The 57,671-nt window shown below is 34.1% G+C and carries 57 protein-coding genes and 1 tRNA gene (1 of these 58 only partly in view); 32 read left to right on the top strand and 26 right to left on the bottom strand.

Translation table 11 applies throughout. From position 1 onward, the window contains the following. Positions 1–20: 20 nt before the first annotated feature. From AC1RRQ_RS22795 to meaB, 3 genes are all read left to right on the top strand, one after another. Positions 21–428: an Rrf2 family transcriptional regulator gene (locus tag AC1RRQ_RS22795; RefSeq protein WP_493025314.1), complete on the top strand. Its 408-nt coding sequence runs from the start codon at positions 21–23 to the stop codon at positions 426–428. Positions 429–485: 57 nt separating this feature from the next. Next, entirely contained in the window at positions 486–1,127 is a 642-nt protein-coding gene (locus tag AC1RRQ_RS22800; RefSeq protein ID WP_493025316.1) for an NAD(P)-dependent oxidoreductase, read from the top strand. Between the two features lie 278 nt (positions 1,128–1,405). After that, entirely contained in the window at positions 1,406–2,500 is a 1,095-nt protein-coding gene (gene meaB / locus AC1RRQ_RS22805) for a methylmalonyl Co-A mutase-associated GTPase MeaB (RefSeq protein WP_493025317.1), read from the top strand. A 143-nt stretch (positions 2,501–2,643) separates the two neighbouring features. On the opposite strand, the gene AC1RRQ_RS22810 is transcribed toward meaB, so the two are convergent. The 3 genes from AC1RRQ_RS22810 to AC1RRQ_RS22820 all read right to left on the bottom strand — a co-directional run bounded on the left by AC1RRQ_RS22810 (position 2,644) and on the right by AC1RRQ_RS22820 (position 6,410). Then, complete coding sequence (locus AC1RRQ_RS22810) at positions 2,644–4,587, bottom strand: LTA synthase family protein (RefSeq protein WP_493025318.1); 1,944 nt, start codon at positions 4,585–4,587, stop codon at positions 2,644–2,646. A gap of 48 nt (positions 4,588–4,635) precedes the next feature. Continuing rightward, a complete protein-coding gene (locus AC1RRQ_RS22815) occupies positions 4,636–4,863 on the bottom strand; it encodes a DUF8828 family protein (RefSeq protein ID WP_053474023.1) in 228 nt (75 codons plus the stop codon). A gap of 161 nt (positions 4,864–5,024) precedes the next feature. Next, the gene (locus tag AC1RRQ_RS22820; protein WP_493025319.1) at positions 5,025–6,410 is read right to left on the bottom strand and encodes an MATE family efflux transporter; all 1,386 of its coding nucleotides are present in this window, start codon (positions 6,408–6,410) and stop codon (positions 5,025–5,027) included. 188 nt (positions 6,411–6,598) lie between these two features. Here AC1RRQ_RS22820 and AC1RRQ_RS22825 point away from each other — a divergent pair, with 188 nt between their 5' ends. After that, entirely contained in the window at positions 6,599–7,114 is a 516-nt protein-coding gene (locus tag AC1RRQ_RS22825; RefSeq protein WP_493025320.1) for a hypothetical protein, read from the top strand. A 168-nt stretch (positions 7,115–7,282) separates the two neighbouring features. Continuing rightward, positions 7,283–8,218: a DUF6268 family outer membrane beta-barrel protein gene (locus AC1RRQ_RS22830; protein WP_493025322.1), complete on the top strand. Its 936-nt coding sequence runs from the start codon at positions 7,283–7,285 to the stop codon at positions 8,216–8,218. Positions 8,219–8,220: 2 nt separating this feature from the next. Here the strand turns inward: AC1RRQ_RS22830 and AC1RRQ_RS22835 are convergent, their stop codons facing one another. The 4 genes from AC1RRQ_RS22835 to AC1RRQ_RS22850 all read right to left on the bottom strand — a co-directional run bounded on the left by AC1RRQ_RS22835 (position 8,221) and on the right by AC1RRQ_RS22850 (position 12,136). Beyond that, positions 8,221–8,934: a LytR/AlgR family response regulator transcription factor gene (locus AC1RRQ_RS22835; protein ID WP_493025324.1), complete on the bottom strand. Its 714-nt coding sequence runs from the start codon at positions 8,932–8,934 to the stop codon at positions 8,221–8,223. 241 nt (positions 8,935–9,175) lie between these two features. Beyond that, positions 9,176–10,162 carry a sensor histidine kinase gene (locus AC1RRQ_RS22840; RefSeq protein ID WP_493025326.1) on the bottom strand — a complete coding sequence of 329 codons (987 nt, stop codon included), beginning with the start codon at positions 10,160–10,162 and terminating at the stop codon, positions 9,176–9,178. 178 nt (positions 10,163–10,340) lie between these two features. After that, the gene (locus tag AC1RRQ_RS22845; protein WP_493025328.1) at positions 10,341–10,940 is read right to left on the bottom strand and encodes a porin family protein; all 600 of its coding nucleotides are present in this window, start codon (positions 10,938–10,940) and stop codon (positions 10,341–10,343) included. Between the two features lie 314 nt (positions 10,941–11,254). Then, positions 11,255–12,136, bottom strand: a complete 882-nt coding sequence (locus tag AC1RRQ_RS22850) for a PPK2 family polyphosphate kinase (protein WP_493025329.1) — start codon at positions 12,134–12,136, stop codon at positions 11,255–11,257. A gap of 217 nt (positions 12,137–12,353) precedes the next feature. Between AC1RRQ_RS22850 and AC1RRQ_RS22855 the strand changes: the two genes are divergently transcribed. The 8 genes from AC1RRQ_RS22855 to AC1RRQ_RS22890 all read left to right on the top strand — a co-directional run bounded on the left by AC1RRQ_RS22855 (position 12,354) and on the right by AC1RRQ_RS22890 (position 21,494). Then, entirely contained in the window at positions 12,354–13,190 is an 837-nt protein-coding gene (locus tag AC1RRQ_RS22855; RefSeq protein ID WP_493025330.1) for a DUF6929 family protein, read from the top strand. Between the two features lie 73 nt (positions 13,191–13,263). Further along, positions 13,264–15,420 (top strand): prolyl oligopeptidase family serine peptidase, encoded by a 2,157-nt coding sequence (locus tag AC1RRQ_RS22860; protein WP_493025331.1) that lies wholly within the window; start codon positions 13,264–13,266, stop codon positions 15,418–15,420. Between the two features lie 284 nt (positions 15,421–15,704). Further along, positions 15,705–16,205, top strand: a complete 501-nt coding sequence (locus AC1RRQ_RS22865) for an RNA polymerase sigma factor (protein WP_493025400.1) — start codon at positions 15,705–15,707, stop codon at positions 16,203–16,205. Positions 16,206–16,207: 2 nt separating this feature from the next. Next, a complete protein-coding gene (locus AC1RRQ_RS22870) occupies positions 16,208–17,185 on the top strand; it encodes a hypothetical protein (protein ID WP_493025333.1) in 978 nt (325 codons plus the stop codon). A 79-nt stretch (positions 17,186–17,264) separates the two neighbouring features. Further along, complete coding sequence (locus AC1RRQ_RS22875) at positions 17,265–19,394, top strand: vWA domain-containing protein (RefSeq protein WP_493025334.1); 2,130 nt, start codon at positions 17,265–17,267, stop codon at positions 19,392–19,394. A 55-nt stretch (positions 19,395–19,449) separates the two neighbouring features. Next, positions 19,450–20,037 carry an LURP-one-related family protein gene (locus AC1RRQ_RS22880; protein WP_493025336.1) on the top strand — a complete coding sequence of 196 codons (588 nt, stop codon included), beginning with the start codon at positions 19,450–19,452 and terminating at the stop codon, positions 20,035–20,037. 113 nt (positions 20,038–20,150) lie between these two features. Beyond that, positions 20,151–20,867, top strand: a complete 717-nt coding sequence (locus tag AC1RRQ_RS22885) for a 3-ketoacyl-ACP reductase (RefSeq protein WP_493025337.1) — start codon at positions 20,151–20,153, stop codon at positions 20,865–20,867. Positions 20,868–20,984: 117 nt separating this feature from the next. Beyond that, a complete protein-coding gene (locus AC1RRQ_RS22890; protein ID WP_493025338.1) occupies positions 20,985–21,494 on the top strand; it encodes a hypothetical protein in 510 nt (169 codons plus the stop codon). A 155-nt stretch (positions 21,495–21,649) separates the two neighbouring features. On the opposite strand, the gene mtaB is transcribed toward AC1RRQ_RS22890, so the two are convergent. Next, positions 21,650–22,984, bottom strand: coding sequence for a tRNA (N(6)-L-threonylcarbamoyladenosine(37)-C(2))-methylthiotransferase MtaB (gene mtaB, locus AC1RRQ_RS22895; protein WP_493025340.1), 1,335 nt, complete (start codon positions 22,982–22,984; stop codon positions 21,650–21,652). Between the two features lie 503 nt (positions 22,985–23,487). Between mtaB and AC1RRQ_RS22900 the strand changes: the two genes are divergently transcribed. Next, positions 23,488–24,012, top strand: coding sequence for a hypothetical protein (locus tag AC1RRQ_RS22900; protein WP_493025342.1), 525 nt, complete (start codon positions 23,488–23,490; stop codon positions 24,010–24,012). A 79-nt stretch (positions 24,013–24,091) separates the two neighbouring features. Here the strand turns inward: AC1RRQ_RS22900 and AC1RRQ_RS22905 are convergent, their stop codons facing one another. The 11 genes from AC1RRQ_RS22905 to hisS form a co-directional block, all read right to left on the bottom strand. Further along, on the bottom strand, positions 24,092–24,619 hold the full coding sequence (locus AC1RRQ_RS22905) for a GNAT family N-acetyltransferase (RefSeq protein ID WP_493025343.1): 528 nt from the start codon (positions 24,617–24,619) through the stop codon (positions 24,092–24,094). A gap of 6 nt (positions 24,620–24,625) precedes the next feature. Continuing rightward, positions 24,626–25,429: a Cof-type HAD-IIB family hydrolase gene (locus tag AC1RRQ_RS22910; RefSeq protein WP_493025344.1), complete on the bottom strand. Its 804-nt coding sequence runs from the start codon at positions 25,427–25,429 to the stop codon at positions 24,626–24,628. Positions 25,430–25,527: 98 nt separating this feature from the next. Next, the gene (locus tag AC1RRQ_RS22915; protein ID WP_343695229.1) at positions 25,528–25,746 is read right to left on the bottom strand and encodes a putative signal transducing protein; all 219 of its coding nucleotides are present in this window, start codon (positions 25,744–25,746) and stop codon (positions 25,528–25,530) included. A gap of 93 nt (positions 25,747–25,839) precedes the next feature. Then, the gene (locus AC1RRQ_RS22920; protein ID WP_493025345.1) at positions 25,840–26,502 is read right to left on the bottom strand and encodes a DEAD/DEAH box helicase; all 663 of its coding nucleotides are present in this window, start codon (positions 26,500–26,502) and stop codon (positions 25,840–25,842) included. A 149-nt stretch (positions 26,503–26,651) separates the two neighbouring features. Beyond that, the gene (locus AC1RRQ_RS22925; RefSeq protein ID WP_493025347.1) at positions 26,652–27,815 is read right to left on the bottom strand and encodes a sigma-54-dependent transcriptional regulator; all 1,164 of its coding nucleotides are present in this window, start codon (positions 27,813–27,815) and stop codon (positions 26,652–26,654) included. 204 nt (positions 27,816–28,019) lie between these two features. Further along, positions 28,020–29,336, bottom strand: coding sequence for an ABC transporter permease (locus AC1RRQ_RS22930; RefSeq protein ID WP_493025348.1), 1,317 nt, complete (start codon positions 29,334–29,336; stop codon positions 28,020–28,022). Between the two features lie 78 nt (positions 29,337–29,414). Continuing rightward, on the bottom strand, positions 29,415–30,344 hold the full coding sequence (locus tag AC1RRQ_RS22935; RefSeq protein WP_493025349.1) for an ABC transporter ATP-binding protein: 930 nt from the start codon (positions 30,342–30,344) through the stop codon (positions 29,415–29,417). Between the two features lie 162 nt (positions 30,345–30,506). After that, a complete protein-coding gene (dnaJ, locus tag AC1RRQ_RS22940; protein WP_493025350.1) occupies positions 30,507–31,616 on the bottom strand; it encodes a molecular chaperone DnaJ in 1,110 nt (369 codons plus the stop codon). 79 nt (positions 31,617–31,695) lie between these two features. After that, positions 31,696–32,274, bottom strand: coding sequence for a nucleotide exchange factor GrpE (locus AC1RRQ_RS22945; protein WP_071634880.1), 579 nt, complete (start codon positions 32,272–32,274; stop codon positions 31,696–31,698). A 310-nt stretch (positions 32,275–32,584) separates the two neighbouring features. Beyond that, a tRNA-Trp gene (locus AC1RRQ_RS22950) sits at positions 32,585–32,655 on the bottom strand. A gap of 323 nt (positions 32,656–32,978) precedes the next feature. Beyond that, positions 32,979–34,406 (bottom strand): histidine--tRNA ligase, encoded by a 1,428-nt coding sequence (hisS, locus tag AC1RRQ_RS22955; RefSeq protein WP_493025352.1) that lies wholly within the window; start codon positions 34,404–34,406, stop codon positions 32,979–32,981. Between the two features lie 205 nt (positions 34,407–34,611). Here hisS and AC1RRQ_RS22960 point away from each other — a divergent pair, with 205 nt between their 5' ends. Next, complete coding sequence (locus tag AC1RRQ_RS22960; protein WP_493025353.1) at positions 34,612–35,856, top strand: ABC transporter permease; 1,245 nt, start codon at positions 34,612–34,614, stop codon at positions 35,854–35,856. Between the two features lie 81 nt (positions 35,857–35,937). On the opposite strand, the gene prmC is transcribed toward AC1RRQ_RS22960, so the two are convergent. Both prmC and AC1RRQ_RS22970 read right to left on the bottom strand, forming a co-directional pair. Further along, entirely contained in the window at positions 35,938–36,801 is an 864-nt protein-coding gene (gene prmC, locus AC1RRQ_RS22965; RefSeq protein ID WP_493025354.1) for a peptide chain release factor N(5)-glutamine methyltransferase, read from the bottom strand. A 164-nt stretch (positions 36,802–36,965) separates the two neighbouring features. Continuing rightward, on the bottom strand, positions 36,966–37,451 hold the full coding sequence (locus AC1RRQ_RS22970; protein ID WP_493025356.1) for a GNAT family N-acetyltransferase: 486 nt from the start codon (positions 37,449–37,451) through the stop codon (positions 36,966–36,968). A gap of 126 nt (positions 37,452–37,577) precedes the next feature. Between AC1RRQ_RS22970 and ribD the strand changes: the two genes are divergently transcribed. From ribD to AC1RRQ_RS22985, 3 genes are all read left to right on the top strand, one after another. Beyond that, positions 37,578–38,627: a bifunctional diaminohydroxyphosphoribosylaminopyrimidine deaminase/5-amino-6-(5-phosphoribosylamino)uracil reductase RibD gene (gene ribD, locus AC1RRQ_RS22975; RefSeq protein ID WP_493025357.1), complete on the top strand. Its 1,050-nt coding sequence runs from the start codon at positions 37,578–37,580 to the stop codon at positions 38,625–38,627. After that, positions 38,620–39,222: an HAD-IA family hydrolase gene (locus AC1RRQ_RS22980; RefSeq protein ID WP_493025359.1), complete on the top strand. Its 603-nt coding sequence runs from the start codon at positions 38,620–38,622 to the stop codon at positions 39,220–39,222. The genes ribD and AC1RRQ_RS22980 overlap by 8 nt, the downstream gene beginning before the upstream one ends. A 164-nt stretch (positions 39,223–39,386) precedes the next feature. After that, positions 39,387–40,019: an IMPACT family protein gene (locus tag AC1RRQ_RS22985; RefSeq protein ID WP_493025360.1), complete on the top strand. Its 633-nt coding sequence runs from the start codon at positions 39,387–39,389 to the stop codon at positions 40,017–40,019. Positions 40,020–40,050: 31 nt separating this feature from the next. Here AC1RRQ_RS22985 and AC1RRQ_RS22990 read toward each other — a convergent pair whose 3' ends face one another. Continuing rightward, entirely contained in the window at positions 40,051–40,455 is a 405-nt protein-coding gene (locus AC1RRQ_RS22990) for an acyl-CoA thioesterase (protein WP_073417011.1), read from the bottom strand. Between the two features lie 187 nt (positions 40,456–40,642). Between AC1RRQ_RS22990 and dnaA the strand changes: the two genes are divergently transcribed. The 12 genes from dnaA (at position 40,643) to scpA (ending at position 51,914) form a co-directional block, all read left to right on the top strand. Beyond that, the gene (gene dnaA, locus AC1RRQ_RS22995) at positions 40,643–42,070 is read left to right on the top strand and encodes a chromosomal replication initiator protein DnaA (RefSeq protein WP_091492283.1); all 1,428 of its coding nucleotides are present in this window, start codon (positions 40,643–40,645) and stop codon (positions 42,068–42,070) included. Positions 42,071–42,078: 8 nt separating this feature from the next. After that, on the top strand, positions 42,079–42,546 hold the full coding sequence (locus tag AC1RRQ_RS23000; RefSeq protein WP_493025362.1) for a low molecular weight protein-tyrosine-phosphatase: 468 nt from the start codon (positions 42,079–42,081) through the stop codon (positions 42,544–42,546). 70 nt (positions 42,547–42,616) lie between these two features. Further along, on the top strand, positions 42,617–43,330 hold the full coding sequence (locus AC1RRQ_RS23005; RefSeq protein ID WP_493025364.1) for an SAM-dependent methyltransferase: 714 nt from the start codon (positions 42,617–42,619) through the stop codon (positions 43,328–43,330). 21 nt (positions 43,331–43,351) lie between these two features. Beyond that, the gene (locus tag AC1RRQ_RS23010; protein ID WP_493025366.1) at positions 43,352–43,756 is read left to right on the top strand and encodes an energy transducer TonB; all 405 of its coding nucleotides are present in this window, start codon (positions 43,352–43,354) and stop codon (positions 43,754–43,756) included. 45 nt (positions 43,757–43,801) lie between these two features. Continuing rightward, entirely contained in the window at positions 43,802–44,929 is a 1,128-nt protein-coding gene (locus tag AC1RRQ_RS23015) for a methionine aminotransferase (RefSeq protein ID WP_493025368.1), read from the top strand. A gap of 74 nt (positions 44,930–45,003) precedes the next feature. Beyond that, complete coding sequence (locus AC1RRQ_RS23020) at positions 45,004–45,885, top strand: SDR family oxidoreductase (RefSeq protein WP_493025370.1); 882 nt, start codon at positions 45,004–45,006, stop codon at positions 45,883–45,885. A 252-nt stretch (positions 45,886–46,137) separates the two neighbouring features. Further along, the gene (gene udk, locus AC1RRQ_RS23025) at positions 46,138–46,746 is read left to right on the top strand and encodes a uridine kinase (RefSeq protein ID WP_089478562.1); all 609 of its coding nucleotides are present in this window, start codon (positions 46,138–46,140) and stop codon (positions 46,744–46,746) included. Positions 46,747–46,906: 160 nt separating this feature from the next. Further along, positions 46,907–47,233 carry an FtsB family cell division protein gene (locus tag AC1RRQ_RS23030; protein ID WP_493025373.1) on the top strand — a complete coding sequence of 109 codons (327 nt, stop codon included), beginning with the start codon at positions 46,907–46,909 and terminating at the stop codon, positions 47,231–47,233. A 15-nt stretch (positions 47,234–47,248) separates the two neighbouring features. Beyond that, the gene (locus tag AC1RRQ_RS23035; RefSeq protein WP_493025375.1) at positions 47,249–48,616 is read left to right on the top strand and encodes a methylmalonyl-CoA mutase subunit beta; all 1,368 of its coding nucleotides are present in this window, start codon (positions 47,249–47,251) and stop codon (positions 48,614–48,616) included. Between the two features lies 1 nt (position 48,617). Next, positions 48,618–49,400, top strand: coding sequence for an energy transducer TonB (locus AC1RRQ_RS23040; RefSeq protein ID WP_493025377.1), 783 nt, complete (start codon positions 48,618–48,620; stop codon positions 49,398–49,400). A 147-nt stretch (positions 49,401–49,547) separates the two neighbouring features. Then, on the top strand, positions 49,548–49,751 hold the full coding sequence (locus AC1RRQ_RS23045) for a hypothetical protein (RefSeq protein ID WP_493025379.1): 204 nt from the start codon (positions 49,548–49,550) through the stop codon (positions 49,749–49,751). A 12-nt stretch (positions 49,752–49,763) separates the two neighbouring features. Further along, a complete protein-coding gene (scpA, locus tag AC1RRQ_RS23050; RefSeq protein WP_493025381.1) occupies positions 49,764–51,914 on the top strand; it encodes a methylmalonyl-CoA mutase in 2,151 nt (716 codons plus the stop codon). Between the two features lie 58 nt (positions 51,915–51,972). Here the strand turns inward: scpA and AC1RRQ_RS23055 are convergent, their stop codons facing one another. The 4 genes from AC1RRQ_RS23055 to dapF all read right to left on the bottom strand — a co-directional run bounded on the left by AC1RRQ_RS23055 (position 51,973) and on the right by dapF (position 55,658). Further along, positions 51,973–52,626: a peptidoglycan-binding protein LysM gene (locus AC1RRQ_RS23055; protein WP_493025383.1), complete on the bottom strand. Its 654-nt coding sequence runs from the start codon at positions 52,624–52,626 to the stop codon at positions 51,973–51,975. Positions 52,627–53,211: 585 nt separating this feature from the next. Then, positions 53,212–54,252: an endolytic transglycosylase MltG gene (gene mltG / locus AC1RRQ_RS23060; protein ID WP_493025385.1), complete on the bottom strand. Its 1,041-nt coding sequence runs from the start codon at positions 54,250–54,252 to the stop codon at positions 53,212–53,214. An 11-nt stretch (positions 54,253–54,263) separates the two neighbouring features. Then, positions 54,264–54,797 (bottom strand): GNAT family N-acetyltransferase, encoded by a 534-nt coding sequence (locus AC1RRQ_RS23065; protein WP_493025387.1) that lies wholly within the window; start codon positions 54,795–54,797, stop codon positions 54,264–54,266. A gap of 78 nt (positions 54,798–54,875) precedes the next feature. Beyond that, positions 54,876–55,658 carry a diaminopimelate epimerase gene (gene dapF / locus AC1RRQ_RS23070; RefSeq protein ID WP_493025389.1) on the bottom strand — a complete coding sequence of 261 codons (783 nt, stop codon included), beginning with the start codon at positions 55,656–55,658 and terminating at the stop codon, positions 54,876–54,878. A gap of 173 nt (positions 55,659–55,831) precedes the next feature. Here dapF and AC1RRQ_RS23075 point away from each other — a divergent pair, with 173 nt between their 5' ends. Further along, a complete protein-coding gene (locus AC1RRQ_RS23075; RefSeq protein WP_493025391.1) occupies positions 55,832–57,232 on the top strand; it encodes a Do family serine endopeptidase in 1,401 nt (466 codons plus the stop codon). Positions 57,233–57,402: 170 nt separating this feature from the next. Beyond that, positions 57,403–57,671 carry the start of a glyceraldehyde-3-phosphate dehydrogenase gene (locus AC1RRQ_RS23080; RefSeq protein ID WP_493025393.1) on the top strand. 1,180 nt of this gene lie beyond the right edge of the window, so only the first 269 of its 1,449 coding nucleotides appear in the window; it begins with the start codon at positions 57,403–57,405; its stop codon lies off the right edge, out of view.

Genomic DNA, 57,671 nt, shown 5'->3' on the forward strand with positions numbered 1-57,671 from the left:
GTAACATATTTTATTACAGTATGATTTCAGGTAAGTTTGCCATAACGATTCACATTCTCACTTTGCTGACAAAGTACCCAAATGATTATTTATCATCTGAGTATATTGCCGGGAGTATTAATTTGAATCCGGTTTTAGTGCGAAAAGAAATCGCAAACCTAAAAGCACATCATATTGTAGAGAGTAAAGAAGGAAAAAATGGCGGTACAAAACTGGCCATAGATGCATCAAAATTGAGTCTGAAAGAAATTTTTGAAATGACATTTGAAAGTATTAACTTAGGGTATGCTAAAAATACGCCTAATCCAGATTGTCCGGTTGGGAAAAAAATCAACCAAAATCTGGCCAATTTATATGCTGACATGAATCAAAAAGTAAGCGCTCAATTGCAAGAAATTTCTCTTGAAGATTTTTCGAACCAATTTTAAAACTATTTTTTTATCCAAAACTGTAACATTTTTTATTACTAAATAAATTTATATATTATGAAAATCGCAATCATTGGAGCTACCGGATTTGTTGGCTCAGCAATCTTAAACGAATTAGCAGACAGAAAACATGATATTACTGCCATTGCCAGAAACCCAAAAAACACAACGAATGTTACTTGGAAAAGTGCTGACATTTTTAATGTAGACGAATTGGCAGAAATCTTAAAAGGAAACGATGCTGTTATCAATGCGTATAATTCAGGATGGACCAATCCTAACATTTATGATGATTTTATTGCGGGATCAAAAGCAATTCAGGAAGCTGTAAAAAAATCTGGCGTAAAACGTTTTATCACAATTGGCGGCGCAGGAAGTTTATTTGTTGCTCCGGGTTTACAAGCAGTTGATACGCCTGATTTCCCAAAAGAATTTTATGCCGGAGCAACTGCAGCGAGAGATTATTTAAATATCTTAAAAGAAGAAAAAGATCTTGACTGGGCGTTTTTTAGTCCTGCTTTCGAAATGCACCACGGCATTACAACAGGAAGAACAGGAAAATACCGCTTAGGCTTAGATAACCCGGTTTTTAATGACGATCAAAGAAGCATCTTATCTGTAGAAGATTTAGCTGTTGCAATTGCAGATGAAACTGAAACCCCTAAGCATCACCAGGTTCGTTTTACAGCAGCTTATTAATTTTTTTTAAGGCTCTGAGATACTAAGGTTCTAAGTTGCTAAGGTTTTTTGCCACGAATTCACGAATTTTTCACCGCATTTTTGTCATCCAGACGAAGGAAGGATCTTCGCAAGCAGTTTGACAAAGCTTGTCTATTTTGATTGCGGAGTCTCTAGTGAAGATCCTTCGACTTCGCTCAGGATGACAAAAAGAGAAAAGCAAAATCGTGTAATTAGTGGCAAACTAACTTTTTGAAACTGTTTTTGTTTTCAGTACTTTTACATATTAAAAAAATACTTTGTCAAGTTTCAAAAAACAGTCGGGCAGTTTAACTGAAAAAGCTGGAATTTCATCTCCTGAAATCACCAATGTCTCGGCTATCAATCAAATTAAAAATAAACGCAGACAGCAGCCTAGCTCCAGCGAATTAATCTCTGGAATCCTTTCCGGAAACAGAACTGCTTTAAGCCGCGCTATAACATTAATTGAAAGTACCAATCCTGAACATGCAGCAAAAGCTAACGAAATTATAAACGGCTGTCTGCCACACGCAAACAAGTCGGTTCGAATAGGAATTACAGGAGTTCCCGGAGTTGGAAAAAGTACTTTTATTGAAGCTTTTGGAACTTATCTTACCCAAACAGGAAAAAAAGCGGCTATTTTGGCCGTTGATCCCAGCAGTTCCATTTCTCACGGAAGTATTTTAGGCGATAAAACCCGAATGGAAGAACTGGTAAAAGACGAAAATGCTTTTATTCGTCCGAGTGCATCTGGCGAGAATTTAGGCGGTGTTGCACGTAAAACCCGCGAATCGATTATTTTATGCGAAGCGGCAGGTTTTGATACCATCATAATTGAAACTGTTGGTGTGGGACAAAGCGAAACCGCTGTTCACAGCATGGTTGACTTTTTTCTTTTACTGAAAATTTCCGGTGCAGGAGATGAACTTCAAGGCATTAAACGCGGCATTATGGAAATGGCGGATGCTATTGTCATCAATAAAGCTGATGGCGACAATATAAAAAAAGCGAATCAGGCGAAACTTGAATTTAACCGTGCTTTGCATTTATTTCCTCCAAAAAGATCCAACTGGCAGCCAAAAGTAACCACTTGTAGTGCGATTACCAAAGATGGAATTTCGGATATCTGGAATACGATTTCTGATTATTTTGAAATGACTAAAGAGTCTGGCTTTTTTGAAGAAAAAAGAAACGAACAAAACCTGTCTTGGATGATGGAAACCATCAACGAACAGCTGAAACAAAATTTCTATAGTCAACCTGAAATCATTTCATTATTGGAACAAAACAAAAAAGCGGTGCAAAATAATGAAATATCACCTTTTACAGCCGCTTCTGATTTATTAAAAATATATTTTTCTAAAAGTCGCTAAGATTCTAAGGTTCTTAGTTGTTAAGCTTTTTATCCCTTTTTGTCTTTTCGAGCAAAATCAAGAACTCAAAAGCATTTCGACTTCGCTCAATGTGACAAAGTTAACAAGCATCTAAATAAAAGCTCAGAACCTTAGCCACTTAGTTACTTAGAAGCTTTTCCTCTAAGCTTATACTTATTCTCTTTATATAAATTTCCAGCCGTAATTACATGCGCCAAAGCATCTTTTGCTAATTCTTCATTTAACTTAACCGGGATTAAAGTGGTATCGTTTTTAATTTCGAATTGAAGCGGTTTTAGATTTGGCTGCATGATAACAACTTGATTCTCTACTCTAAAAGCGTTGATATCGTTAAACTGCATAATCGATCTTCCTTGTACTTTTGGATCTAATTTATTAAGGTTTCGGCCTACCATTGGCGTTTCAAAAGGAATTCCTAAATAACTCAATAATGTAGGCGGAATATCGATTTGGCTAGCTAGTCTATTATAAACTGCACCCTTTGGAACTCCTGGTCCCATGATAAATGCCGGAATGTGGAATTTGTTAATTGGCACTAAATTTTTACCGTATGTTCTTGTATTATGATCTGCAATTACAATGAAAATTGTATTCTTGAAATAGTCCTCTTTTTTAGCCATTTCGAAGAATTTCCCAATCGCGAAATCGGCATATTTCATAGCATTATTAACTGTTGCCGGTTTTGCATCATAAGGTTTAATTCTTCCTGCAGGATATTCAAATGGTTCGTGATTTGAAGTCGAGAACATCAAAGAGAAGAATGGTTTATCCCCTTTTGATTTGAAATAACTATTGGCTTTTGTAACCAAATCTTCATCAGAATACCCCCAAGTTCCCTTGAAAGCATATTTATTTCCGTCTGATTCAAAATCGGTTTGGTCTACGATATCTGTAAAACCATTTCCGTTGAAAAACGAAGCCATATTATCAAAATTAGCCATTCCGCCGTAAATGAAACTGGTATCGTAACCTTTATGTTTTAAAGCATCGGCAAGTGTAAAAAATCCTTGCTGCGAGTTTCCAAGTTTTACCACACTTTCAGACGGTGATGGTAAAAATCCGGTTACAACAGCTTCAATACCGCGTACACTTCTGGTTCCTGTACAATACAAATTGGTAAACAACAATCCTTCTTTTGAAAATTTATCAAATTCAGGTGTAAGAGGTTTTCCACCCAAGATACCAACATATTCTGCGCCTAAACTTTCCTGAAGGAAAATCACCAGATTGTAAGGTTTCTTTAAAACAGAATCTGGCTGCTGTACATGAAGAAACGGAATTTCCTTATCAGTAAAATCATTTGGACCCGCGATCATGTATTTTTTTACACGTGCAATCGCTTCGGCTTCATCCATTTTACCATACATTTTGGTGTTGCCTTCATTCTTAATAGAATAAGCGGCAAAAGCAACCGTGTAAAATGAGTTCAGTCCTAAAGTATTCGTTAATTGATCTGTTGAGAAAACAGCATTACTGGCATTGATAGGACGTTTTGAAGTAAGACTAGAGCGTGCTCCAAAAAACAATAAAAAAGCCACTAACGGAAACAGCATCAACCTTAATTTATACTCAATACTTGTGGTATGAAAGTATTTTTTCCCTTTTTTGAAAGCAAAATAAATCACAACTCCCAGAATTAAGAAAGTCACAATAATCGAAGTCAGGTAACTTTTTAAAAGCATTCCAACGACTTCTTTTGGGTAAATTAGATAATCTAAGAAAATCTTATTTGGTCGTGTATCGTATTGTTTTACAAAATCCGGCGAAGCCAATTCTACAAAAAGAATCAGAAACAGAAATAAGAAACTGTAAATTACCAAAAATGAATTGGTAAACTTAATCCATTTATTTGGCAGAAAAGTGATTAAAACAGCCGGCAGAAATGACAAGTAACAAAGTAAAATTAAATCCATTCGTAAACCGATTGGAAAAATATACCAGAAATCCGGTGTCTGCTCTACTCTTTCTTTAAAAAGAAAAAACAGAAATATTCTACTTAAAGTTGTAATCAATAATCCGATTAAGATAAAATTGAAAATAGGTTTTAAATAACTTAATTTTTTCATTAGATGATTTTATATTTAGACAGATAGTGAGACGAACAGCTGTGCGTTTTATTCTTCGTAACGATTTATTTCTCTGTCGTAAAACTCATTTGCCTTAACGATCAAACCTTCCATTTCTGCATTTAATTCTGCTTCATCAAGATCTTCGGCTTCTTCCATAAATTCAACCTCATCGTCTTTTAAATTGATTATAAATCTTGGATAATCAAGGTGAATGATGAAAATATCATCTGGAAAATCAGTATTATCTCCGAGTAAAAATTTAGGTAATTCCATTTTTATTTATTTTATGTTTTAGTTTTTATAATTTGTCTGCTTTGCAGACTAGTTTTCTTTTGCCGCAGATTACACAGATTAAAAGGATTTTTATTTAAAACCGTTTAACATTAAAACTGCTAAACTGTAAAATCTTTGGCTAATATAATTAAGCTTCAAATTTAATTATTTGAAGATGAATTTGTGATTAATTTCCTGGTTAGGAAATGAAAGCGAATATACAGAAAAATTGCTGCTGCTGTTAATCCTGCCAAAAGTCCTATCCAAACTCCTTGTGCTTTCAATTCTGTATGTTCTCCTAAGTAATACGAAATAGGAAAACCAATGATCCAATACGCAACAAATGTTATATACATAGGCACTTTTACATCTTGTAAGCCGCGTAAAGCACCTAAAACGACCACCTGAATTCCGTCAGAAATTTGAAAAACAGCTGCAATTAAAAGCAGTTTAGATGCAATTTCTATTACTTCCTGATTGTCCAGAATCTGTCCTGTATTTTCCATATTTAAAAAGATATGAGGCAGATAATTATGAAGAACGATAAACAGAATGGCAAAAAGCGTTTCGAGTATAATGGCTAATAAAAAAATAGAACGCGCCACGACAATTAATTTTTTCATGTCATTTAATCCGCGTTGATTACTCACTCTAATCATCGACGTTACGCTTAATCCCATGGCAAACATAAAAGTCATCGAGGCCAGACTCAAAGCAATCTGATTCGCCGCCTGACTGGTTTTACCTATATTACCGCAAAGCCAGATCGAAGCTGTAAATAATACCACTTCAAAAAGCATTTGCATGGCCGATGGAAAACCTATGCTTATTATTTTTTTTATCGTTGCTTTTTTAATTTCATCAAAACTAAAACCTTTAAAAAAGCGCTTTAAATCTTCTCTACGAGAAAGCATTATATGCATGAACATAACCAAAAATATTCTCGAAATTACGGTACCAAGTGCTGCACCGATAATTCCCATTTTTGGAAAAATCCAAATTCCGTAAATTAAAACATAGTTAATTCCAACGTGAAGTACATTGGCCATAACCATGGCATACATAGAATACTTTGTTAACGACATTCCGTCAGCAAATTGTTTGTATCCCTGATACATAATTAAAGGAATCAAAGAAAAGGCAACCCAATCCAGATACGGTTTTGCAAGTGCAATAACATCTGCCGGCTGGTCTAACATTTCCATTATTGGCTTTGCCAAAACAATTACACCAAAAAGCATTAAACCTAAAATGGTGCATAAAAACAATCCATGATGAAATGCCGAACGAATTTTGTTATCGTTTTTCTCAGCATCACCTTCGGCTACAATAGGCGTTATTGCCGTCGAGAAACCAATTCCCAGCGACATGGCAATAAAAATCATACTGTTTCCTAGTGAAACTGCAGCTAGTTCTGTACTTCCTAATTTACCTACCATTATATTATCGACTATACCAATTAAAGTATGGCCGACCATTCCTAAAATTACGGGATATGCCAGTTTTAAATTATATGAAAATTCTTTGGTGTACTGCTTTAAATTCACTTTTATTCTTATTTAGTCGGCAAAGATAATCAGAAGCTGGGAATTCTATCCTATTAATAAAAAGATAAGCCAATTTTAAGAGTAAAATCAGCTAATCGTAATATTATATAACGATTTCTAAAAATTATATAACAACCTCAAAAGGCCTGTATTTTACTTTTACATTATTAATAATTCAAATATTTGCCATGAGAAAATTACAGTTTATATGCCTAGCTGCTTTCGCTTTTTTATACTCCAACACAACTTTTGCTCAAGAGAGTGAAGCAACAAATTACGATCAGGGCTTTAGATTAGGCTTTGGTGTGAATGGTGGAATACCAACTGACAATGATTACAGATGGTCGCTTGGTGGAGATGTTCGTTTACAATATGATTTATCTAAAAGAACATCGTTGACGTTAACTACGGGTTTTACAAACTTGTTTATGAAAGACCAAAACGGAGTTGAAGTAAAAGATCTTGGATTTATTCCGGCAAAAGCAGGTTTTAAAGCCTTTATCTGGGAAGATCAATTTTATGTTTTGGGTGAAGTGGGTGCCGGTTTTGCTGTAACAAACGGTTATGACGACACTACTTTTTTATGGGCGCCTGGAATTGGGTACGCAAATAAATACATTGACATTAGTGTCCGTTATGAGGACTACAACAAATTTAACACCAATCAAGTGGCGCTTCGTTTAGCGTATGGTTTTAAATTATAAAAGAAAAGGTTTATTTTATTTTTTTGTTTTTGGTAACAAACCCGGAAGTTTTCATAGTCTTCCGGGTTTTGTATTTTTTACCATTGGTCAAAACAAAACTGCCATTAGTCAAATGATTTTTTAGGATTGATTTATATCGCGGTAATTCGCAGAAAAATTAATGAAATCATGAACAAAACAGTTTTTTATCTATCGCAGCTTTTCCTTTTTTTATTGGTTACTGTTGCTGCACAATCACAATCGGGAATTTCAGGTGAGTTTAAAGTCGATTATGTTCCTTTTTCTAAATACGTTCGACCAATGGACAGCACCAAAACAAATGCCGAAAGCAATTTTAAAAGGGCTCAGATTGCTTTTGAGGTGCCGCTTTCTTTAGAAACAGACCAATACAATCATCCCAGACTTTGGTCGGTTTTTGTAAACGGAAGTTACGCCAGAATGGAAAACCGAAACTACAATATCCAAGATCTTCCCGTAGAATTTCAAGGTGGATTTCCAAATGAATTATTAAACGCACAAGTTGGTATCAAACACTTACGCTCTATTTCTCCGTCCTGGTCTTTATTGATAATGGCTTCTGTTGGAATTTATACGGATATGGTCGAAATTACTACAGATGATGTCCTGATACAAGGAGGTGTACTTTTTATCAAACAATTTAATCCTAATCTGGCTTTGGGTGTTGGACCGGTTTTAACCAATAGTTTTGGTGTGCCAATGGTATTACCCGGTATTTATTTTAATTGGGAATCCAGAGGTGCTTTACATTTTAAAATTACTTTTCCAGAAGGTGCAGAAGTAGGGTACAGAATGTCTGATAATTTTGATTTAAAAGCAGTTTTAGAATTAAGCGGTATGACAGCCGAAACTAAAATTGGAAATAAATCTTCACTGTTAGGATATCAGCAAATTATTGCCGGTTTACGACCTCAGCTTAAGTTTGGTGAACATTGGACTCTGGAACCTACTGCAGGAACTACGCTGGTTCGTAATTTTTCTACTACCAATAGAAAAATTAAAGATATTTTTAAAGAAAAAGATATGGCCGACCCTAAATTTACAACGACATTTTATGGAGCAATAGCTCTAAAATGGAAATTCTAGAGCTATCTGCTTAATAAGTTTTTATAAACTACCTCTTTCAATAATGCCTCACGGCGTGTTCTTGAAATGGGTAGTTCTTGTCCTTTTATAAATAATCGTCCACCGGAAACTGAATCGATATGAGTGATGTTTACCAAAAAGGATTTATGAATTCTAAAGAAAATCTCCGCCGGAAGTGTTTCTTCTAAAGAAATCATGGTTTGATGAATTACAATAACTTTTTCTTTAAAATGAAGTTTAGCATAATTCTGCATTCCTTCGATGTACAAAATATCTACCCAGGAAATTTTCTGAAATCCTTCTTCCTGACGTACATACAAAAACGGATCTAATTGATTTTGTTTTGGAGAATGAATCATTTGATGCCATTGTCTGGCTTTTAAAGAAGCCTGATAAAAACGTTGAAATGTAATAGGTTTTAATAAATAATCTACAACCTGAAGACGATATCCGTCTAAAGCATGTTCTGAATAGGCGGTTGTAAAGATCACCAAAGGCGGTTTTTCTAATGATTCCAGAAATTCTAATCCGGTTAGATATGGCATATTGATATCCAAGAACATCAAATCGATTTGCTTTTCCTGAAGGTACGAAGTGGCTTCTAATGCCGAGGCACAAGTTCCCGCTGTTTCCAGAAAATCAATTTTAGAAATAAAGTCTACGATTCCGTTTCTTGCGATAGGTTCATCGTCTATAACGAGGCATTTCATGTTCATAATCTTGTTTTTGTTTCAGGTTTTCTTTGTTTCAGGTTTTGTTTTTTTTTAAATCCTTCAATCTGTGTATCCCGATAGCTATCGGGAGTGGCTAAAAAATTTAACCGCAAAGAGCGCAACGGCTTACGCAAAGTTCGCAAAGTTTTAGTTTTTACAAAGGATGCAAAGAACACAAAGCGTTATGCTAAATTCTAGCAAATTAAAAATTCGTGCTAATTCGTGCAATTTGTCGCAAAAAAAATCATTTTAAATCTAAAACCACTGTGACCGTAAAATCAGAATCGGTTTTATTGATATTGAATTGATGTTTTTCCGGATACTGAATCGCCAGCCTTTTCTTTACGTTTTCAAGTCCTAATCCCTGGCTTTTAGACGGAATTTTATATTGTTCTGTATACGAGTTTTCTATTCTAAAATTCAATTGATGGTTTATTTGCTCGCACGATAAATGAACATATCCTTTTTCATTTGGAAGTCGGGAAACATGTTTAAAAGCATTTTCTATTAAAGGAACCAAAAGCAATGGCACGATTTGAAGCTGTCCATCCTCAATATTCCATTTACTTTTTACTTCCAGTTCATTTCCCCAGCGGGTTTCTTCAACAGCAATTAAATCCTTTAAATATTTAATCTCAAGATGCAACGGCACATATTCCTTGTTACATTCATACAATTGATAACGCAAAATATCCGAAAACTGAACCAATAAAACCGACGCCAATTGTACATTGCTCTGCATTAGAATATGAATATGATTCAGGATATTAAACATTAAATGCGGATTAATCTGATCCTGTAAAATCTTGATTTGAGCTTCGAGATGAACTTGCTGCAATTGTGCATGATTTCTTTCGATGACATTATGTTCCTGATAAAACCGAAGTCCGCAGGCAGTACCGCAAATTAAAATAGCCGATGGAATGTTGCCATAAAATCTTGCCCATAAAAAATGCAGCGAATCTACATCTGCTGCTTCGGGATAGGCTTTTCTTCTCAAAACCGAATCTGAAAAAACAATATAAATCAATGACAGACAAAATGCCAAAAGCAGTACAACAATAACGCTTTGTACCGCAAACCAATTCATTTTATTTTGTTTTAGTGCTTTAGGCAGTATAACATCACTTAAAATATGAGCCAAAACGGCAGAACAAAACAAAACTAAAACTGCCTGAACTGTAGCCGTTAAAAAATCGTAATCTTCGATCATCTGTGCCCAGATTGTCATACCTAATAAGCTCCAAAAAAAGACTAAAAATATCCAGTGCCTATTTTTATAATTTGCAACCATCTTAATAATTTATAAGAAAATTTATATTCAAAATTAACCCTATATTTTCTAAACAAACAGCAAAGAACCAAAAAGATTCTTTGCTGTGCATAGGGTTCTATAATAAAAAGTGAAGTTATAAGAAAAAATATCCAACGCCCACGTTAAAAGAATTTGGCTTAGAACTAAAACTCTTGCTCACATTATTTAATCCGCCCTGATAGGTAAAATCGAGTGTAAATTTCCAAAACTCAACTCCTGCCCCAACCTGATATCCGATATTAGATTTATCAAATTTGGTATAGGCCGTTTTTAACTGATTTAATGACGAAAAATTTTCATCCAAAACATACGAATAAACCCCGCCTCCAAAAACTCTAACATTTAAAGCAGCAAGATCAACCACTTTGTAACCAATAACCAATGGAATTTCGATGCTTCTCCATTTGGCATTTTTAGATTCAATCAAGGTTGTTTTTTCAATTTTAGAAGATTTCTCACTATACAGGATTTCATTTTGAATATAAAATCTCTTATAATCAAATCTGGCCATAACGCCTCCAAAATATCCTGCTGCATATTCTGAATTAAATCCTTTTGAAACTGGCAGTTCAGAATAGTTAGAACCGCCTTTTATTCCAATATGAACTGGAAAAGCAGATTGGGCATAGATTTTAGAAGAAATTAATCCGAGTACGAAAACAGTCGTAAGTAATAATAATTTGTACATGTTCATGATAATAGTTTTATTAATTTGATGCAAAGGAGCACAAACCTCAAACGCTATTAAAATTAGTTTGATGAACTACAATATTGTTTTGACCAACGGACTCTTTAAGATTTTCTGTTTTGAATTCAACTGAAATTTGAAAGCAAAAAAAAAGCCTATTTAGACCTACCATGTGGACACAAGTACAAAAAATAACACGAATTGCACTAATTGTCACTAATTTGTTTGTGAAATTAATTTCGCAGAGAAGATTAACCCATTAAAATTGGTGAAAATTGGTGAAATCCGTGTTCAAAATATTTGTGTCAAGACGACAGCTATTAAGACTCTTTTTTTAGCTGCTCTTTATAAAGCTCAAAATTGGCTTTTATTTTATCGTCCAGCTCTGGTTCTTGAATATCGGTATACTTTTTCATTTCTTCCCAAATAATTTTAGCCACAATATAACGCGCCATATCTTTATCATCAGCCGGAATAATATACCACGGCGCATGATCTGTTGATGTTTTATTTATGGCATCTTCATAATATTCCTGATATTCATCCCAGTGTTCGCGTTCTTTTAAATCTCCTGGAGAAAATTTCCAATTGTGTTTTCCTTCCTCAAGTCGGCGTAACAAACGCTGACGTTGTTCCTCTTTACTCAAATGCAGAAAAAACTTCATGACAATAGTTCCGTTTTCGGCAATATGACTTTCAAAATTATTGATCTGCTCGATTCTCTTTTTCCAAAACTTCGGCGTAATATCGTCAACAGAATTGATTCCCGGTAAATTCTCTGCCAAAATAAATTCCGGATGCACGCGCGTAACCAAAACATTTTCATAATGCGTTCTGTTAAAAATCGCAAACTTTCCTTTTTCCGGCAAAGCAATATAATGACGCCATAAATAATCGTGTTCCAGTTCTGACGAATTTGGCGTTTTAAAACTATGCACCACAACCCCGCGCGGATTAAATTCTTTAAAAACTTCTCTAATCAAACTATCTTTTCCTGAAGTATCCATGCCCTGAAGACAAATCAAAACCCCGTATTTATTGTGTGCATACATCACATCCTGAAAATCACTCAATTTCGCCTGAACTTTATCCAGTTTTTCTTCTTTTTCATCATCACTGGCATCAATATCAAGCAGAGTTGGAATTTTACTTAATTTAATTTTATCTGTAACTTTAAAATCTTTTGGATCTATTGATTTCATATTTTCAAATTTTGTATTATAAATATAGTAATTTTACGAAGCATATTCCTGCTATTCATTGCAATACTTTTCAATAAACTGCTTTTTTCCAAAGCCATAACAAGAGCTTATCCCGATACATCGGGAGTCGCTTTGTTCTGTCAGGAAAAAATTCAATTTCTTTTCAAAGTATTTCCATTTCTATCAGGGCTAAACACCTATTTTCAAAACAACTTTCATGGAAAAATTCACATTAGAAATATTATTTCAAATCATCGGAATCGGTTCGGCATCAGGATTATTTTATAACAATGATGCACTTTATATTATTGGCGACAACAGTGGATTCTTATACGAATACAATATGCAGAATAAGCAATTGAATCAGCACGCTTTAATCGATAACCCAACACAGAACATCCCTAAAAATCTAAAACCTGATTTTGAATCTTTAACCCATCATAATGATACGTTGTATGTTTTTGGTTCCGGCTCTACCGAAAACCGAAATAAAATGATTGAATTTGATATTAAAAACAAAAAAGTTTTACAAAAAAACAATCTGGTCGATTTATATGCAGTGATGCAAAATTTCGGTTCTATAAAACCAGAAGATTTCAATCTGGAAGGGGCGGTTTTTGACGGCGAAAACTGGTATTTATTCAACCGCGGCAACGGAATTTCAAACAAAAACACCATTTTTACGATTCATGCCAAAAGTCTGGGTGATGAATTTGCTTTGGTTGCCACCAATTATAAACTTCCAAAAATAAAAGGCGTTCGTTCCAGTTTTACCGATGCTATTTTAGTCGAAGACAAAATTTATTTCCTTTCGACCGCCGAAGACACAAAATCGACTTACGACGATGGCGAAATCCTGGGAAGTTTCATTGGCAGAATCGATCTTAAAACCATGAAAATCGATTTTACTCAAAAAATAACTTCAACCAATAAATTTGAAGGTTTGACTTTCTATAAAAAAGAAAACAACAAAATTGAGTTTTTACTTTGTGAGGATAATGATACGGAATTGTTAGAAACAAAGATTTTTAAATTGATAATTCCTGTAAAATAATGTAACAGTTTTCTGTCAAGGCAGTCTTTGTTTTTACACTATTACATGAATATCAATTATAAACCACAAAATAATGATCAGAAAAACCGCTTTCGCTCTTTTAGTTTTTATTACAAGCCAAACAATACAAGCCCAATATAAATATCCTGCAACACCAGAACATCCGGTAGTCGACGATTATTTTGGAACAAAAATCACCGATTCGTATAGATGGCTGGAAGACATGAAGAGTCCTGAAGTTCAAAACTGGTTTAAAGATCAGTATAATTATACCAATACGGTTATTAAAAAGATCTCCGGACGTGATGCTCTTTTTAATCGAATGAAAGAAATTCAGGCTTTAGGGGGAGATACTTACTCGATTGTAAAACAATTTGGAGAAAATTATTACTACACTAAAAACAAGAAAGAAGAAAGCGTTGAAAAGTTGTACTTCCGTGAAGGCATCAACGGAACTGAAGTTTTATTACTCGATCCTAATACATACAAAAAAGGTTCGACCATTAGCAATTTTACAATAAGTCCGGACCAAAAAAAACTGGCTCTCACCTTGTCGCAAGATGGTTCTGAAGTTGCTGATCTCCGAATTATGGATCTCAAATCAAAAACATTTCTTTCGGATAAACTAACTCCTGTCTGGGGTGGATTCAATTTTGAGTTTACAGCCGACAGTAAAGCCATTGTGTATACCAAAATGAAAAGCAGCGATAGTTCTAGTGATGATTTCTTAAAAAACATGAAATCGCTGCTTCATATTATTGGCACTAATCCTGAAACAGACAAAATTCTGGCTTCAAAAGAAAATAATCCAAACTTAAATCTGCTGCCTGAACAGTTTCCGCATATTTTCTTTTCGGACAATTACTCATACGTAATTTTACAGATGGGATCTACCAAAAACGAAATATTGGCTTTTTATGCTCCGTACTCAGAACTTAACAATCCAAAAATAAATTGGAAACCGCTTATTAAATTCGAAGACGAAATAAACAGTTATGAAATAATGGGAGACAAACTTTTCTTCCTTTCGCATAAAAATGCTCCCAATTTTAAATTAGGATTAACTGATCTAAAAGATTTAAATATCGAAAAAGCTAAAATTATAATTCCCGAAAGCGATAAAGTTTTACGCAGAATGCAAAAAACGAAAAACTTCATCTATTATAGTTTAAGTAACGGAATTATTCAGGACAAATATCAAATCAATCCTAAAACATTAGACAGCAAAAAGGTTCCTCTGCCGGAAGGATCAAATGGAGGTTTTGCTTTAAATGAAAATGAAAACGACAATATGAGGTTTTTTAACAACGGCTGGATCACACCTTCTACAGGTTACGATTATAACGGAGCAACAGGTCAGTTAAAAAAATCCGAACAATTTATTTCAAGCGGCGCTTATCCTGACTTTTCAAAACAATTTACGGTAAAAGAAGTTGAAGTACCAAGTCATGACGGCGTAATGGTTCCGTTATCAATCATTTATCCTAAAAACATGAAAATGGATGGTTCTACGCCTTGCTATATTAGCGGTTACGGCGCGTATGGAATAAGCAGTACGCCTTATTTTATTGGCGAAGGTTTAATGGCATTATTAGAGCAAAATACAGTAATTGCAATTGCACACGTAAGAGGTGGCGGCGAGAAAGGCGCTGCATGGCATAAAGGAGGTCAAAAAGCCAATAAACCCAATACATGGAAAGATTTTATTGCCTGCTCTGAATATTTGATAAAAGAAAAATATACAGCTGCAGATAAACTTATTGGAAATGGCGCCAGCATGGGCGGGGTATTAATTGGAAGATCTATAACAGCACGTCCTGATCTTTTTAAAGCCGCTATTATAGAAGTAGGCTGTACCAATACGATACGAATGGAAACCACTCCAAATGGTCCAAACCAGATACCGGAAGTGGGTACTTTAAAAAACGAAGAAGATTTTAAAAATATTCTGGAAATGGATTCGCAGACTAAAGTTAAAAAGGGAGAAAAATATCCTGCCGTATTAGTTCATACCGGAATGAACGACGGAAGAGTCGCTTCGTGGGAACCAGCAAAGTTTGCTGCGATTTTACAAAATTATAATGGCTCAGACAATCCTATATTATTACATGTAAATTACGCAAACGGACATTTCTCTAATGATTTAGATGTAACCTACAATGACAGCGCTGATATATTTTCTTTCGCATTATGGCAGGTTGGGAATCCAAAATTTCAAATTGCGAAATAATAAATTCAACTAATATTTTTTTTCTTTGCGAATCTCTGTGTTGTAATTATACCACAGAGATTCGCATTTTTTTTGATTAGAATAATAATGTAGAGACGCACTGCAGTGCGTCTACACAAAGAATATCATATAAAATCGTATCTTTAAAACGATCTATTAAAAAAATATATGCCTTTTTTAAACTTTTTTTCATCCCTGTCCCAACCTTTTTATCTTTTTCGCTCTCTTTATAATTAAAGACCAAAATTGTGATAAACGAAACTCAAATTTCTAACTGCAAAAAAATGAACCGCGATGCGCAGCGTCAGGTTTATGAGCACATGGCTCCAAAATTGTATCGCGTTTGCAAACGATACCTCAAAAAGGAAGAAGAAATCGAAGAAGCTATAGCCGACGCTTTCTATACCATATTTACGAAACTGGATCAGCTTAAAGAAGAAAAAGCTTTTGAAGCCTGGGCCAGAAAAATAACCGTTAATCATTGTTTGGCGACCATTAAGAAACATACCAATTTCAATATGTATCTTGATGATGTAAAAGTGCTTGCACAGCCTTTTACAGAAGAAATGAACTCGTTAGAAGAAGAAGATTTACTCAATTTATTAAACCATATTCCGGATGGCTGTAAAACTGTTTTTAACCTTTTTGTTATTGAAGGTTTTGGACACAAAGAAATTGCAGCGATGCTTAACATTTCAGAAGGCACATCAAAATCACAATTGAATGCTGCCAAAACCAAGTTAAAGGAATTAGTAAATAAATTGTATTATCAAAAAGCAAAATAGTCATGGACAATCAAGATAAAATATTCAACAGATTTAAGGAAGCTGCAGATAATGCAGAAACCAAAGATTTTCCGGGAATGGAAAAGATCTGGTCGCGCGTTGAAGAAAAACTCGACAGAAAAGAAGATAGAAAAACCATTTCTCTTTGGAAAAAAATCGCTGTCGCAGCTTCTCTTTTATTAGTAGTCTCTTTAGGATATCAGTTCTTAAAAACCGATAAGAAAGCTATTATCGAAACACCTGTAGTAGTAAATGAAAAGGCAAAAGAAACGATAGAAAATTCGGCTGCAGAGAAAAACAATGTAGTAGTTTCTTCAGATACGCCATTGGTTCCAAAAGAAGAAGCCGTTAAAATTCTCGACAAACAAATCAAACAACAGGAAAAAGTCGCTGTACATGAAGTAAACGCTTCGCCAATGGGATCTATTGCTCCTGTTGCAAGCCAAGCTGCAAATTATGACATTATGGTGCAGCCAGTTCCGGCATTAGCAGAAGAAGCCGTAGCAGAAGAACCAGAAGAAAATACGCTTGCAAAATCTAAAGCAAGAACAGAGCAAAGTTTCGGTTACGCAAAAAAAGCAGAAAGAGAAACCTATAAAGCTTCTGCAGCAGAAATGCAGGCCCGAGCTCCAAGAAAAAGTGCTCCTTTGGTAATACTAAACGGAAACGCCATGGCAGACAGCAACGATGCCAAAAAAGATAAAATGATGCAAAACGAACTCCCGAATCTGGATCCGGAAAATGTAGATTCGCTTGTTGTTCTTGACAATCCGTTATACATCATTGATGGTATTTATTATTCAGAAAATGACTTATTCGGCAATAATCCAACAAGTCCTTACGCTCCTTTAGATAAACAAGACATTAAAACGATTACTATTTTACAAGACCTTGAAGCTACTTCAAAATATGGCGAAAAAGGAAAAAAAGGAGTTGTTATTATTACTACAAAAACAGGAAAACCGGCTTTAAAAAAATAGCCAAAACTCAAAAAATCTTTGTCAAAGTTTAAGACTTTGACAAAGATAAAATCACAACATTCACTTAAAACTTATTATCATGAAAAGTCTAAAACTTATTTCATCAGCCATTGCTATGCTTATATGTTTCGTAACAATGGCGCAGGAAAGAACGATTACAGGAACAGTTACTGATGTAAATACGGCACCGCTTCCGGGAGTTACGGTATACATTCAAAAAACAAAAGCAACCGCCGCTACCAATTATGACGGACAATACAGTATTAAAGCCCAAAAAGGAGATATTCTCGTTTTCAGCTTTGTTGGAATGGACACTCAAACCGTTACTGTAAAAGATTCTAATGTTATCAATGTTATACTAAAAGAAAACGCAAATCAGCTGCAGGAAGTTGTTATGGTAGGTTATGGAACTGCAAAATCCAGAAAGAAAATGACAACAGCATCGGCTAGTGTGGTTCGAGGTTCAGTTGCGAGAGTTCAGATTGCTTCAAAAAGTCAATACATGCCAGCTCCAAGTGTTGCAATGCGCAGTGCCGAATCTATTGCTGCCAAAAATGAGCCTTTGTATATTGTAGACGGTGTTCCGATAAAAGCAGATCAAATGGCAAAAATAAATCCGAATGATATTGACGATGTAAAAGTTTTAAAAGACCAATCCGCTGCTGCTATTTACGGAAATAAAGCGGCCAATGGAGCTGTTGTAATTGCGACCAAAAACGAACTTTACAAAAATCTTTCGGAACAAGAATTAGATAAAAGATTAAACATTATCAGACCAAATCCTGTTGAACCAACTCAGGAAGATTACAATTCTTTTGTAGAAAATGCTTTCGAAAGTCCAAAAACAGCACCGCTTTCTACTTTTTCTATTGATGTTGATAATGCGTCTTACACCAATATCAGACGTTTTTTGAACAGCGGACAAGAAGTTCCAAAAGATGCTGTGCGTGTTGAAGAAATGGTGAACTTTTTTAAATACAATTATCCGCAGCCCAAAAACGAACATCCGTTTTCTATCAATACAGAAGTAAGCGATTCGCCTTGGAACTCCAAAAATAAAATCCTTAAAATTGGTTTACAGGGAAAAAACATCCCTACAGATGATTTACCAGCATCTAATCTTGTTTTTTTAATTGATGTTTCGGGATCAATGAGCGACATGAACAAACTGCCTTTATTAAAACAATCCATGAAAATATTGGTAAACGAACTGCATCCAAAAGACAAAGTAGCAATCGTGGTTTATGCCGGAGCAGCCGGAATGGTTTTGGCTCCCACTTCTGGAGATGAGAAAAAAACAATCATTAAAGCGCTGGATAAATTAGAAGCTGGAGGAAGCACAGCCGGAGGTGCCGGAATTGAGCTGGCTTACAAAATTGCATCAGAAAACTTTATTAAAAATGGCAACAATCGTGTAATTCTGGCTACTGATGGTGATTTTAACGTAGGTGATTCTTCTAATACTGATATGGAAAAACTAATCGAGGAAAAAAGAAAAACAGGCGTTTTCTTAACTTGTCTGGGTTATGGAATGGGAAATTACAAAGACAGTAAAATGGAAATTCTTTCCGATAAAGGAAACGGAAATTACGCTTATATCGATAACATTCAGGAAGCCAATCGTTTTCTTGGAAAAGAATTTAAAGGTTCGATGTTTGCGATTGCAAAAGATGTAAAAATTCAGATTGAATTTAATCCTAAACAAGTTCAGGCGTATCGATTAATTGGTTACGAAAACAGAAAACTTCGCCCGGAAGATTTTAAAAATGATGCAATCGATGCGGGAGAATTAGGAAGCAATCATACCGTTACGGCTTTGTATGAAATTATTCCTGCCGGTGTAAAAAGCGATTTTTTAAACCAACAGCCAGACGATTTAAAATACACAAAAACCACAACGAATTTAAACAATTACAACAATGAACTGGCTACCATAAAATTCCGTTACAAAAAACCTGACGGAGATAAAAGCGTCGAAATGGTTCAGGTAATCAACAACAAATCGGTTGTGTTAGACAAAGCGAGTGATGATTTTAAATTCAGTGTTGCCGTAGCTTGGTTTGGACTAAAATTAAGAGATTCAAAATTAATTACTCAAAAATCTTCAGAAGATATTGCGGCATTAGCACAGCAGGGAATGTCAAACGATAAAGGAGGTTACAAAGCCGAATTTATTCGTCTTGTTGAAACTTCCGAACACTATAATTAATAAATATTTCTTTACATTTGGGCTTTATTCCAAACACTAATTTTTATATAAACGTATGAACCCAATTTTAAGCCAGAATCTATTTTTAGTTAAAGAACATATCGGAATGTTTAAAGCCGCTAATAATTATGATATATACAATCCGGAAACGAACCAAATAATCATGAACTGCCGAGAAAACAATCTTGGATTTTTTACCAAAGTGCTTCGTTTTACAGATTACAAAAGAGCAACGCCTTTTAATATTGAAATTACAACGGCATCTGGAGAAAAATTAATTTCTGTAAAAAGAGGAGTGGCCATTTTCCGTTCGACTGTTGAAGTTTTTGACGAAAAAGACAGATTGATTGGAACATTCAAACAAAAGTTCTTTTCTATTGGCGGTAAATTTGACATTTTAGATAAAAATGAAAAACCTGTTGCAACATTGCAAGGAAAATGGACAGGCTGGGATTTTAAATTCTCGCACGAAAATAAACAGCTGGCTCAGGTAAGTAAAAAATGGGCCGGATTGGGTAAAGAGTTTTTTACCAGCGCTGACAATTATGTGCTTCAAATTGAAGAAACAGTAGCTCAGGACAGTCCGCTGAGACAATTAATTCTTGCTGCCGTAATGTGTATCGATATGGTTTTGAAAGAATAAGAAAGTTGTTAAACTTAGATTAAGAAAATACTTAAAAGCATCATTTTAGTTTTCAAAAGTTTTATTTTTGTTAGACTTAAAATGATGCTTTCTGCATTTCTAAAAAATAAATCATGACGGACTTAAAAAATAAAAATGCGCTTATTACAGGCGCTGGAAAAGGAATTGGAAAAGCCATTGCAGTTGCTTTGGCAAAAGAAGGCGTAAACGTAATTTTAGTGGCAAGAACTCAGGCCGATGTAGATAAACTGGCAGTTGAAACCAATAAATTAGGTGTAAAATCGTTGGCTTTATCTGCTGATGTTTCTGACATCAACTCTGTAAATACTGCAGTTGAAAAAGCTTTAGCCGAATTTAAAACGATTGACATCTTAATCAATAATGCCGGAATTGGTGCTTTTGGAAAATTCCTGGAATTAGAGCCAGCTGAGTGGGAAAGAATCATTCAGGTTAATCTAATGGGAACTTACTATACAACTCGTGCCGTGATTCCAAACATGATCGAAAGACAAACGGGTGATATTATCAATATTTCTTCAACCGCAGGATTAAACGGAAATGCTGTAACAAGTGCTTACAGTGCTTCAAAATTTGCTGTTTTAGGATTAACCGATTCATTAATGCAGGAAATGAGAAAACACAATATTCGTGTTACGGCCTTAACGCCAAGTACAGTAGCAACTGATCTTGCAATCGATTTAAAGTTAACCGATGGAAATCCGGAAAAAGTAATGCAGTCTGAAGATATCGCCGAATTGATTATCGCTCAGCTGAAATTAAACCGACGCGTTTTTATAAAAAACAGCAGTATTTGGTCGACGAATCCTTAAAATTACAATACTAAAATTCTAAATTCCAATTCTTAAGCAATTGGAATTTGGAATTTAAAAATATTGGAATTTTTTGAAACTTTGACAAAGTTCTTAACAGCCTTAACACAAAATCAAATGGAACAATATTTAAGACAATTAATTGCCATAGAATTTCAGGATAAGAAAGAAATTTTTACCGGTTTTCTTATTGATTATTCTGATGATTGGATTTTGCTTCGAAACAATCCGGTTGATTATATTTTGGATGGCTATGTAATTCTGAAAAATAAAAACATCGAAGCAATTCACAGAGATCAGGATTTGGCTTTTACCGAAAAAGTAATACGCTTAAAAGGTTTAAAAACCAATGCCGAAGATATTATTCCGATTAGGGATTTGAATTCGATTTTAAATTTCATCAATACTAAACACGGCATTTTTCAGATTTCTAAAAAGTCTGCAAAATCTGCTTATTTAGGAAAACTAATTTCTTTAAACGATGAAGAACTTTTAATCGACTTTCTGGATACAAGAGGACAATTTGGCGGAGAATTGAGTTTTAATCCCGAAAAAATAAGAGTTATCGAGTTTGATACAGATTATATTAATTCTCTGAAATTAGTGATTCCTGAGAATCAGAAATAATTATAAAATGAAAAAGCCCTTTTTAAAAAAGGGCTTTTTCATTTTATGCTTTTAGTCATTGCGAGAAACGAAGCAATCACATTATGTATTGTTTTTAACCAGCAAACTTGTTTATTTTAGCGTGATTGCTTCGTTTCTCGCAATGACTATGCGTTTTATGCTTCTGCTAATTTATTTATGAACTCCATGCGAACACTTCCGTCTTCATCAATCTTCGTTAAATTGATTTCGTGAAGCGTATTAATTAATTCCGGATTCCATGGTGTTTTTACTTTAACGTAGTTTTCAGTAAAACCATGAATGTAACCTTCTTTATTTTCGCTTTCAAATAAAACTGTTCTATTGGTTCCTAACTGGCTTTCGTAAAAAGCACGACGTTTTTTAACTGATAAACCGCGTAACATTTTGCTTCGTTTTGCTCTTACATTCGCAGGAACTATGCCGTCCATTCCAACAGCTTCGGTATTATCTCTTTCAGAATAGGTAAAAACGTGCAGATAGGAAATATCCATTTCGTTTAAGAAATGATACGTTTCTAAGAAATGTTCATCGGTTTCACCAGGAAAACCAACAATAACGTCTACACCAATACAAGCGTGAGGCATTACTTCGCGAATTTTGTTTACACGATCTGTATAAACTTCACGTAAATAACGACGTTTCATCAGTTTTAAAATATCATTGCTTCCTGATTGCAGCGGAATATGAAAATGAGGTACAAAAGTTCTGCTTTTTGAAACAAAATCGATCGTTTCATTTTTCAATAAATTAGGTTCGATAGATGAAATTCGAAGACGTTCGATCCCTTCAACTTCGTCTAAAGCCTTAACTAAATCAAGAAAAGTATGTTCGTGTTTTTTATTCCCGAATTCTCCTTTTCCGTAATCCCCTATATTTACACCAGTTAAAACAATTTCTCTGATATTTTGTGCCGAGATTTCTTTGGCATTTTTTAAGACATTTTCTAAAGCATCACTTCTGGAAATTCCACGGGCCAGCGGAATTGTGCAATAGGTACATTTGTAATCGCATCCATCCTGAACTTTTAAGAACGCTCTGGTACGATCGCCAATAGAATAACTTCCCACATAAAAATCAGCCTCAGATATTTCACATGAATGAACTTCACCCATATCGTTTTTACTCAGGTCATGAATATAATCTGTGATTTTAAATTTTTCTGTAGCTCCTAAAACCAAATCAACACCATCAACTGCTGCTAATTCTTCCGGCTTTAATTGGGCGTAACATCCAACTGCGGCAACAAAAGCTTTATCATTTAATTTCATTGCTTTTTTTACAACCTGCTTAAACTGCTTATCAGCATTATCAGTTACAGAGCAAGTATTGATGACATATATATCTGCAACATCTTCAAAATCGACACGATCAAAACCTTCATCATTAAAGTTTCTGGCAATCGTAGAAGTTTCTGAAAAATTCAATTTGCAGCCAAGCGTATAAAAAGCAACTTTTTTTCTATTTTCCATAGGAATACACTACATTTATAAGTAGTAAGATATTATATTTACATCTCTTTTAAAGAGTTTGCAAATTTACATACAATATTCTTTAAAATAAAATCAATAATACACTATATATCAACATTTTGCATTAAACATCTATTTTAAAACGCATTAAAAAACCAATTAACAAATTTAAAGACCTTTGATTTTGGGCTGTCGGCAAGAGAATTATTTTCAATTCAATAAGAATAAAATGACAAAAACATCGATTAAGTGCAAATTTCATCGATTAAATACATTTTTTTGAGGTTTAAATTAAAATTTTCTTACATTTAACTTTGTTTAGTTATTTTGCTGATTTAATTAGAAATATAAAAAAATTAAGTGTTAATATTAATATTATAACAAATCACTCATAACAATTTTGAATTTCAATCGTTATGTTGTTGTTTTGTTACTAAAAAACGAATGGGAAGGCCGAAAACCAGAAAGAGTAGGCAAAATAAAATTACAAATACCACGACTTTATGAAAGCATTTTTACCCACAATCTGCTTGATGTTCTTAACCATTTTTAGTTCGCAAGCGCAAACTAATGCTCCAGCTGCAAATGCTAATCCATTTCCATCAATTAGTACATTAACAAATTGGGCGAGTTTAAATTCGCAGTCACAATTTGATATTGCAATTCGTGCCGTTGGATTCAAATTTGAAGTAAAAGAGCCAGGTGAAGGATCTACAGCTTATACCTACATTCGTAAAGTAACTGTAAACGAGGTAAATTATACTGATAGAATTGTTTACAGAATTACAAATAATAATTCAGCAAGTATCATTTCTTTAGTAACGGCTTCAACAGATTTAGTAAGTTTATATACTCCGCAATTGGCGACATTCAAAAACAACAATTGTAAAACTGAAATGTCTAAAGATAAAAACACAACTTGCAGCTGCTACGAAAGTGCAAATTTTGCAATCGATCTTTGCGACGAACGTGTAAAACTGACAATGGGTGACGGAAATAAATATTTTGTTTCTGTAGCTAAAAAATAATTTAAGAAACGACGTTTTCCAAATCTTTGCAAACCTTATCCAATAAGATTTCAAAGATTTGGAACGCATTTCTTAGAATTTATAAGTTTGGATTTTTTATTTCATACCAAACTTCTCTTTCTCCTTCATGTTCAAAAGAGTTTACAAATTGTAAACCCAGCTTTTCGAGAATTTTTCTTGAGTTATCATTCCCTTCATCTGCATAGGCATATACAGCCTCAACTTTCATTTCGTTGAATGCATGATCTATAAAAGCTTTTCCGGCTTCGGTTGCATAACCTTTTCCCCAATGCTTTTCTATAAAACGATAACCAATTTCATAAAAATTTTGATGGTTATTAATCTCGTCTGTAATAAATTTTATACCAGACCAGCCAATAAATTCATTGGTTTCTTTAAGAATTACAGCCCAGCGCCCGGTTCCAAAATCTTTGTATTGCTGCTGCAGAAATTCGATATATTCCCTGCTTTGTTCAATAGTAGTAACAGGTTTGTTTCCAAGGTAAGTATGAACATTTGGGTTAGAATCCAGTTCGAACATTCCGTCAACATCTGAAAAAACTACTTCTCTTAATAATAAACGTTCTGTTTCGATTGGATTTTTCATCAGATATTAATTTAGAATATATTTTTGTACTACTTCGGCAACACCGTCATTATTATTTGAAGCCACAATTAAGTCTGCTTTATCGCGCAGTTCAGGCGTTACATTATCAACCCAAACGCCCAAACCGGCATATTCGATCATGGTTAAGTCATTTCCGGCATTACCAACCGCGATAATTTCGCTTTGATGAATTCCGAGTTTCTCTGCTAAAAGCTTTAAACTAGCCGCTTTGTCGATTCCGTTTTGAGCTACTTCAAGGAAAAAAGGTTTAGACATTGAAACGCTCAAATGAGGCATTGCTGCTTTTAAATCTTTTTCTACTTCTTTTAAATAAGCAGGATCTTCTAATAAAATGCATTTAACGGCTGGTCGATCTACAGCATCTTTAAAACTCGAAACTTTTAGATGCGGCATACCTGTAATTTCTTTTTCGATTTCAATATACTCAGAATCGGTTTCGCTTATAATTTCTTCATCCAAATAAGTTATAATGTGCGTTTTCATTTTCACACTATAATCGTATAATTCATGAATTTGTTCTGGAGTCAACTTCTGTTCAAATAAAACAAGATCGTCTTTTACACGGCTGATAATAGCACCATTATAGGAAAGCATATAAGAATCGTTCAAATCTAATTCCAGCTCTTTAGCGTAAGCCGTCATAGCAGAAGTCGGTCGCCCTGAAGCCAAAACAACATAAACTCCTTTTGCCTGCGCTTCTAATAATACTTTTTTATTTAAATCTGAAATTTTGTGGTCGTCTGTCAACAAGGTATCATCCATGTCGAGAACTAACATTTTGTATTGCATTTTTTTTCAGTTTACAGTATTCAGTCTCAGTATTCAGTCTCAGTGAACAGTCGCGGTCTCAGTAACAACTGAAAACTGTGACTGAAAACTGAAAACTCTTAAAGACTCATTCTAAATTCTTCAATAACCGGATTTGCTTTTGCAAAATCTGTTTCCTGAATAAAAACCTCAACAGCCAAATCTGTACCGCCAAAACCTCCTAAACGAGCTGATTGAATATTATCTTTTTTTACTGTTTCTACCCCAGCCTCTTCTAATCTTTCCTGTAAAGCAATTGCTAATACTTCGCTTCCTGAATACACCTTCATTAATCCCATGGCATTTATTTTATTTAAATTATTATTTTAGTTTTCAGTCTCATCCAGTCGCAGTTTTCAGTACTGAAAACTGTGACTGAAAACTGCGACTATTTACTCTTCTTCAATATCGTCTTCTTCTTCATCAAGTTCCTCTTCGCCTTCTTCATCCATATCAAATAAATAAGGTTCCAAGAGCATTTTATCTGCTAAGATTTCGATGCGTTCTGTCAGAGTTTCAGCAAAAATCAAACGTTGTGTTTTGGCAATACTGTTTGAAATACGCATAATCTTGGTTTCATGGCGAAGTTTCAAAATTGGGTCAGCATCATCCAAAATAAACATCTTTAAACGGTTTACATTATAACCCGCCGTCGAGAACATATCACTCAATTTATTTGGCGTACCAATTAAAACATCAATTCCGGTAGAAACATAATTTTTATCGTAATCCATGTCGCCTTTGTCATGCACACCATAGACTTCAAGATTGGTATATTTTCCATACTTCTCAAAAAGTTCTTCCATTTCAAGCACTTTTGCTTTGTCTTCTACAATAATCAAAGCGCGCGGCGATTCTTCGGTTTGTCCTGCCAATTGCTGAATAACATTTAAAACAATCGTCGTTGTTTTTCCGCTTTTTTCAGGAGAAATAATAATACAATCTGCACCGCTTTTTATAGTCGAAAAAGTTTCCATCTGCAAAATGTTTGCTTCTGTTAAACCGTTTTCAATTAAAGCGTCTTGTAATTTCTCGTTTATTTTTTTTAGTTTCATTTTTTTTATGCTTTAAGCTTTAAGCATTAAGCTATAAGCTAAAATAATTTTTAAATTTTCAGCTTTAAGCTTTAGGCATTAAGCCATAAGCAAAAAACTTTTATATCATAGCATAAAGCTTACTGCTTATTGCCTAATGCGCGAAGCACCTACTTACTTGCAAACAATTTCACATCGGTTTCAGAGATTTCGTTTCCTCCCAAAATGATTAATCTTTCGACCACATTTCGAAGTTCACGAATATTTCCTGTCCAGTCGTATTCTTGCAATAATTGTATGGCTTGCGCCGAAAATACTTTAACCACGTTTCCTTGCTCCGAAGCTATTTTAGCCGCAAAGTGTCGTATTAAAGCCGGAATATCATCACGTCTTTCGTTTAATGGCGGTACCTTTATCAAAATAACGGCCAAACGATGGTATAAATCTTCACGGAAACGCCCTTCGGCAATTTCTGTTTTTAAATCTTTGTTTGTTGCTGCAACTACGCGAACATCCACTTTAATATCTTTTTCGGCTCCTACTCTCGTAATCATGCTTTCCTGAAGCGCACGTAATACTTTGGCTTGCGCCGAAAGGCTCATGTCTCCAATTTCATCTAAGAAAATAGTTCCTTTATCTGCTGCTTCAAACTTTCCGGCACGATCTTTCACTGCCGATGTAAAAGCACCTTTTACGTGTCCGAATAATTCACTTTCGATCAATTCACTCGGAATCGCAGCACAGTTTACTTCAATTAAAGGATAATTAGATCGTTCGCTTTTTTCGTGTAATTGATGCGCCACTAATTCTTTTCCGGTTCCGTTTGGCCCCGTAATTAAAACTCTGGCTTCAGTTTGGGCAACTTTATCAATCATCATTTTAATATGATTAATCGACTCACTGTCGCCTATCATTTCGTAATTCTTGCTTACTTTTTTCTTTAGAATTTTATTTTCAACAACTAATTGTTTTTTATCTAAAGCATTACGAACTGTATTTAATAAACGATTTAAATCCGGCGGTTTCGAAATATAATCAAAAGCACCTAAACGCATGGTGTGAATTGCCGTTTCCATATCGCCATGACCTGAAATCATAACCATCGGAATCTCCGGTTTTATCTTTTTTACTTCTTCTAAAACCTCAACCCCGTCCATTTTTGGCATTTTGATATCACACAAAACCAAATCGTAATCGTTGTTTTTTATTTTTTCAAGACCTGCAGCACCATCTTCGGCTTCATCAACCTGATACGAATCATTTTCTTCTGATAATATTTTTACCAAAACTCTTCTAATCGCTGCTTCGTCTTCGATAATTAGTATTTTACTCATTTTTTTTCTAAGGTTCAAAGTTGCAAAGGTTCATAGGCACAAAGTCTAAATCTTCGCAGCTATAACACCTTTTAACCTATTATTAGTAATACATCTTTTTACGCTTTTTACACAATTCTTAAAGTTTTTTTATTCTAAGTTACAAAATTCCAATTTTAAACCTTTGAACCTTTGTCACTCTGAACCTTTGTAACTTTTAAAGAACTAGTACTTCAGCCACTTATACAATTCCTTCCAGGTTGGTTTTTTGCCGTACATTAAAATACCTACTCGGTAAATTTTTGCAGCGAACCAAACGACAAGGAAAAATGTAGCAAACAATAATGATACCGAAATTGCAATTTGCCACCACGGCACACCAAACGGAATACGCATTAACATTACGATTGGCGATGTAAGTGGAATCATTGAAAACGCTACGGCAACTGTCCCGTGCGGATCATTTACAACCGTAAAAAATCCGATATAAACACTTAAAATTAAAGGCATTAAAATTGGCAGAAGAAATTGCTGCGAATCTGTTTGATTATCTACAGCAGCCCCAATTGCGGCATAAAACGAACTGTATAGAAAATAACCTCCAATAAAATAAACGACAAACCCAATGATAATGCTTGCAATTGGCAAATTCCATAATTCGGCAATGTACATTTGCGCCGATCCTGAAAGTTCATGCTGTGCAGACTGCATTAATTCTGGCGAAATTCGGGCTGTTGGTCCAACATTTACACCAAAAAATGCCGAAGCAGCAAACATTAATCCTAAACCAATAATGGCCCAAATCATAAATTGTAAAATTCCGGCCAATGAAGTTCCTACAATTTTACCAATCATTAACTGAAATGGTTTAACCGATGAAATAATGATTTCGATAATTCGGTTTGTTTTTTCTTCGATTACACTTCGCATTACCATATTTCCATAGATGATAATAAACATCATAATCAAATAACCGAAAGCACCTCCAATTCCGATTTTTATTTCGTTTAAACCTTTTAAGCTTTCTTCTCCCGAAGCTTTTACCAAATGAATATTGACATTCGACTGCGCTTTTTGAATTGCCAGCGTATCCAGTTTGGCACTTTCAAGATTTAATTTTGTAATTTTTGTTCCGATGATATCCTGCGTGCTTTCTATAAAAGAAATACTTGGGCTATTGTTTGAAATAAATTCAATTTTACTTTCTAAATCTTTTGTATCCTTTGTTTTTGGGATCACAATTAAACCGCTGAAATTTTCTTTTGTAATACTGTCTTTTAAGGCATTTACATCAATTTCAGACAGATTAAGATATTTAAACTCGGCACCTTTTTTATTTTCCTTTAAAAAATCGGCAGCAAAAAGTCCGGTTTCGTCATGAATTGCGATACGTTTTGTTTCAGCTTTCATTGAACTCAAATAGCCAATAAAAACGGCTATCGCCACAAATAAAAGCGGACTCAAAAAAGTCATGACAACAAAAGATTTATTGCGGACTTTGGCAATAAATTCTCTTTTTATAATTAATGAAATAATACTCATTTCTTGATTTTAGATTTTAGATTGTTGACTTTAGATTTTTAAATTTCAGGATTAATTCTGAAATCTAAAATCTGAAATCTAAACTTTATTTTCAGTAACAGTTTGAATAAAAATATCGTTTACACTTGGAATTTTTTCTACGAAATGTGTTACCTGTCCGCGTTGTGTCAGGATATTCAATAATTCATTTGGCGCAGCATTTCCTATTTGAATGTTTAATTTTAAATCGTCATTTAGAGATTTAAAATTTGCAGGCGAAACGGTAAACTTTTGTGTAATATCATACATCAACCCTTCGACATTACTAGTCAGGATTCCAACTTCAAAACTATTGGTTTTAAACTGACGTTTTACATCGCCCACTTTTCCTTCAATCAGTTTATTCGATTTATGGATTAAAGCAATATGATCGCAAAGTTCCTCGACGCTTTCCATTCTGTGCGTAGAAAAAATAATTGTTGAACCTTGTTCTTTTAATGCCAAAATTTCATCTTTTATGACATTTGCATTAACCGGATCAAATCCAGAGAAAGGCTCATCAAAAATCAGCAGTTTTGGTTTATGCAAAACGCAGACTACAAACTGGATTTTCTGTGCCATTCCTTTAGAAAGTTCCTGGATTTTTTTGTTCCACCAGCCCTGAATTCCCAAACGATCAAACCAATAGTCTAATTGCTTTTTTGCTTCGGCTTTAGAAAGTCCTTTCATCTGCGCCAGATACAAGCACTGCTCGCCTACTTTCATCGAGCTATATAAACCTCTTTCTTCCGGAAGATATCCAATAGTCTGCACGTGTTTTGGCTGTAGTTTTTCGCCATCCAAAATTACTTCGCCGCTATCCGGCATTGTAATTTGATTGATGATTCTGATAAGGGAAGTTTTTCCAGCTCCATTAGGACCTAAAAGTCCATATATACTGCCTTTTGGCACATTTAATGAAACTTCGTTAAGCGCTACATAATCGCCATATTGTTTTACGACTTTATGTACTTCGAGTAAGTTGCTCATTTGTTTTTTTGGATTTTCTTGCGCTGGCTTTTGTTATTTTCACCAACAGTCTGTAAAAGTAAATAATTACGAGCGAATCTGCATAATAATACGCAAAAAACCCATTCTATTTATGTTTAGAATGGGTTTTGAATTTATTTAAACATTTAAAAAAAGTTTAGATTATGAGAACATATCTTTTACTTTTTCAAAAAATGATTTCTCTGATTTTTCAGGACTTGGTACAAAATGATCGTCGTTTAAAGCATTTTCAAAGAATTGTTTTTGTTCTTTATTCAATGTTTTTGGCGTCCATACATTTACGTGAACCAATAAATCTCCGCTTCCGTAACCGTTTAAACTTGGAATTCCTTTTCCTTTTAATCTTAAGATTTTTCCAGACTGAATTCCTTCTTCAAGTTTAATACGAACTTTTCCGTTGATTGCTTCAATATCTTTTGAAGATCCTAAAACTGCTTCTGGGAAACTGATGTATAAATCGTAATGGATGTTTTCGCCTTCACGTTTTAAGAATTCGTGTTCTACTTCTTCAATCGCAACGATTAAGTCACCCGGAATACTATTTCCTGGCGCATCATTTCCTTTATTTGAAACTTTCAACTGCATTCCGTCAGTAACACCTGCCGGGATTTTAATTGATACTGTTTCATCTTCCTGAACCATTCCTTGTGAGTCTGCTTCAGAAGGTTTTTTATCTAAAATTTGACCAGAACCACCACAAGTAGGACAAGTTGATGCAGATTGCATTCTTCCTAAAATGGTATTAGTTACACGCATAACCTGACCTTGACCATTACAAGTCGTACAAGTTTTATACGTTACACCTTTTGCCTGAACTTTACGTTTTACTTTTACTTTTTTCTCAACACCATTTGCAATCTCTTCTAAAGTTAATTTCACTTTAATTCTAAGATTACTTCCTTTAGCGCGGCGAGGACCTCCGCCTCCGCCTCCGAAACCGCCAAATCCGCCTCCAAAAATATCACCAAACTGGCTGAAAATGTCATCCATATTCATACCGCCGTGACCACCGCCAAATCCGCCAGAACCATCAAATGCCTGATGACCATACTGATCGTATTTTGCTTTTTTGTTAGGATCGCTTAAAACCTCATAAGCTTCTGCCGCAAGTTTAAAGTTTTCTTCTGCCTCTTTGTCGCCTGGATTTTTATCCGGATGATATTTTAATGCGCTTTTTCGGTAAGCTTTTTTAATTTCGGCAGCATCAGCATTTTTTGAAATGCCTAGTATTTCGTAAAAATCTTTTTTCATAATTAGGTTTAAATTCCAAACTACAAATTCCAAATTCCAACACTTAAAAAATTGGCTCTTAGAATTTTATTTGCATTTTTTAGTTTCCAACTACAACTTTAGGGAAACGAATAATTTTGTCTCCTAATTTGTATCCTTTTTCAATAACATCAACAATTTTCCCTTTTAATTTATCAGACGGAGCCGGAATTTGGGTAATTGCCTCAGCAATATCAGCATTAAACGCATCACCTGCTTGTATTTCAACTTGCTCTAATCCTTTAGAAACTAAAGTACTTTTTAGTTTTTCATGAATTAATTCAACTCCTTTTTTCAAATTTTCATCATCAGACTTGTTGATTTCTACAGCAGCTCTGTCAAAATCGTCTAAAACAGGAAGCATTGCTAACAAAACTTCTTGGTTTGCCGTTTTAAACAAATCGATACGCTCTTTTGAAGTTCTTTTTTTGTAATTTTCAAATTCGGCAAATAATCTCAAAAACTTATCTTTTTCTTTTGCCAAGTCTTGAGCTAATTGCTCTTCAACACTTAATTCTTCAACAATTAACTGCTCACCGTTGGCATTGTTCTCTAACGTTACATCATCTAATTCCTGATCGAACTCTGTATTTTCCGTAGTCATATTACTTTTATTTTTAAAAATATTCTTAAACTTCATTTTTTATTTCTTTCTGTTGGATTGCAAAAGTACTGCCAAATCTTATAAAATGTCAAATTGTCACTTTATTAATTATGAGACATTTAAAAAACGATACAAGCTTATGAAAATTTATTATATTTTTAAGACTATTACGTTTTAGTTTGTCGTATATTTGAGATCCAAATTGGAAACAAAATTATTACCAATCAAAATTGAATTTAAGGGTTGGCTTTGGCCTCTAAATAATTATTAATTCAAGTTTACCTTATATTAAAAAAAGCTTCATCTTATACAGACGAAGCTTTTTTTTATGCTTTTTATTTTTTTGCACGGGCGGAGGGATTCGAACCCCCATCAACGGTTTTGGAGACCGCTATTCTACCCTTGAACTACGCCCGTAACTTAAGGTCGGCAAATTAAACGCTTTTTTTTCTTTTCCACCAATTATTTCGTGCAAATTTTATAAAGATTTAAGTTGATAAACGCCAATAATACATTAACACAATCATCGCCAAAGCTTTATAAATTTTATATTTTTTTAATCAAAACAAAACTTTGAGAAATAACCACAAAGGGCGCTAAGATTTTTAAAAGTATGGTTTTATAAAACACAAAGTTCACAATCCCGATAGCTATCGGGATGTGTTGATCTAGCTTTGCGAACTTTGCGTTTTCTATGCATGAACTAAAAATAAATCTTAGTGCACTTTGCGGTTAAACTCTTATCCCAATAAAGCATTTTTCAATCCTTCAAAATCAACTGTAACCTGCTCACCTGTTACTAAATTTTTAAGTGAATAAGTGTTTGAAGCAATTTCCTGATCGCCGGCAATTACAGCAAACGGAATCAATCGTTTATCTGCATACTGAAATTGTTTTCCAACTTTTACATTATCAGGATACAATTCTACTTTTATATTTTCTTGTCTTAATTTTTGAATCGCTTTTGAAGCATATAAAGCTTCTTTATCTCCGTAATTAACAAATATTGCTTTTGAAGTCGCCGCAACCGTTTCAGGAAACAATTGTAATTCTTCTAAAACCAGATAAATTCTATCCAATCCAAAAGAAATTCCAACACCGCTCATATTTTTTAAACCAAAAATACCCGTCAAATCGTCGTATCTTCCGCCGCCGCCAATAGAACCCATTGATACGGTTTTTGGAGCTCCAACTTCAAAAATAGCTCCGGTATAATAATTTAAACCACGCGCTAAAGTCACATCCAAATCTAACGTTGCTGTAGATAAACCTAAAACGGCAACATTGTCGCAAATAAATTTTAGTTCTTCAACACCTTTCATTCCTTCTTCAGACGAAGCCAATAATTCTGAAAGCTGGCTGATTTTATCTGCAAAAGTTCCTGTGAAGCTAAACAATGGCTGTACTTTAACCAATGCTTGTTCAGAAATGCCTTTTTCAATCATTTCTTTCTTTACGCCGTTTTCTCCAATTTTATCTAATTTATCAAGAGCAACCGTAAAATCGATTAATTTGTCTGATGCGCCAATAACTTCAGCAATTCCAGATAAAATTTTTCTGTTATTAATTTTAATTGTAACGCCTTCTAATCCTAAAGAAGTAAAAACTGTATCGTATAACTGAACCAGTTCTACTTCCTGCCATAATGATTTAGAACCTACAACATCGGCGTCACATTGAAAAAACTCTCTGAAACGTCCTTTTTGCGGGTTATCTGCTCTCCAAACCGGCTGAATCTGGTATCTCTTAAAAGGAAATTCAATTTCGCTTTGGTGCTGTACCACGTATCTTGCAAACGGAACCGTTAAGTCGTAACGCAGTGCTTTTTCAGAAATTTTTCCTGTGAATTTGTTCAGTTCTATTCTTTGCTCTAAACTTATTTTTTCGGCAGAATTTATTTGTAATTCTTCAATTGATTCCGGCAGTTCAATTTTACTTTTATTGTAAAAAAAGTTACCTGAATTTAATATTTTAAAAATCAAACGATCTCCTTCTTCTCCATATTTCCCCATCAAGGTATCTGAGTTTTCAAACGAAGGTGTTTCGATTGGCTGAAAACCAAATTTTTCGAAATTAGCTTTTATGGTTTGAATAATATATTGACGTTTTGACACCTCGGCAGGCGAAAAATCTCTGGTTCCTTTTGGAATGCTTGGTTTTGAAGCCATCTTTTTTTGCTATTTTAGATTTTAGATTTCTGATTTTAGATTATTTCTAATCTTTATCGTCAAAAATCTTTAACATTAATTTCTTATTGATTCGGATTTTATTCAAAATCTTAAATCGTCTGCAAATATCTTACTTTTTAAAATAAATAATAGCGGTTCGAAAACAAACTTGTAACAAAAACCGTATTTTCGTGACAAATTGGTCATGATGCTAAAATTATTTAAAGAAAATATCCGAATTGCTTTTGGTTCTATCAAAACTCAATTACTGCGAACCATTCTTACTGTTTTAATTATCGCTATCGGGATTACCGCTTTAGTTGGAATTTTAACTGTTGTAACAGCACTTGAAAACACCGTTTCAACCAATTTTGCATCGATGGGTGCCAATACTTTCAACATTAATCAATACGAAAACACGGTTAGAAATCGCGGCGGAAACGAACGAGAAATCATAAATCCAATTATTTCTTATCCGGAAGCTGTGGCTTTTAAAAACAAATTTAGATATCCTTTTACAGAAACTTCTCTTTCGTTTACTGCAACATCTAAAGCCGAGGTAAAATATCTGGATCAAAAGACAGATCCAGAAATTACTGTTGTGGGTGTCGACGAACATTTTATTACCAATTCAGGATTAGAAACTACTTCAGGACGTTCTTTCAATCAATTTGATATTGACAACAATACCTATTCCTGCGTTGTAGGTTCTGATTTTGAAAAAGGATTATTAAAAGATGTGAACCCTATCGATAAAGTGATTTCGATTCGAGGCGCCCGTTTTAAAGTTATCGGCGTTTTAAAAGAAAAAGGATCAACATTTGGAAACAGCCAGGATTTACGCATTTTGATTCCAATTCAGGTAGCGCGATCTTTATTTACCGCTCCAAATATCAATTATACCATTAGTGTAATGGTTTCTAAAAAAGAACTTTTAGACGAAGCTGTTGATAATGCTACCAGTACAATGCGAAGAGTTCGCAAATTGAGTCCGGTTCGTGATAATAATTTTGGCATTGGCCGAAGCGACGATTTAATTAACCGAATTCTGGGAATTACACAATATTTAGGCTGGGCATCTTGGATTATTTCGATCATAACCATTTTAGGTTCTTCAATCGCTTTAATGAATATTATGATTGTTTCGGTTACAGAACGTACCCGCGAAATTGGGGTTAGAAAAGCACTTGGCGCAACAAAAGCTACCATTTCTATTCAGTTTTTTATCGAAACTTTATTGATAGGACAAATTGGCGGTTTAGTTGGAATCGTTTTAGGAATCCTGATAGGCTTTGCATTTGCAGCCGCAATGAGTTTTGCTTTTGTAATTCCGTGGATGGCAATTTTTGCTGCCTTTGGAACCAGTTTTATGGTCGCAATAGTTTCCGGTTTATATCCTGCCATAAAAGCTTCTCAGCTTGATCCTATTGAGGCTTTACGCTATGAATAAGTGTTCAGTTTACAGTATTCAGTCGCAGTTTACAGTCGCAGTTTGCAGTGATCACTGAGACTGAATACTGTAAACTGAATACTAACCTTTAGAGACTTTACAGGAAATCATTCTGTCGTTATCGTAAATATCTTTTCTAAGATCAATGTTTATAAAATCCATTTTACCTAGTAAATCGATCATTTCTTTTCCTAAATATTGGTTGATTTCGAAATATAATTGTCCGTTTTTCAGAAGATCATTATGAGCCAGAGAGGCTATTTTTCTATAGAAAACAAGAGCATCATTATCATCAACAAATAAGGCTAAATGCGGTTCATAATCCAGAACATTTTTCTTGATTTCTTCTTTTTCTAAATTTCGAACATAAGGCGGATTAGAAACGATTATATCAAATTGACATTTCAATTCTTCGGTTTCTAATATATTCTGAAATAGAAAAGTCACATCAACATCATTTCTAGCAGCATTTCTTTTTGCTGTTTCTATTGCTTTTTTCGAAACATCCATAGCATAAACTTCTGCATTTGGCAGATTTTTAGCTAACGAAACGGCAATACAACCGCTTCCTGTTCCTATGTCAAGAATTTTTATTTTTTTTGATTTGCTGTGCGTTGCATTTTCGCTGATAATCCATTCGACCAATTCTTCTGTTTCGGGCCTCGGAATTAAAACATTCTCGTTTACTTCAAAATCTAAACCGTAGAAATTGGTTTTGCCTAATAAATACTGAATTGGAACTTCTTTTTTTAGCTGCGCTAATAATGAATCCCAAACAACAAAATCAGCCTCAGAGAAAGATAACTCATGATTTAAGGCCAAATCGATTTGGCGCAGCTGGTGTTTATCTTCTAAAATTAAGTAGAAAAAACTCTCCGCTTCGTACGCATCGTAAAAAGGCGACAACTCTTTAATAAACTGAGTACGATATTGTTTGATTTTCATTTTTTTTATATCTGTTATTAGATAGTAGATTTAATTAACAGTCAGGCTGAACTGTTATCTCAAAACCTATTTTTACTGCCTCCCTTTTTCTTTAGAGAAAAAACAAAATTGTTCTTTCTATTTCATAATCCCTGCTTGACTGCAAAAACAAGTTTTTTATAGGCCTATAATTTTTTCAACATCCAGACTGGGCAAGAACTGTGCCCGGTATTTCCCATTGGAGCGTCTAAATATTCAAAACCTGATTTCCTGTATAATTTTTGTGCCGCATGCATAAACGGCATTGTTTCTATATAACAATTTTCAAATCCAAAATTTCTCGCCTGTTCTAAACATTCTTCCATCAATTTACCTCCAATTCCTAGACCGCGTAACTTTGGCGAAAAATACATTTTTTGTAATTCGCAAATATTGAGATCTCCATTTTCCAGCGGAGCAATTCCGGCACAACCTAAAACTTCCCCTTCCATTTCTACCACAAAATAAACCGATTTTGGTTTATTATATTCCTCAAACATCAAATCTAAATACGGATCTTCGTAAGCGGTTCCCACCTTTGGAATTTCCATTTCATCAAAAACTGATCTTATTAACACTGCAACTGACTGATTGTCTTGCTTCTCAATTTTTCTAATAACCCAATTCTTCATTTTTTTTATTCACTTATATCTACAAAAATAAAAATACTTTTTTGATCCTTTCATAACAATTCGGATTGTTTCATAACAATTCTTGCAAGATTAGACTCAAAACTCAAAATATGTTACTTTTGCAGCGTGAATATACATGAGAAATATATCAGGCGCTGCATTGAAATTGCAAAAAATGGTTTTGGAACAACTTATCCAAACCCAATGGTTGGCAGTGTAATTGTTTATGAAGGTAAAATTATTGGCGAAGGCTGGCACAAAAAAGCCGGAGAGCCGCATGCCGAAGTAAATGCAGTACGATCTGTAAAAGATAAATCGCTTTTAAAAAAAGCGACTATTTATGTCAGCTTAGAACCTTGTTCGCATTTTGGAAAAACGCCTCCGTGTTGTGATTTAATTATTGCAAACAAAATTCCGAATGTTGTAGTAGGAACTGTTGATCCAAATGAAAAAGTAGCCGGAAACGGAATTAAAAAACTGGTTGAAGCCGGCGCGAATGTTACAGTTGGCGTTTTAGAAGACGAATGCAACGAACTCAATAAACGTTTTTTTACTTTTCATCAAAAAAAGAGACCTTACATTATATTAAAATGGGCCGAAAGCCAAGATGGATTTTTAGCTCCTGAAAAAGAAATTAATCCCGAACGCAAACCGGTTTGGATTACCAATCAATATTCACGTCAATTAGTGCATAAATGGCGAAGCGAAGAACAAGCGATTTTAGCAGGAACACAAACTATTATGGACGACAACCCAAAATTGAATACTCGAGACTGGTTTGGCAATAATCCTGTTCGAGTAGTTTTGGATCAAAATAACCGAATCTCAAAAGATAGTTTTGTTTTTGATGAAAGCGTAAAAACGATTGTGTTTTCTAAATCTGAAAACAATATTTCCACAGAAAATACGATTTTTGAAAAGATTGATTTTAACGAAAATCTGATTGAGAATATTTTATCGGTTTTATATCAACATCAAATTCAATCTGTAATTATTGAAGGCGGAAGACAGACTTTACAATCTTTTATTGATCAAAACATTTGGGACGAAGCCCGAATTTTTGTTGGAAAAAACACTTTTGAAAAAGGGACCAAAGCACCGGAACTTCAAAAGAAAAATGCCGTTAAAACTTCTATTCAAAACGACGAATTAATATATGTAAGAAATCATGATTGATACAATAATTTTTGACTTTGGAGATATTTTTATCAATTTAAACAAACAAGGAACCATTTCAGGTTTGCAGAAATTGGGTTTAACCGAATGGAATTCTGACCTGGACCGCTTGAATTTGCTATTTGAAACGGGAGACATTTCATACGATGATTTTTTGGGTGGATTTCAAAAACAACTCCCAAATGCTTCTATCGAAGAAATCCTCGAAGCCTGGAATGCTGTTCTGGCTGATTTTCCTGCTTATCGATTAGATTTCTTAAAAGAACTTTCAAAAAAATACCGTTTGTTTTTATTGAGTAATACGGATGCTATTCATATTGCTACTTTCGAAAAAACTGTGGGAGTTCCTTTTTATACTGATTTTTACAATTGTTTTGGAAAAGTTCATTTTTCATTTGAAATTGGAAAACGAAAACCAAATGCCAATTCGTTTCAGCATTTAATAGACGAACATAATTTAGTTCCGGAACAAACGTTATTTGTTGATGATAAAAAAGAAAACACGGACGGCGCAGCAGCATTAGGTTTTCAAGTTTGGAATTTACAAGTCGGGAAAGAAGATGTTGTAGATTTATTTAGGAAACAATTATTATAAAAATATTTAGTACAGATTAAAAAGTTTTAGCCACAGATTTCACAGATTAGAATGATTTTTTTTCAAACAGGTTAAAAAAAGATGCGCGCAGATTTCACCAAATAAAAAAATCTTTTTAATCTGTGAAATCTGTGGCTGAAAAATAAAAAAATAGAATTTTAAGTTTGGAATATAACGATACATATCAAACCATTGCCAGAGAATCTGAGGAAGTGCTTTTTAAAGAAAAAGGAAGCAAGTTCTTTGGTTATGCTTTTCCTATAAATAATGAAGAAGAAGTAAAACCAATTATTGAGGATTTAAAAAAACTTCATCCGCATGCTGTGCATTTCTGCTATGCTTATCAATTGGGCACAGCTCCAAAAATTTCCTATCGCGCAAACGACGATGGGGAGCCAAGCAATACAGCCGGCGCGCCCATTTACGGACAAATACAATCTTTTGGGGTAACCAATATTCTTATAGTTGTGGTTCGTATTTTTGGAGGCACTAAACTTGGCGTTGGCGGTTTAATTGCAGCTTACAGAACAACTGCACAAATGACATTAGAAGTTTGCGAAATCGTAGAAAAAACAATCGATGTACAGTTTCTAATTTCCTTTGATTACAAGAACATGAATAAAGTAATGCGTGTTATAAAAGAAAAAAAACTGGAAATACTATCTCAGGAAATGGAAATTAACGAGAATTCCGGATTACCAATTGGTAAGATAATTACAAAAACGCGAAAAAAAAATGCCGAATCTATATTCGACATTTTTGATTTAATGTTTGAAATCGACGTTAAAATTATATAATTTAGTATAAAAACGTCCTTCGTTTTAACAATTATGTTAGGGTTTTAAATAATTCTAAAATGTAATCCGGAGGTGCTGTCGGGCGGCCCGTTTTTAACGAAATAAATACTAAAATAAACACAGCAGTTGTTAATAACTCATTTGCTTCATTATAGATTTCGCAGTCAAATTCAATCTTAACAGATGACTGACTTTTGAATGTTGTATGAATTGTTAAAAGCTCATCGTAACGAGCCGATTTTTTATAATTAATCTGCATGGAAACAATTGGAAGTCCAATACCGCTTTCTTCCATGCTTTTATACGAAATCCCTTTGTTTCTAAGCCATTCCACGCGTCCGATCTCAAAATAAGGCACATAATTTCCGTGATAAACGACGCCCATTTGGTCAGTTTCGGAGTAACGAACACGCACTTGCGTTTGATGATTTTTCATTATTTATATATTAAAAAATTTTAAATTACTGAAGTTCTCTTACAACATTTTTTTATAAAATTAGATACCAAAATATTTTTTTTTACAGAAATTTGTTCACATATTTGTTATCCCGAAATAAGGAATAAAATCGCTCCTTTTTTTACAGGAGAATCTTTATTAATAATATAAAAATTTATTTGAATCTATGACTAAAACTGCTCAATCGGTATGGGAAAACTGTTTGTCTTTTATAAAGGACAATATTCAAGATCAAGCATACAAAACTTGGTTTGAACCAATCAAATCAGTTGAGCTAACCGACAACGCGTTATATATTCAAGTACCAAGTAAATTTTTCTACGAATGGCTCGAAGAGCATTACGTAAAATTATTGAAAGTTGCGCTTACCAAAGAACTGGGAAAAAACGCAAAGTTACTTTATAAAATTAAAATGGAGAACACTTATGGAAATAAACAGCCGTTTACCGAGCAGCTGCCAAGTTCCAACAGAGTTCCAATGAAACCACAAGAGGTTGACGCTCCGTTTAAAAATTTAAATCCTGAACTTAAAAATCCGTTTGTAATTCCGGGAATTAGAAATTTAAAAATTGAATCTCAATTAAATCCTAATTACAGTTTTGATAATTTCCTTGAAGGAGATTCTAACCGTTTAGCCCGTTCTGCAGGTATGGCTGTTGCCAACAAACCTGGAGGAACTTCATTTAATCCGTTATTGATTTTTGGAGGAGTTGGTTTAGGAAAAACACACTTGGCTCACGCTATTGGGGTTGAAGTAAAAGACAAATATCCAGAAAAAACGGTTTTATATATTTCTGCCGAGATTTTCACACAACAATATATTGATTCGGTTAAAAAGAACAATCGTAACGATTTCATTCACTTTTACCAATTAATCGATGTTTTGATTATTGATGACGTTCAGTTTTTATCTGGGAAATCAGGAACTCAGGACGTATTTTTCCATATTTTCAACTATTTACACCAAAACGGAAAACAGGTAATTTTAACTTCTGACAAAGCTCCTGTTGACATGCAGGATATTGAACAGCGTTTATTATCCCGTTTCAAATGGGGATTGTCTGCAGAATTGCACCAGCCTGATTATGAAACCCGTATCTCGATCTTAAAAAACATTTTATATCGTGATGGTGTCGAAATGCCGGAAGACATTTTAGAATATGTTGCACGCAATATCAAATCTAACGTTAGAGAATTAGAAGGTGCTATTATCTCGTTAATCGCCCAATCTTCTTTCAATAAAAAAGAAGTTACAATTGAATTAGCGAAAAGCGTAGTAGAGAAATTCGTTAAAAACGTTAAGAGAGAAATCTCTATCGATTATATTCAAAAAATTGTTTCTGATTATTTCCAACTTGATATCGAAACGCTTCAGTCTAAAACAAGAAAGAGGCATGTTGTTCAGGCGAGACAATTGGCCATGTTTTTTGCAAAGAAATTTACTAAAGCTTCTTTGGCAAACATTGGTTCACAAATTGGAGACCGCGACCACGCAACTGTATTACACGCTTGTAAAACCGTTGACAATTTAGTTTCTACAGACAAACAATTCAAAAAATTTGTCGAAGATATCAACAAAAAACTAACGCTATAACGCGAATCATGCCCGTAAAAATTTTAATGGTTTGTTTAGGAAATATTTGCAGATCTCCTTTAGCCGAAGGAATTTTAGCTTCAAAATTACCTGCTGATAAATTCATCGTTGATTCTGCCGGAACAGGCTCCTGGCATGTTGGCCATGCTCCAGACAAACGTTCTATAGCGGTTGCTCAAAAAAATGGCTTATGTATTGACAATCAAAAAGGAAGACAATTTAAAACTTCTGATTTTGACGAGTTCGATTATATATACGTAATGGACAGTTCAAATTTACGAGACGTCCTTCATCTTGCTAAAACCGCAGAACACAAAAACAAAGTTCATCTTATTCTAAATGAATTATTTCCGGATGAAAATGTAGATGTTCCTGATCCTTACTTTGGAGCTCTTAACGGGTTTGATAATGTATATCAAATGCTGGATGAAGTATCCGAAATCATTGCCCAAAAACTTATCAAAAAGCATTCATAATTTAATTTGTATTTTAGTTATTCTAAATAATTAAAATACATTTTTGTTTTAATCTATAAACTATTACAAAATGAAACTTCTAGGAAAACTATACTTAATTCCAACCACAATGGGCGAAAGCGACCCAATGGACGTTTTACCGCAAACCGTAAAAAGAAGTATCGATTTTATAGATCATTATATTGTTGAAAACGAAAAAACGGCCAGAAAGTCGATAAAAGCAGTTTCTCCAGAGAAAAAACAATCAGAACTAATTCTTTTTACCTTAAATAAAAGAACAGAACCAAGCGAACATTTAGATTTTATAAAACCTTTATTAGAAGGAAAAAATGTAGGTTTAATGAGCGAAGCCGGCTGTCCGGGCGTTGCTGATCCGGGTGCTGTAATTGTAAAACTGGCCCACGAAAAAGGAATTCAGGTAGTACCTTTAGTTGGCCCTTCTTCTATCCTATTGGCCATGATGGCGTCTGGCATGAATGGTCAGAGTTTTACTTTTAATGGTTATTTACCTATTGACAAAGACGAGAAAAAATCGGCATTGAGACATTTTGAAAAATTATCTCACGATAAAAACCAATCTCAGATTTTTATAGAAACACCTTATAGAAACAATAAATTAGTGGAAGATATTTTACAGATTGTAAATCCTTCCACTCATTTATGTATTGCAACAGATATTACGCTACCAACAGAATTCATTAAAACAATGAAAATTTCAGATTGGAAAAAATTAAAAGTAGATTTACACAACAGACCAACGATTTTTATCATTCACAAAATGTAATTAATCTTTAAAATCATCATAATGAAAAAGTTTCTAATCCTGATTTTGATTTGTTTTGCTCAAAATATATTTTCTCAAGAGACTGCTAAAGCCAATACAACTGATGATGAGAACAAAGTCTATAATACTCAAGGCGTAGACACAGTACCTCAATTTGCAGGAGGAATGAACTATTTTTACAAATTTATTGCTCAAAACTATATTGTTCCAAAAGAAAAGCCAGTCTTTGTAAAAGGAAAGGTTTATGTAACTTTCATTGTTGAAAAAGACGGTTCACTAAGTGAAACAAAAATCTTAAAAGATATCGGTTTTGGGACAGGAAATGAAGCTCTTCGCATTTTACAATTATGCCCCAAATGGTCTCCTGGAAAACTAAAAGGAAAAGAAGTAAGAGTACTTTATGCCCTTCCAATAGTGATAAATTAATATATCCTACCTCTCGCATAAGTTTCCCTCTAATCAAACTTCAACATGAGTAAACTCCCAAATGTAACCACAAGCATTTTCACAGTAATGTCTAAAATGGCATCCGAATACAATGCGATAAATCTTTCGCAGGGATTTCCAAATTTTCCTGTAGACGAAAGATTAACCGATATTGTTGCTAGATTAGCGAAAGAAAATGTGCACCAATATACTCCAATGGCCGGTTATCCGCCGTTGATGAGCAAAATTGCAAAGCTGATTCAGGATTCTTATAACAGAACCATCAATCCTGATTTCGAACTTTTGGTTACAGCTGGTGCAACACAGGGAATTTTCACGTCAATCTTAGCTTTAGTAAAAGAAAATGATGAAGTAATTATTCTGGACCCAAGTTACGATTCGTACGAATCTCCAGTTTTACTTTGCAAAGCCAAACCTGTTCGTGTGGCATTGAATGATGATTATACGCCAAATTGGGAAACAATTGAAAAAGCGTGTTCAGCAAAAAGCCGAATGATTATCATCAACAATCCGCATAACCCAACAGGAAAAATATTAACTGAGGCTGATTTTCTTCAATTAGAAAAAATACTTTCAAAATACCCCGATCTTTTAGTTTTATCTGACGAAGTTTACGAATACATCACTTTTGAAGAAAAACATATTTCGGCACATACCAAAAATTTTCTCCTAGACCGCTGTATAATGGTTTCTTCTTTTGGAAAATCATTTCATATTACTGGCTGGAAAATTGGTTACACCATTGCACCGGAACATTTAATGACGGAAATCAAAAAAGTACATCAATTTTTGGTTTTCAGCGTAAACAGTATTTCGCAAGCTGCAATCAGCGAATATTTAGATGTTGTAGATGTTAATTTACTTGGTAAATTCTATCAGGAAAAAAGAGATTATTTCCAGAAACTGCTTCAAAACAGCCGTTTTGAATTAAAACCTTGCGAAGGAACTTATTTTCAGGTTGCTTCCTACGCTGCAATTTCAAATGAAGATGATGTGACTTTCTGCAAAAATCTAATTATCGATCATGGTGTTGCCGCGATTCCTATTTCGACTTTTTATTCAGATCATAAAGATCAGAAACTAATCCGTTTTTGCTTTGCCAAAGACAACTTTACGCTTGAATCTGCCGCAAAAAAAATATGTGATATATAATTTTTATTAAAATTTTATAACAATATTATGCGTGCATCCTATTTTTTTAATTAATATTGTAAAAAAAGAAAAGTATGAGCTATACAGATAAAATGTTACGTGACGACGCTTTGAAAGGAAAAGTTATTGTAGTTACCGGCGGCGGAAGCGGTTTAGGTAAAGCAATGACCAAATATTTTTTAGAATTAGGCGCTCAAGTTGCGATCACTTCCAGAGATTTAGAGAAACTGAAAACTACCGCAGCAGAACTTGAAAGCGAAACTGGCGGAAAATGTTTACCTCTTCAATGTGACGTTCGTCATTATGAAGAAGTAGAAAACATGCTTCAGGAAACCCTAAAAGTTTTCGGAAAAGTGGATGTTCTTTTAAACAATGCAGCCGGAAATTTTATTTCGCCAACAGAGCGTTTATCAGCAAATGCATTTGATACTGTTATAGATATCGTACTTAAAGGTTCTAAAAACTGTACACTTGCTTTTGGAAAACACTGGATCGATACGAAACAAACATCGGCTACGATTTTAAATATCGTAACCACTTATGCCTGGACAGGTTCTGCTTACGTGGTGCCAAGTGCAACAGCAAAAGCCGGAGTTTTAGCCATGACAAGAAGTCTTGCTGTAGAATGGGCAAAATACGGAATTCGTTCTAATGCCATTGCTCCAGGACCATTCCCTACAAAAGGAGCTTGGGACAGATTATTGCCGGGAGATCTTTCTGAAAAGTTCGACATGGCAAAAAAAGTACCGTTGAAACGTGTAGGAGATCATCAGGAATTAGCAAATCTTGCGGCTTATTTAGTGTCTGATTTTTCAGCATATATAAACGGTGACGTAATTACAATTGATGGAGGCGAATGGTTAAAAGGCGCCGGACAATTCAATTTATTAGAAGCAATTCCGGAAGAACTTTGGGATCAGCTTGAAATGATGATAAAAGCAAAAAAGAATAAATAATTACAAGTGCTTACTAAATTCAGAATATTTTTTTAAAACTATACTGATTGCACGAAATCCCGAAGGTTTACTTTCGGGATTTTTTTTATCTTTTTCGCTATATAAGTAATATAATTTCAGTTAAGTAACATTTTGTTTAAATATTTATCTGCTTAATTTTACTTACATAACTTATATGGTTAAATTATATAATATGTTTAGCAATTCACTTAAATTATTATTTTTGCCAAACAAATATCAAACAAAAATTTTATGCTCATTATTGGACTTGCAGGAGGAACAGGAAGTGGAAAAACAACAGTAGTACACCAAATCATGAATGAATTACCAGACACTGAAGTTGGCGTAATTTCTCAGGATTCGTATTACAAACAAACAGATAATTTATCGTTTGACGAAAGAGCATTAATCAATTTTGATCATCCGCGTGCGATTGATTTTGAATTATTAGTAAAACACCTAAAAGCTTTAAAAGCGGGCGAAACAATAGATCAGCCGGTATATTCTTTTATTCAGCATAACAGAACTGACGATACCGTTTCGACACATCCAAGAAAAGTAATGATCGTGGAAGGAATTTTAATTTTAACAAATCCGGAGCTAAGAGAGCTTTGCGACATTAAAGTATTTGTTCACGCCGATTCTGACGAAAGATTAATCCGTCGTTTAAAAAGAGATATTTCAGAACGCGGACGCGATATTGACGAAGTTTTAACACGTTATCAAAACACTTTAAAACCTATGCATGAGCAGTTTATCGAACCTTCAAAAGCATTTGCAGACATTATTATTCCAAATGACAAATACAACACTGTAGCAATTGATGTAGTTCGTGCTGTAATTAATCAGAGAATTTCATAATTTTTATTGTAAATTTATTCCATAAAAGTTAGGAGCTCTTTCCCGCTTTCGCCTTTATCTTTTTATGATCTCGTTAAAGAAACGAGACCATAAAAAGGATATCGAGGCTAGAAAAGACCAATCAAATTCAAAAGAAACAATAGGTTAAATAAAAACTAAAATGAAAAACCCATATAAAGACAAAAAATGGTTCAAATTCCTTGGCAATAAATATGTCTGGGTCTTGCTGTTTTTTGTAATCTGGATGTTGTTTTTAGATAATTATTCCTATTTTGATCATCGTTTTTTAGACGGACAGATCAATGAATTGCAAGACAATAAAAAATATTATCAGGAAGAAATAAAAAAAGATCAGGAACAAATCAAACTGCTTAAAAATCCTGAACAAATAGAAAGATATGCTCGAGAAAAGTATTTCATGAAAAAAGACAGCGAAGATATTTACATCATCCAGTTTGAAGGAGATACAATTCAAGACAAAGAATAAACCAAAAAACACTCAATGGCGACTAATTTATTCGAAGATTTTACCCCGATTTCATCCAAACAATGGAAACAAAAAATTCAGTTTGAATTAGATGGAGCCGATTACAACCAAACCGTAATTTGGAATTCTCCAGAAGATATTCAGGTAAAACCTTTTTATCACAGCGACGAATTTACCAAATCTGCATCTGTGCAAACTCAGGCTTCAGAATTTAAAATCTGTCAAAACATTTTTGTTTATGATGTCGAGAAATCTATCAAAAGAGCCATAAACACCATCGAAAGAGGTGCCGAAAGTTTACGTTTTACCATTCAAAACGAAACTATCGACATTCAAAAATTATTAGAAAACCTTCCTTTAGAAAACAGAACCGTTTACTTTGATTTGAGTTTTTTATCAATCGATTTCGTAAAAAAACTGGACACTATTTCTATTCAGAAAAAAGCTGTTTTTTATTGTAATTTAGATCCAATTGGGCAATTGGCCCGCGACGGAAACTGGTTTACAACATCTGATAAAAATAATTTTGAAACGCTTGAAAAAATTGCATCTCAAACAACAAATCTTTTCTTTATAAGTGTAGATTCTGGTTTATATCAAAATGCAGGAGCAAATATTACACAGCAAATAGCGTATACTTTAGCACATGCCAATGAATATTTAAACCGTTTCCCTAATTTGGTAAAACCAGTTGTTTTTCAAATATCTGTGGGAACAAATTATTTCTTTGAGATTGCAAAACTTCGTGCTCTTCGAATGCTTTTTAAACTAATTGCCGCAGAATATAATCCAGACTTAGACTGTCATTTTTTGGTTACACCAACCAAACGAAATAAAACCATTTACGATTACAATGTCAATATGCTTCGCACCACAACCGAGTGTATGTCGGCAATTTTAGGCGGAGCCAATGCTGTAGCCAATTTACCTTACGATTCATTATATCATAAAGACAATGAATTTGGAGATAGAATTGCACGAAATCAATTATTGGTTTTAAAACATGAAAGTTATTTCGACAAAGTAAATAATCCGGCAGATGGAAGTTATTACATTGAAAGTTTAACCATGCAATTGGCAGAAAAAGGTTTAGCTTTATTTAAAGATATTGAAGCCAACGGAGGTTTCTTAAAACTCCTGAACGACGGAACAATTAAAAAGAAAATTCAGGAAAGCGCGGCCAAGGAACAAGAATTATTCGATTCTAAAAAAGAAGTTTTATTAGGTACCAATAAATATCCTAATAAAGAAGACAGAATGAAACACGATTTAGAATTGTTTCCATTTGTAAAAATAAAACCTCGTAAGACATTAATTATACCTATTATAGAAAAAAGATTAGCCGAGAAACTGGAACAAGAACGTTTAGAAACTGAGGAATGATATGAAAAAAATTGCCATACTTATTTTGCTTGTGAGCTCACAAGTAATGCTTGCCCAAGCTAAAATTTACACTGAGGAAGAAGTTGATAACAATCCGGTTTTCCCAGGCGGATGGAACGAATGGGTTGATTTTGTTCAAAAAAACATGCAATGGACACCAGAAAAAAAAGGAGCCCAACACATCCAAGTAGAGTTTACGGTACAAAAAAATGGTGCAATTACCGATATTAAGATAATTAATCCAAAACCAACTGTAAACGAAAAAGAGGCATTACGTGTTATGGCATTAAGCCCGAAATGGTCTCCGGCAACCTTGGCAGGAAAAACTGTTCCGTGTCGTCTGAAGAGAGGTATGTACAATCCTTGGGCTGATGAAGAAGGTGGTATAGGTGCACTTACTATAGATGATTCAAGTCCTACAACTACAATAACTCCTGACGATAACAATTTGATTTACAGTATGACTGGTATAGAAGTAAAACCTAACTTCCCTGGGGATATATCCAAATTAGAGCACTTTTTTAATAACAATTTTAAAGTGCCTGAAGAAGATAACCTAAAGGGTAAAATAACTACATCGTTCACTATAGAAAAAGATGGCTCTTTGTCTGATATCAAAGTGATGCGTGATATCGGCTATGGAACAGGCAGCGAAGCAATTAGAGTATTAAGAAAATCCCCTAAATGGAATCCAGGAAAGCAAAATGGAAAACCAATAAGAGTTCAATATACCCTTGTTTTTGCCCTTGATACTGATAATAAAAATCAACCTATAAAAATATAGATTTGTCTTTAAAAACTCTCTAGTACAAAATGTCTGCAATTTATTCCGACAATTGAAAACTATTAATGTAAAAACTGGAACAAGAACGTTTATAACTTGAATAATATAGATTTCAAATCCTTACATTTGAATATAAACCAAAAAATCATGGAAGCTATTAAAAAAATATTCTCCGTTGAAAATGATTCTATAGCTAATTTACATCTTCAAAATTGTAAATCTGAAATACCAAAATGGCAAATTGATGAAGTTAGAAAGAGATCAGAAAAATTTTTAAAAGATCCAAATAAGACAGATGATATTGATGATTTTTTAAAGGACATTGAAAATGATTTAAACCTATTTAAATAACATTTTTTACAATTGAGAAAAGACCTTACACATATAAAGTTAGAAGTTAAAAATGAGAAGTTAGATGAACTAACGGAAAACTCAATCCCGAAGCTTCAGGACATAACTCAAAACTTCTCTACAGCCGAAGGCATTGAACTCAAAAAAAACTATTCTGAAAAAGATATAGAAGATTTGGAGTTTCTTGATTTTGGAGCTGGCTTTGCACCCAACTTGCGCGGACCTTACGCTACCATGTATGTTCGTCGTCCGTGGACGATTCGCCAGTATGCCGGATTTTCGACTGCAGAAGAAAGTAATGCTTTTTACAGAAGAAATCTTGCTGCAGGTCAAAAAGGGCTTTCTATCGCTTTTGATTTGCCAACGCACCGAGGTTACGATTCAGATCATGAAAGAGTTTTTGGAGATGTTGGGAAAGCAGGCGTTGCAATAGATTCTGTCGAAGATATGAAAGTATTGTTCGATCAGATTCCGCTCGACGAAATGTCGGTATCGATGACCATGAACGGTGCTGTTTTACCCATTATGGCTTTCTATATCGTCGCTGCAGAAGAACAAGGTGTTGCAATTGAAAAATTATCAGGAACTATTCAGAATGACATTTTGAAGGAATTCATGGTGCGTAATACTTATATTTATCCGCCAACACCTTCAATGAAAATTATTGCTGATATTTTTGAATTTACGAGCAAGAAAATGCCAAAATTCAATTCTATTTCTATTTCCGGATATCACATGCAGGAAGCCGGAGCAACGGCTGATATAGAATTAGCTTATACTTTAGCAGATGGTTTAGAATATATTCGAACCGGATTATCGACCGGAATGACAATTGATGAATTTGCTCCCCGCCTATCTTTCTTCTGGGCAATTGGAATGAATCATTTTATGGAAATCGCTAAAATGCGTGCCGGCCGAATGATTTGGGCAAAATTAGTACAGCAATTTAATCCTAAAAGTGATAAATCTTTAGCTTTAAGAACACATTGCCAAACCAGCGGATGGAGTTTAACAGAACAAGACCCGTTTAACAATGTAGCCAGAACTTGTATTGAGGCAACTGCGGCCGCTTTTGGCGGAACGCAATCTCTGCACACCAATGCGCTTGACGAAGCCATTGCTTTACCAACTGACTTTTCGGCTAGAATTGCCCGAAATACGCAAATATATTTACAAGAAGAAACAAAAATCACCAAAACGGTTGATCCGTGGGGAGGCAGTTATTATGTTGAATCGCTTACCAGCGAGCTTTTAGAAAATACCTGGAAGCTAATAGAAGAAGTAGAAGAATTGGGCGGTATGACCAAAGCTATCGAAGCCGGAATTCCGAAACTTCGAATTGAAGAAGCTGCGGCGAGAAAACAAGCCAGAATCGACAGCGGGCAGGATATTATTGTAGGAGTAAATAAATTTAGATTAGAAAAAGAAGATCCGCTTCATATTCTGGATGTCGACAACCAAATGGTTCGTAAACAGCAAATAGAGCGACTGGAAGAGATTAAAGCAAAAAGAGATACTGAAAAAGTAAATCAATCACTGGAAAAATTAATTCATTGTGCCAAAACCGGAGAAGGAAACTTATTAGCAATTGCTGTAGAAGCTGCCAGAAACAGAGCTACATTAGGCGAAATAAGTGATGCTCTTGAAAGCATTTTCGGCAGGTTTAAAGCACAAATTAAATCCTTTAGCGGTGTGTATAGTGCAGCAATAAAAAACGACGAGCATTTTGAAAAAGCAAAACAATTAGCTGATGCTTTTGCAAAACAAGAAGGAAGACGTCCAAGAATTATGATTGCAAAAATGGGACAAGACGGTCATGATCGCGGTGCAAAAGTAGTAGCAACCGGTTATGCCGATGTAGGTTTTGATGTTGACATAGGCCCTTTATTTCAAACTCCGGCCGAAGCAGCTAAACAAGCGGTAGAAAATGATGTACACATTCTAGGTGTTTCATCTCTTGCAGCAGGACATAAAACCTTGGTACCGCAAGTAATTGAAGAACTAAAAAAACACGATCGCGAAGACATTATGGTAATTGTAGGAGGTGTAATTCCTGCACAGGACTATCAATTTTTATTTGATGCCGGTGCCGCAGCTATATTTGGTCCCGGAACTAAAATCAGCGAAGCTGCTATTAAAATCTTAGAAATATTAATTGACTAATTATATTCAAAAAAAATCCCGATTTATAATCGGGATTTTTTTTATGCTTATGCTTACTCTAAATTTGATCGTGTATTGTAGCATCACTGTCTGCCTCAATACGAGAAAGATCATAACCACCAAAGGCTTTGAAATAACTTCTTAATGAAGTACCGTAAGCATCTCTAAAATGCCTGTTGCCTCCGTTTCTAAAAAAGTTTTTTACTGAACCAGCTCCTCCCAGATGTGCAGCAGCTAAAATACCAGATTCGGTAATTTCAACACCATTGATAATCTTTCCTTCATACTTTTCGATTTCATTACGCAAAATCCATTTGTTTTTGGATAGTAATGCAAGGAATGCTTTTTCTTGTAATGCAGGATCTTTTAAAAAGGCTTTGTTATTTTGAACACCAACAGCTCTTAAAGCTTTAGAACCAAATTGGTATTTACCCATATAACCTAACGAATTTACCAATCGGTATTTTCCTTGAGATTCTTTAAAAGCAACTGCTTCTTTAAAACTTATAAGGCGTTTTTCTGTAAATAAAACATTTACCTTTTTTACTTCAGGATAATCATCCTCTTCTTGCGATGGAAACAAGTATTTAGAGCCATCTGTTTTTTCTATTGAAAACCAAGGTTTGGTTTCCACACTAAAGGGTTTAAACCCCAAACTTAAAAATGTAATAATAACGATCAAACTCGCATAAAAATACCACTTCTTTATCATAATTTGTTTTTCTTCAAAACGCTGTCACCTTTTTGAAATTTCTACGATGCAAAGATAAGCAATACAAAACAACACTGTAATTCAGTAACTTAGAGGTTTTTCAGAATTCTAAAATCTCGGCTAACCCCACTAATCATGCCTATTTCGAAGCTTTCGCTTAAATCAGAATTAAGATTCAAAACTCCAATATTAAATTTTCAAAAAACGGCATTTTTATCAATTTTTTATCAATTTTGTTAAAATAGAAAGATAAAACCTACGATAATAAATCAATTTTTATTGAAAAAGTATTTTAACTTACAGAAATTCTGTTTTTATTAACAAGTTAAAACCTATAATAATGACTATTTTTCAAATTTTTTATTTAAAAAATGGTTTTTGAAAATCATTTTTGGTCTATTTTCGACATCATTTTACCTAAAAATAACATTAAGATTAAAATAAAAACGATTAAAATTTTATCACAATAATAGAATTTAAAGAGTAAAAACTGTTCAATCATTTTTTAGAAGGGCATAAAAAAAACCGAAGCTTTTCACTTCGGTTTCTTATTTATTTTCCTTCTTTATTGCAAGAATAAATCTTTTATCTTGTTACACCTTGGCTGGCAATCCAGTCTGAATATTTTTTTGCGTTTTTGGTATGATCTGCATAATTAGAAGCAAATTCATGATAGCCAAAACGATCAACACTTGCACAAAAATAGATGTAATCGTTTTTCTCAGGGTTTAGGACTGCTTCAAGAGCTGTAATATCAGCCATAGCAATTGGTCCTGGAGGAAGCCCTATATTAATGTAAGTATTATATGGAGACTTCATAACCAAATCGTTATAAAAAACTCTTTTTATGACCTGATCAAAATTGTTGTCTCTTAATTTTAAAGCGTAAATAACGGTTGGATCAGCTTGTAAAGGCATTTCTAAACGTAAACGATTCAAATAAACACCTGCAATACGAGGTCTTTCGTCTTTTTTAACTGATTCTTTATGAACAATTGAAGCCAAAATAGAAACCTGAACCGGAGTTAACCCCTGTTTTTTAGCTTGCTCAATTCTTTCTGCAGTCCAAAAATTATGGTACTCTTTAATCATTTTATCGCGGAATTTTTCTGCCGATGTGTTCCAATATACTTCATAGGTGTTTGGAATAAACATAGAGAAAACATTCTCTTCATTGAATCCGTTTTGTGCTAAAAAAGTAGAATCTTTAAACGCTTTCATTAATGATAAACTATCCGCTTCAATTTCAGAACCTACTCTTCCGGCAAAATTCTCTAAACGCTCCTGATTATTAAAAGCTAATTTTACAGGAACATTAGCTCGCATTGCTCGAACCAAATCGATGTTGTTCATGTCTTTTTTAAGAAGAAATCGTCCTGATTTTACATTTTCAGGGTAACTTCTTTTACTGGCAACCATTTCAAAATTGTCAAAATTCTTAATATATGGTTCTAATATTTTTTTAACGTCAGTATAATTGGCTCCTGTAGGAACGTATACATAGACTTCTTTATCTTCAAATTTAGTATTGGCGCTGAAAATCTTGTTGATTAAGATAAAACCGTAAATCATTAAAACTGAAATTACAGCTACAGCGATTATTGTGATGATTTTTTTTAATTTCAAAGTTACTTAGTTTAAATGTTTTTATTGATTAACTGAAAAATTGCTTCATCATGATAGTGGTTATTTAGCAAAATCCAGTCTTTTTTAATTCCTATTTTCTCAAAACCAAATTTAGTAAAAAGTGCTATACTTGCTTCATTATTTGTACTAATATTTGCATAAAGCTGATGCAGATTTAAGTTGAAAAAAGAATAGTGAATTAAAAGTTCTAAAGCCTCAGAACCAATATTTTGCCTGCGGTTCTCGTTTTTCTGAATTACAATACCTACTCCTGCCCTGTTATTTCTGGGATCGAATTCGAATAAATCAATTAATCCAATGGCCGGAAAATCTTCGTCCTGACAAATCGCTAAACGTAATTGTTTGGCTTCGTAAATGTCCTGTTGTGCATTTTCGAGATATTGGCGCACTAAAAAACGACTATACGGTGTGTTGGTATTGCTCACTTCCCAAATGCTCTGATCATTTTCCATCGCATATACAAACTCAAGATCGTTAGGTTCAAGTGCACGCAGATAAATAGTTTCGCCTTTGAGTGTGATCATTTTGCAATTTTAGATATTAGATTGATGATATTAGATTTTGGAACTTGTCTTCGACTTCGCTCAGACTGACATCTTTTATTATATTTCTATTGTTCCTTTAAAAACAAATTTTGCAGGTCCGGTCAGGAAAACATTTGTAAAATGATCTCCTAATTTATCAAAAGAAACTACCAGTTTTCCTCCTTCAACATTTAAATTAATCGAAGTTTTATCAGTCTGCCCTATAGCATTCATTGCAATTGCCACAGCTGTTGCGCCGGTTCCGCAAGCTAAAGTTTCATCTTCAACCCCTCTTTCATAAGTACGAAGAGAGAAAGTACCGTCATCTATCTTTTTTACGAAATTAACATTGCTTCCTTTTTCTCCGTATAAATCTCCGTAACGAATAGCAGCTCCGTTTTCTTTTACATTATAATGTTCTAAATCATCAACAATTTGTACGTGATGCGGTGATCCGGTATTTAAAAAAGTATAAGAATCGTTTTTTTGCACTTCATCAACATCAATCATTTGCAGTGAAACAATTGCATCATCACCTACTGATGCATGATGCAAACCATCGGTCGCAATAAAGGTCGTTTTGTTGTCAATAACTCCTAACTGATTTGCAAAAGCTACCAGACAACGGCCGCCGTTGCCGCACATTGAACTTTGGTTTCCATCTGAGTTATAGTAAACCATTCTAAAGTCGGTTTCAGAATCATTTTCTAACAAAATAAGTCCGTCAGCTCCAATTCCGAAACGTCTGTCGCACAGGCGTTCAATTAATTTTACATCTTCTTTAGGGAAGAAATTAGGTCTGTTATCGATCATTACAAAATCGTTACCTGTACCTTGATATTTATAAAATTCTACTTGCATTTTTTAGTTGTTAAGAAGTACAAAAGTACGAAGAAACTCCGAAGATTAATTAATGAAATGTTAATCAATGTTAAAGAGCGTTAAACCGTTTTACGAAATAATTTTTTGGTATAATTTTACGTTATAAATGTTAAAAACAAATACCTAAAATAACTTAAAACATAAACTGTAATATGAAAAAATTTTCAACCTTATTTTTAGTTTCACTACTAAGCGGTGCTACTACCCTTGGTGCTTACAAGTTATTATTTGATGGCAGTGATTCTTTTTTTGGAAAAGGAAATTCTGTTGTTACTCTTGCTCCCAGCTCATACGGAAGAACCGTTGGATTACCCGGAGAGGCAGTTGATTTTACTGAAGCTGCTGACAAAACAATTCACACAGTTGTTCACGTAAAAAATGTTTCCAGACGAACTGTCAGTAATCCAATGTTAGAATTTTTCTACGGATATGGCGGACAACAGCAACAGGAACAAGTTGGAACCGGATCTGGTGTTATTATTTCTGAAGATGGGTATATCGTGACAAATAATCACGTTATTAAAGATGCTTCTGAAATTGAGATTACATTAAACAATAAAAAATCATACAAAGCAAAACTGATAGGTACAGATTCTAAAATGGATATCGCATTATTAAAAATTAATGCCGATGAAAAATTACCTTATACTGCTTTTGCAAACTCTGATTCGGTTAAAATTGGAGAATGGGTTTTGGCAGTTGGAAATCCATATAATTTAACTTCTACGGTTACAGCCGGAATTGTTTCAGCGAAAGCCAGAAACTTAGACCAAAGCGGTATTCAATCTTTTATTCAAACTGATGCTGCCGTAAATCCAGGAAACTCTGGTGGTGCATTGGTAAATACGAGAGGAGAATTAATTGGAATTAACACTATGATTTCGTCTATGACTGGATCGTATGTAGGATATTCTTTCGCTGTTCCATCAAATATTGCTCGAAAAATTATTGAGGATATCATGGAATACGGAAACGTACAAAGAGGAATTTTGGGGGTTGAAGGCGGTGAATTAAACAGTTCAGCTTCAAAAGAACTTGGAATTACGGAAACGCAAGGTTTCTATATTAATAAAGTATCTAAAAATTCAGGTGCAGAAAAAGCGGGTCTTACTAAAGGTGATATTATTGTGAAACTGGACGAACAAAATATTGCCACTTTTGCCGATCTTTCTGGTTACATCAATACAAAACGTCCAAATGATGTGGTTAAAGTAACGTATATTAAAGACGGAAAAACTAAAACAGTTCCGGTTACTTTAAGTAAAAACGAATTTTTCAGCACTGAATTTAAAGGAATTGAACTTGAAAATATTGATGCTGCCGATAAAAAGAAATTCAGAATTGATTATGGTGTAAAAATCAAAAACATCACAAATGAAAATTTAATGCAGTATCAAGGTGAATTGCAAGGAAATATTATCCTGAGCATTGATAATATAAAAGCAACAAATGTTGAAACAGTTTCTAAACTTTTAAGTAAAAAAGATGAAGGACAAAGTGTTCGCATTGAAATGATCAATAAGAACGGCGAAATTTTTAGAATTATTATTTAAGTCTCAGTTTGCAGTCACAGTATTCCCCAAAAAGCCATCTTAAGAAATTAAGGTGGCTTTTTTGTTTTTCAAAAATAAATGCTAAAATAGTTTACGAAATCGATTGAAATGGATACTTTTGCGCAAAATTTTAAAATAGTGAGCATTTTATTTTTTCAATTTAATCAATTATGAGTAAAAAATCTTTGTACCAAAAAGAGGTATCATTACAAGTCGACCGAAGAAGAGCTGGCGTCGAATTAATCAAAGTCATAAGTGATTTATGGTATGACAAATCCATCGAAATGGTTTTATTTAAAAATCAATTATTGGATAAAAATGTCAGTGATATTATCAATCTTCATCAATATGCCGGTGAATTTGTGGGTAAACCCATCACCATTTTTGATTCGGTCGAAATAGCTAAAGTTGTTTTATCATTAGATCTTCCGCCTTCAAA

Source organism: Flavobacterium sp. GW821-FHT12A05 (assembly GCF_058807735.1).

Excerpts from the sequence above, each read along its gene's own strand:
- AC1RRQ_RS22795 (WP_493025314.1), top strand. The coding sequence starts at position 21 with ATGATTTCAGGTAAGTTTGCCATAACGATTCACATTCTCACTTTGCTG.
- AC1RRQ_RS22800 (WP_493025316.1), top strand. The coding sequence starts at position 486 with ATGAAAATCGCAATCATTGGAGCTACCGGATTTGTTGGCTCAGCAATC.
- AC1RRQ_RS22810 (WP_493025318.1), bottom strand. The coding sequence starts at position 4,587 with ATGAAAAAATTAAGTTATTTAAAACCTATTTTCAATTTTATCTTAATC.
- AC1RRQ_RS22815 (WP_053474023.1), bottom strand. The coding sequence starts at position 4,863 with ATGGAATTACCTAAATTTTTACTCGGAGATAATACTGATTTTCCAGAT.
- AC1RRQ_RS22825 (WP_493025320.1), top strand. The coding sequence starts at position 6,599 with ATGAGAAAATTACAGTTTATATGCCTAGCTGCTTTCGCTTTTTTATAC.
- AC1RRQ_RS22830 (WP_493025322.1), top strand. The coding sequence starts at position 7,283 with ATGAACAAAACAGTTTTTTATCTATCGCAGCTTTTCCTTTTTTTATTG.
- AC1RRQ_RS22835 (WP_493025324.1), bottom strand. The coding sequence starts at position 8,934 with ATGAACATGAAATGCCTCGTTATAGACGATGAACCTATCGCAAGAAAC.
- AC1RRQ_RS22840 (WP_493025326.1), bottom strand. The coding sequence starts at position 10,162 with ATGACAATCTGGGCACAGATGATCGAAGATTACGATTTTTTAACGGCT.
- AC1RRQ_RS22845 (WP_493025328.1), bottom strand. The coding sequence starts at position 10,940 with ATGAACATGTACAAATTATTATTACTTACGACTGTTTTCGTACTCGGA.
- AC1RRQ_RS22850 (WP_493025329.1), bottom strand. The coding sequence starts at position 12,136 with ATGAAATCAATAGATCCAAAAGATTTTAAAGTTACAGATAAAATTAAA.
- AC1RRQ_RS22855 (WP_493025330.1), top strand. The coding sequence starts at position 12,354 with ATGGAAAAATTCACATTAGAAATATTATTTCAAATCATCGGAATCGGT.
- AC1RRQ_RS22860 (WP_493025331.1), top strand. The coding sequence starts at position 13,264 with ATGATCAGAAAAACCGCTTTCGCTCTTTTAGTTTTTATTACAAGCCAA.
- AC1RRQ_RS22865 (WP_493025400.1), top strand. The coding sequence starts at position 15,705 with ATGAACCGCGATGCGCAGCGTCAGGTTTATGAGCACATGGCTCCAAAA.
- AC1RRQ_RS22870 (WP_493025333.1), top strand. The coding sequence starts at position 16,208 with ATGGACAATCAAGATAAAATATTCAACAGATTTAAGGAAGCTGCAGAT.
- AC1RRQ_RS22875 (WP_493025334.1), top strand. The coding sequence starts at position 17,265 with ATGAAAAGTCTAAAACTTATTTCATCAGCCATTGCTATGCTTATATGT.
- AC1RRQ_RS22880 (WP_493025336.1), top strand. The coding sequence starts at position 19,450 with ATGAACCCAATTTTAAGCCAGAATCTATTTTTAGTTAAAGAACATATC.
- AC1RRQ_RS22885 (WP_493025337.1), top strand. The coding sequence starts at position 20,151 with ATGACGGACTTAAAAAATAAAAATGCGCTTATTACAGGCGCTGGAAAA.
- AC1RRQ_RS22890 (WP_493025338.1), top strand. The coding sequence starts at position 20,985 with ATGGAACAATATTTAAGACAATTAATTGCCATAGAATTTCAGGATAAG.
- mtaB (WP_493025340.1), bottom strand. The coding sequence starts at position 22,984 with ATGGAAAATAGAAAAAAAGTTGCTTTTTATACGCTTGGCTGCAAATTG.
- AC1RRQ_RS22900 (WP_493025342.1), top strand. The coding sequence starts at position 23,488 with ATGAAAGCATTTTTACCCACAATCTGCTTGATGTTCTTAACCATTTTT.
- AC1RRQ_RS22905 (WP_493025343.1), bottom strand. The coding sequence starts at position 24,619 with ATGAAAAATCCAATCGAAACAGAACGTTTATTATTAAGAGAAGTAGTT.
- AC1RRQ_RS22910 (WP_493025344.1), bottom strand. The coding sequence starts at position 25,429 with ATGCAATACAAAATGTTAGTTCTCGACATGGATGATACCTTGTTGACA.
- AC1RRQ_RS22915 (WP_343695229.1), bottom strand. The coding sequence starts at position 25,746 with ATGGGATTAATGAAGGTGTATTCAGGAAGCGAAGTATTAGCAATTGCT.
- AC1RRQ_RS22920 (WP_493025345.1), bottom strand. The coding sequence starts at position 26,502 with ATGAAACTAAAAAAAATAAACGAGAAATTACAAGACGCTTTAATTGAA.
- AC1RRQ_RS22925 (WP_493025347.1), bottom strand. The coding sequence starts at position 27,815 with ATGAGTAAAATACTAATTATCGAAGACGAAGCAGCGATTAGAAGAGTT.
- AC1RRQ_RS22930 (WP_493025348.1), bottom strand. The coding sequence starts at position 29,336 with ATGAGTATTATTTCATTAATTATAAAAAGAGAATTTATTGCCAAAGTC.
- AC1RRQ_RS22935 (WP_493025349.1), bottom strand. The coding sequence starts at position 30,344 with ATGAGCAACTTACTCGAAGTACATAAAGTCGTAAAACAATATGGCGAT.
- dnaJ (WP_493025350.1), bottom strand. The coding sequence starts at position 31,616 with ATGAAAAAAGATTTTTACGAAATACTAGGCATTTCAAAAAATGCTGAT.
- AC1RRQ_RS22945 (WP_071634880.1), bottom strand. The coding sequence starts at position 32,274 with ATGAAGTTTAAGAATATTTTTAAAAATAAAAGTAATATGACTACGGAA.
- hisS (WP_493025352.1), bottom strand. The coding sequence starts at position 34,406 with ATGGCTTCAAAACCAAGCATTCCAAAAGGAACCAGAGATTTTTCGCCT.
- AC1RRQ_RS22960 (WP_493025353.1), top strand. The coding sequence starts at position 34,612 with ATGATGCTAAAATTATTTAAAGAAAATATCCGAATTGCTTTTGGTTCT.
- prmC (WP_493025354.1), bottom strand. The coding sequence starts at position 36,801 with ATGAAAATCAAACAATATCGTACTCAGTTTATTAAAGAGTTGTCGCCT.
- AC1RRQ_RS22970 (WP_493025356.1), bottom strand. The coding sequence starts at position 37,451 with ATGAAGAATTGGGTTATTAGAAAAATTGAGAAGCAAGACAATCAGTCA.
- AC1RRQ_RS22980 (WP_493025359.1), top strand. The coding sequence starts at position 38,620 with ATGATTGATACAATAATTTTTGACTTTGGAGATATTTTTATCAATTTA.
- AC1RRQ_RS22990 (WP_073417011.1), bottom strand. The coding sequence starts at position 40,455 with ATGAAAAATCATCAAACGCAAGTGCGTGTTCGTTACTCCGAAACTGAC.
- dnaA (WP_091492283.1), top strand. The coding sequence starts at position 40,643 with ATGACTAAAACTGCTCAATCGGTATGGGAAAACTGTTTGTCTTTTATA.
- AC1RRQ_RS23000 (WP_493025362.1), top strand. The coding sequence starts at position 42,079 with ATGCCCGTAAAAATTTTAATGGTTTGTTTAGGAAATATTTGCAGATCT.
- AC1RRQ_RS23005 (WP_493025364.1), top strand. The coding sequence starts at position 42,617 with ATGAAACTTCTAGGAAAACTATACTTAATTCCAACCACAATGGGCGAA.
- AC1RRQ_RS23010 (WP_493025366.1), top strand. The coding sequence starts at position 43,352 with ATGAAAAAGTTTCTAATCCTGATTTTGATTTGTTTTGCTCAAAATATA.
- AC1RRQ_RS23015 (WP_493025368.1), top strand. The coding sequence starts at position 43,802 with ATGAGTAAACTCCCAAATGTAACCACAAGCATTTTCACAGTAATGTCT.
- AC1RRQ_RS23020 (WP_493025370.1), top strand. The coding sequence starts at position 45,004 with ATGAGCTATACAGATAAAATGTTACGTGACGACGCTTTGAAAGGAAAA.
- udk (WP_089478562.1), top strand. The coding sequence starts at position 46,138 with ATGCTCATTATTGGACTTGCAGGAGGAACAGGAAGTGGAAAAACAACA.
- AC1RRQ_RS23030 (WP_493025373.1), top strand. The coding sequence starts at position 46,907 with ATGAAAAACCCATATAAAGACAAAAAATGGTTCAAATTCCTTGGCAAT.
- AC1RRQ_RS23035 (WP_493025375.1), top strand. The coding sequence starts at position 47,249 with ATGGCGACTAATTTATTCGAAGATTTTACCCCGATTTCATCCAAACAA.
- AC1RRQ_RS23040 (WP_493025377.1), top strand. The coding sequence starts at position 48,618 with ATGAAAAAAATTGCCATACTTATTTTGCTTGTGAGCTCACAAGTAATG.
- AC1RRQ_RS23045 (WP_493025379.1), top strand. The coding sequence starts at position 49,548 with ATGGAAGCTATTAAAAAAATATTCTCCGTTGAAAATGATTCTATAGCT.
- AC1RRQ_RS23055 (WP_493025383.1), bottom strand. The coding sequence starts at position 52,626 with ATGATAAAGAAGTGGTATTTTTATGCGAGTTTGATCGTTATTATTACA.
- AC1RRQ_RS23065 (WP_493025387.1), bottom strand. The coding sequence starts at position 54,797 with ATGATCACACTCAAAGGCGAAACTATTTATCTGCGTGCACTTGAACCT.
- dapF (WP_493025389.1), bottom strand. The coding sequence starts at position 55,658 with ATGCAAGTAGAATTTTATAAATATCAAGGTACAGGTAACGATTTTGTA.
- AC1RRQ_RS23075 (WP_493025391.1), top strand. The coding sequence starts at position 55,832 with ATGAAAAAATTTTCAACCTTATTTTTAGTTTCACTACTAAGCGGTGCT.